56 protein-coding genes and 1 pseudogene (2 of these 57 cut by a window edge) are annotated in these 57,671 nt (G+C 33.3%); 28 read left to right on the top strand and 29 right to left on the bottom strand.

Annotated elements, in window-relative coordinates; translation table 11 throughout:
- Positions 1-484, top strand: partial view of a hypothetical protein gene (locus AC4PRO_RS07270; RefSeq protein ID WP_492116873.1) — the 3' portion only. Its footprint begins 395 nt before the window's first position; the window shows 484 of its 879 coding nt (coding positions 396-879); its start codon lies off the left edge, out of view; its stop codon occupies positions 482-484.
- On the opposite strand, the gene AC4PRO_RS07265 is transcribed toward AC4PRO_RS07270, so the two are convergent.
- Positions 467-4,195, bottom strand: coding sequence for a metallophosphoesterase (locus AC4PRO_RS07265; RefSeq protein ID WP_492116872.1), 3,729 nt, complete (start codon positions 4,193-4,195; stop codon positions 467-469). The genes AC4PRO_RS07270 and AC4PRO_RS07265 overlap by 18 nt on opposite strands.
- Positions 4,196-4,220: 25 nt before the next feature.
- On the opposite strand from AC4PRO_RS07265, the gene AC4PRO_RS07260 reads away from it, so the two are divergent.
- Entirely contained in the window at positions 4,221-5,423 is a 1,203-nt protein-coding gene (locus tag AC4PRO_RS07260; protein WP_492116871.1) for a Pycsar system effector family protein, read from the top strand.
- Here AC4PRO_RS07260 and AC4PRO_RS07255 read toward each other — a convergent pair.
- The 7 genes and pseudogenes from AC4PRO_RS07255 to AC4PRO_RS07225 form a co-directional block, all read right to left on the bottom strand.
- Positions 5,420-7,789 (bottom strand): GAF domain-containing protein, encoded by a 2,370-nt coding sequence (locus AC4PRO_RS07255; RefSeq protein ID WP_492116870.1) that lies wholly within the window; start codon positions 7,787-7,789, stop codon positions 5,420-5,422. The two genes, AC4PRO_RS07260 and AC4PRO_RS07255, sit on opposite strands and share 4 nt — an antisense overlap.
- Positions 7,790-8,191: 402 nt before the next feature.
- Entirely contained in the window at positions 8,192-8,434 is a 243-nt protein-coding gene (locus AC4PRO_RS07250) for a DUF1660 family phage protein (protein ID WP_074722924.1), read from the bottom strand.
- Between the two features lie 252 nt (positions 8,435-8,686).
- Positions 8,687-9,745, bottom strand: coding sequence for a nucleoid-associated protein (locus AC4PRO_RS07245; protein ID WP_492116869.1), 1,059 nt, complete (start codon positions 9,743-9,745; stop codon positions 8,687-8,689).
- Positions 9,746-9,831: 86 nt separating this feature from the next.
- The gene (locus AC4PRO_RS07240; protein ID WP_492116868.1) at positions 9,832-10,371 is read right to left on the bottom strand and encodes an IS1096 element passenger TnpR family protein; all 540 of its coding nucleotides are present in this window, start codon (positions 10,369-10,371) and stop codon (positions 9,832-9,834) included.
- Positions 10,372-10,476: 105 nt separating this feature from the next.
- Positions 10,477-11,079 (bottom strand): HPP family protein, encoded by a 603-nt coding sequence (locus AC4PRO_RS07235; protein WP_074722921.1) that lies wholly within the window; start codon positions 11,077-11,079, stop codon positions 10,477-10,479.
- Positions 11,080-11,085: 6 nt separating this feature from the next.
- Positions 11,086-12,336, bottom strand: a pseudogene (locus tag AC4PRO_RS07230) (chloride channel protein).
- 181 nt (positions 12,337-12,517) lie between these two features.
- Positions 12,518-13,075, bottom strand: coding sequence for a sugar O-acetyltransferase (locus tag AC4PRO_RS07225; protein WP_492116867.1), 558 nt, complete (start codon positions 13,073-13,075; stop codon positions 12,518-12,520).
- A gap of 278 nt (positions 13,076-13,353) precedes the next feature.
- On the opposite strand from AC4PRO_RS07225, the gene AC4PRO_RS07220 reads away from it, so the two are divergent.
- On the top strand, positions 13,354-15,513 hold the full coding sequence (locus AC4PRO_RS07220; RefSeq protein WP_492116866.1) for a TonB-dependent receptor: 2,160 nt from the start codon (positions 13,354-13,356) through the stop codon (positions 15,511-15,513).
- Between the two features lie 9 nt (positions 15,514-15,522).
- Here the strand turns inward: AC4PRO_RS07220 and AC4PRO_RS07215 are convergent, their stop codons facing one another.
- On the bottom strand, positions 15,523-15,819 hold the full coding sequence (locus tag AC4PRO_RS07215; protein WP_492116865.1) for a type II toxin-antitoxin system RelE/ParE family toxin: 297 nt from the start codon (positions 15,817-15,819) through the stop codon (positions 15,523-15,525).
- Positions 15,812-16,054 carry a hypothetical protein gene (locus AC4PRO_RS07210; RefSeq protein WP_492116864.1) on the bottom strand — a complete coding sequence of 81 codons (243 nt, stop codon included), beginning with the start codon at positions 16,052-16,054 and terminating at the stop codon, positions 15,812-15,814. Before AC4PRO_RS07210 ends, AC4PRO_RS07215 begins: the two co-directional genes overlap by 8 nt.
- Positions 16,055-16,226: 172 nt before the next feature.
- On the opposite strand from AC4PRO_RS07210, the gene AC4PRO_RS07205 reads away from it, so the two are divergent.
- From AC4PRO_RS07205 to AC4PRO_RS07185, 5 genes are read left to right on the top strand one after another with little or no spacing between them, the layout of a single operon-like run.
- A complete protein-coding gene (locus tag AC4PRO_RS07205; protein ID WP_492116863.1) occupies positions 16,227-16,877 on the top strand; it encodes a hypothetical protein in 651 nt (216 codons plus the stop codon).
- A 45-nt stretch (positions 16,878-16,922) separates the two neighbouring features.
- Positions 16,923-18,260, top strand: a complete 1,338-nt coding sequence (locus AC4PRO_RS07200) for a 2TM domain-containing protein (protein ID WP_492116862.1) — start codon at positions 16,923-16,925, stop codon at positions 18,258-18,260.
- Between the two features lie 2 nt (positions 18,261-18,262).
- Complete coding sequence (locus AC4PRO_RS07195) at positions 18,263-18,574, top strand: 2TM domain-containing protein (protein ID WP_074722914.1); 312 nt, start codon at positions 18,263-18,265, stop codon at positions 18,572-18,574.
- A gap of 15 nt (positions 18,575-18,589) precedes the next feature.
- Positions 18,590-18,943, top strand: a complete 354-nt coding sequence (locus AC4PRO_RS07190; protein WP_492116861.1) for a 2TM domain-containing protein — start codon at positions 18,590-18,592, stop codon at positions 18,941-18,943.
- A gap of 48 nt (positions 18,944-18,991) precedes the next feature.
- Entirely contained in the window at positions 18,992-19,747 is a 756-nt protein-coding gene (locus tag AC4PRO_RS07185) for a LytR/AlgR family response regulator transcription factor (protein WP_492116860.1), read from the top strand.
- A gap of 108 nt (positions 19,748-19,855) precedes the next feature.
- Here the strand turns inward: AC4PRO_RS07185 and AC4PRO_RS07180 are convergent, their stop codons facing one another.
- From AC4PRO_RS07180 to AC4PRO_RS07145, 8 genes are all read right to left on the bottom strand, one after another.
- Positions 19,856-20,038, bottom strand: coding sequence for a CsbD family protein (locus tag AC4PRO_RS07180; protein WP_074722911.1), 183 nt, complete (start codon positions 20,036-20,038; stop codon positions 19,856-19,858).
- 219 nt (positions 20,039-20,257) lie between these two features.
- Complete coding sequence (locus AC4PRO_RS07175; RefSeq protein ID WP_492116859.1) at positions 20,258-21,031, bottom strand: CDP-alcohol phosphatidyltransferase family protein; 774 nt, start codon at positions 21,029-21,031, stop codon at positions 20,258-20,260.
- A gap of 61 nt (positions 21,032-21,092) precedes the next feature.
- On the bottom strand, positions 21,093-22,115 hold the full coding sequence (locus AC4PRO_RS07170; RefSeq protein WP_492116858.1) for a COX15/CtaA family protein: 1,023 nt from the start codon (positions 22,113-22,115) through the stop codon (positions 21,093-21,095).
- Positions 22,116-22,175: 60 nt separating this feature from the next.
- Entirely contained in the window at positions 22,176-23,591 is a 1,416-nt protein-coding gene (locus AC4PRO_RS07165) for a CCA tRNA nucleotidyltransferase (RefSeq protein ID WP_492116857.1), read from the bottom strand.
- Positions 23,592-23,664: 73 nt separating this feature from the next.
- A complete protein-coding gene (locus AC4PRO_RS07160; RefSeq protein ID WP_492116856.1) occupies positions 23,665-24,039 on the bottom strand; it encodes a GxxExxY protein in 375 nt (124 codons plus the stop codon).
- A 43-nt stretch (positions 24,040-24,082) separates the two neighbouring features.
- Entirely contained in the window at positions 24,083-24,646 is a 564-nt protein-coding gene (locus AC4PRO_RS07155; RefSeq protein ID WP_492116855.1) for an L-threonylcarbamoyladenylate synthase, read from the bottom strand.
- A complete protein-coding gene (locus AC4PRO_RS07150) occupies positions 24,643-25,566 on the bottom strand; it encodes a glycosyltransferase family 2 protein (RefSeq protein WP_492116854.1) in 924 nt (307 codons plus the stop codon). Before AC4PRO_RS07150 ends, AC4PRO_RS07155 begins: the two co-directional genes overlap by 4 nt.
- Positions 25,566-26,360 (bottom strand): glycosyltransferase family 2 protein, encoded by a 795-nt coding sequence (locus AC4PRO_RS07145; RefSeq protein WP_492116853.1) that lies wholly within the window; start codon positions 26,358-26,360, stop codon positions 25,566-25,568. Before AC4PRO_RS07145 ends, AC4PRO_RS07150 begins: the two co-directional genes overlap by 1 nt.
- Positions 26,361-26,625: 265 nt before the next feature.
- Between AC4PRO_RS07145 and AC4PRO_RS07140 the strand changes: the two genes are divergently transcribed.
- A complete protein-coding gene (locus AC4PRO_RS07140) occupies positions 26,626-27,279 on the top strand; it encodes a class I SAM-dependent methyltransferase (protein ID WP_492116852.1) in 654 nt (217 codons plus the stop codon).
- Between the two features lie 3 nt (positions 27,280-27,282).
- Positions 27,283-28,047 carry a lipopolysaccharide kinase InaA family protein gene (locus AC4PRO_RS07135; RefSeq protein WP_492116851.1) on the top strand — a complete coding sequence of 255 codons (765 nt, stop codon included), beginning with the start codon at positions 27,283-27,285 and terminating at the stop codon, positions 28,045-28,047.
- Here the strand turns inward: AC4PRO_RS07135 and AC4PRO_RS07130 are convergent.
- The 3 genes from AC4PRO_RS07130 to AC4PRO_RS07120 all read right to left on the bottom strand — a co-directional run bounded on the left by AC4PRO_RS07130 (position 28,044) and on the right by AC4PRO_RS07120 (position 30,782).
- Positions 28,044-28,838, bottom strand: a complete 795-nt coding sequence (locus tag AC4PRO_RS07130) for a glycosyltransferase family 2 protein (RefSeq protein ID WP_492116850.1) — start codon at positions 28,836-28,838, stop codon at positions 28,044-28,046. The two genes, AC4PRO_RS07135 and AC4PRO_RS07130, sit on opposite strands and share 4 nt — an antisense overlap.
- A complete protein-coding gene (locus AC4PRO_RS07125; RefSeq protein ID WP_492116849.1) occupies positions 28,828-29,874 on the bottom strand; it encodes a glycosyltransferase family 9 protein in 1,047 nt (348 codons plus the stop codon). Before AC4PRO_RS07125 ends, AC4PRO_RS07130 begins: the two co-directional genes overlap by 11 nt.
- A gap of 92 nt (positions 29,875-29,966) precedes the next feature.
- Positions 29,967-30,782, bottom strand: coding sequence for a 2,3,4,5-tetrahydropyridine-2,6-dicarboxylate N-succinyltransferase (locus AC4PRO_RS07120; RefSeq protein ID WP_074722901.1), 816 nt, complete (start codon positions 30,780-30,782; stop codon positions 29,967-29,969).
- Positions 30,783-30,953: 171 nt separating this feature from the next.
- Here AC4PRO_RS07120 and AC4PRO_RS07115 point away from each other — a divergent pair, with 171 nt between their 5' ends.
- The 4 genes from AC4PRO_RS07115 to AC4PRO_RS07100 all read left to right on the top strand — a co-directional run bounded on the left by AC4PRO_RS07115 (position 30,954) and on the right by AC4PRO_RS07100 (position 33,495).
- Positions 30,954-31,187, top strand: coding sequence for a hypothetical protein (locus AC4PRO_RS07115; protein ID WP_074722900.1), 234 nt, complete (start codon positions 30,954-30,956; stop codon positions 31,185-31,187).
- Entirely contained in the window at positions 31,177-31,458 is a 282-nt protein-coding gene (locus AC4PRO_RS07110) for a type II toxin-antitoxin system RelE/ParE family toxin (protein ID WP_492116848.1), read from the top strand. Before AC4PRO_RS07115 ends, AC4PRO_RS07110 begins: the two co-directional genes overlap by 11 nt.
- Position 31,459: 1 nt before the next feature.
- Entirely contained in the window at positions 31,460-31,876 is a 417-nt protein-coding gene (gene ruvX / locus AC4PRO_RS07105; protein ID WP_074722898.1) for a Holliday junction resolvase RuvX, read from the top strand.
- Between the two features lie 122 nt (positions 31,877-31,998).
- Positions 31,999-33,495 (top strand): malate:quinone oxidoreductase, encoded by a 1,497-nt coding sequence (locus AC4PRO_RS07100; protein WP_074722897.1) that lies wholly within the window; start codon positions 31,999-32,001, stop codon positions 33,493-33,495.
- Positions 33,496-33,521: 26 nt separating this feature from the next.
- On the opposite strand, the gene AC4PRO_RS07095 is transcribed toward AC4PRO_RS07100, so the two are convergent.
- Complete coding sequence (locus AC4PRO_RS07095) at positions 33,522-35,750, bottom strand: FUSC family protein (RefSeq protein ID WP_492116847.1); 2,229 nt, start codon at positions 35,748-35,750, stop codon at positions 33,522-33,524.
- Between the two features lie 200 nt (positions 35,751-35,950).
- On the opposite strand from AC4PRO_RS07095, the gene def reads away from it, so the two are divergent.
- From def to AC4PRO_RS07075, 4 genes are all read left to right on the top strand, one after another.
- Positions 35,951-36,538 (top strand): peptide deformylase, encoded by a 588-nt coding sequence (def, locus tag AC4PRO_RS07090; RefSeq protein ID WP_074723029.1) that lies wholly within the window; start codon positions 35,951-35,953, stop codon positions 36,536-36,538.
- A gap of 89 nt (positions 36,539-36,627) precedes the next feature.
- Positions 36,628-37,107, top strand: coding sequence for a DUF5606 family protein (locus AC4PRO_RS07085; RefSeq protein WP_492116846.1), 480 nt, complete (start codon positions 36,628-36,630; stop codon positions 37,105-37,107).
- 112 nt (positions 37,108-37,219) lie between these two features.
- On the top strand, positions 37,220-37,993 hold the full coding sequence (gene mazG / locus AC4PRO_RS07080) for a nucleoside triphosphate pyrophosphohydrolase (protein ID WP_492116845.1): 774 nt from the start codon (positions 37,220-37,222) through the stop codon (positions 37,991-37,993).
- Positions 37,994-38,030: 37 nt separating this feature from the next.
- Positions 38,031-39,476: an APC family permease gene (locus AC4PRO_RS07075; protein ID WP_492116844.1), complete on the top strand. Its 1,446-nt coding sequence runs from the start codon at positions 38,031-38,033 to the stop codon at positions 39,474-39,476.
- A gap of 11 nt (positions 39,477-39,487) precedes the next feature.
- Here AC4PRO_RS07075 and AC4PRO_RS07070 read toward each other — a convergent pair whose 3' ends face one another.
- A complete protein-coding gene (locus AC4PRO_RS07070; protein WP_074722893.1) occupies positions 39,488-40,168 on the bottom strand; it encodes a Crp/Fnr family transcriptional regulator in 681 nt (226 codons plus the stop codon).
- Positions 40,169-40,274: 106 nt separating this feature from the next.
- Between AC4PRO_RS07070 and AC4PRO_RS07065 the strand changes: the two genes are divergently transcribed.
- The 10 genes from AC4PRO_RS07065 (at position 40,275) to AC4PRO_RS07020 (ending at position 49,989) form a co-directional block, all read left to right on the top strand.
- Positions 40,275-42,653 carry a heavy metal translocating P-type ATPase metal-binding domain-containing protein gene (locus AC4PRO_RS07065; RefSeq protein ID WP_492116843.1) on the top strand — a complete coding sequence of 793 codons (2,379 nt, stop codon included), beginning with the start codon at positions 40,275-40,277 and terminating at the stop codon, positions 42,651-42,653.
- A 95-nt stretch (positions 42,654-42,748) separates the two neighbouring features.
- Complete coding sequence (gene ccoS, locus AC4PRO_RS07060) at positions 42,749-42,940, top strand: cbb3-type cytochrome oxidase assembly protein CcoS (RefSeq protein ID WP_074722891.1); 192 nt, start codon at positions 42,749-42,751, stop codon at positions 42,938-42,940.
- Positions 42,941-42,942: 2 nt separating this feature from the next.
- A complete protein-coding gene (ccoN, locus tag AC4PRO_RS07055) occupies positions 42,943-45,132 on the top strand; it encodes a cytochrome-c oxidase, cbb3-type subunit I (protein ID WP_492116842.1) in 2,190 nt (729 codons plus the stop codon).
- Between the two features lie 5 nt (positions 45,133-45,137).
- Positions 45,138-45,338, top strand: coding sequence for a cbb3-type cytochrome c oxidase subunit 3 (locus AC4PRO_RS07050; protein WP_074722889.1), 201 nt, complete (start codon positions 45,138-45,140; stop codon positions 45,336-45,338).
- Positions 45,339-45,446: 108 nt separating this feature from the next.
- Positions 45,447-46,343, top strand: coding sequence for a cbb3-type cytochrome c oxidase N-terminal domain-containing protein (locus AC4PRO_RS07045; RefSeq protein WP_074722888.1), 897 nt, complete (start codon positions 45,447-45,449; stop codon positions 46,341-46,343).
- A gap of 25 nt (positions 46,344-46,368) precedes the next feature.
- On the top strand, positions 46,369-47,787 hold the full coding sequence (gene ccoG, locus AC4PRO_RS07040) for a cytochrome c oxidase accessory protein CcoG (protein ID WP_492116841.1): 1,419 nt from the start codon (positions 46,369-46,371) through the stop codon (positions 47,785-47,787).
- A gap of 42 nt (positions 47,788-47,829) precedes the next feature.
- Entirely contained in the window at positions 47,830-48,279 is a 450-nt protein-coding gene (locus AC4PRO_RS07035; RefSeq protein ID WP_492116840.1) for a FixH family protein, read from the top strand.
- A gap of 149 nt (positions 48,280-48,428) precedes the next feature.
- Positions 48,429-49,004: a cytochrome b/b6 domain-containing protein gene (locus AC4PRO_RS07030; protein ID WP_492116839.1), complete on the top strand. Its 576-nt coding sequence runs from the start codon at positions 48,429-48,431 to the stop codon at positions 49,002-49,004.
- Positions 49,005-49,024: 20 nt separating this feature from the next.
- Positions 49,025-49,726, top strand: a complete 702-nt coding sequence (locus AC4PRO_RS07025; protein WP_492116838.1) for a sulfite exporter TauE/SafE family protein — start codon at positions 49,025-49,027, stop codon at positions 49,724-49,726.
- A 32-nt stretch (positions 49,727-49,758) separates the two neighbouring features.
- Positions 49,759-49,989, top strand: coding sequence for an HP1242/YdcH family protein (locus tag AC4PRO_RS07020; protein WP_074722883.1), 231 nt, complete (start codon positions 49,759-49,761; stop codon positions 49,987-49,989).
- Positions 49,990-50,113: 124 nt separating this feature from the next.
- On the opposite strand, the gene hemN is transcribed toward AC4PRO_RS07020, so the two are convergent.
- From hemN to lgt, 6 genes are all read right to left on the bottom strand, one after another.
- Positions 50,114-51,478 (bottom strand): oxygen-independent coproporphyrinogen III oxidase, encoded by a 1,365-nt coding sequence (gene hemN, locus AC4PRO_RS07015; protein WP_074722882.1) that lies wholly within the window; start codon positions 51,476-51,478, stop codon positions 50,114-50,116.
- 139 nt (positions 51,479-51,617) lie between these two features.
- Positions 51,618-53,642: a DUF349 domain-containing protein gene (locus AC4PRO_RS07010; RefSeq protein WP_074722881.1), complete on the bottom strand. Its 2,025-nt coding sequence runs from the start codon at positions 53,640-53,642 to the stop codon at positions 51,618-51,620.
- 309 nt (positions 53,643-53,951) lie between these two features.
- Positions 53,952-54,701: a shikimate dehydrogenase family protein gene (locus AC4PRO_RS07005; RefSeq protein WP_492116837.1), complete on the bottom strand. Its 750-nt coding sequence runs from the start codon at positions 54,699-54,701 to the stop codon at positions 53,952-53,954.
- A 2-nt stretch (positions 54,702-54,703) separates the two neighbouring features.
- Positions 54,704-56,098: a tetratricopeptide repeat protein gene (locus AC4PRO_RS07000; protein ID WP_074722879.1), complete on the bottom strand. Its 1,395-nt coding sequence runs from the start codon at positions 56,096-56,098 to the stop codon at positions 54,704-54,706.
- A 128-nt stretch (positions 56,099-56,226) separates the two neighbouring features.
- Complete coding sequence (locus tag AC4PRO_RS06995) at positions 56,227-57,423, bottom strand: aspartate aminotransferase family protein (RefSeq protein ID WP_492116836.1); 1,197 nt, start codon at positions 57,421-57,423, stop codon at positions 56,227-56,229.
- A 40-nt stretch (positions 57,424-57,463) separates the two neighbouring features.
- On the bottom strand, positions 57,464-57,671 hold the final stretch of the coding sequence (gene lgt / locus AC4PRO_RS06990) for a prolipoprotein diacylglyceryl transferase (protein WP_492116835.1). It continues 629 nt past the right edge of the window; only the last 208 of its 837 coding nucleotides appear in the window; the start codon falls outside the window, past its right edge; it ends in the stop codon at positions 57,464-57,466.

The following is a 57,671-nucleotide window of genomic DNA, read 5'->3' as shown; positions in this document are numbered from 1 at the left end:
ATTTGAGTATCCAGAGCAAAAAAATTTTCCGCCAAAGAAGAAGGATCTTTTATATGATGTTGAATCTTTTTTTGAGTTTAAGAATAACTTTTATCTTTTTACGAAAAACAGAAGTAGTAAATTTGATGGCACGACTTTCCTTTATAAAATCCCTAATAAAGCAGGTTATCATCAGGCAAAGTTACTTGGAGAATTCAAGACCGGAGGTAGTTTTGAAAACAATGCTATTACTAGTGCAGCCATAAGTCCAGATGGGTCTAAAGTGGTTCTTTTATGTCATAGTAAAGTATGGCTTTTTAAAAGTTTTACTACAGATGATTTCTTGTCCGGAAAAGCAAGTGAACTTAAACTGCATCATTTTTCGCAAAAAGAAGCTATTTGTTTTAAAGACAATTCAATACTATTAATTGCTGATGAAAAGACTAAAAAAATAGGTGGTTTTCTTTATGAAACAACGGTAGAAAGACTAGAAGCCCAACCCTAAGCCAAAAGTAATCCGTCCTTCATCATCAGCACTTTTAAAATAAGTTAATCTTGTCGTCAGGATATTGAGACCATTAAGCCAGATACCACCACCGAAGGATTGATGCCATTTATTTGAGGTTTCTCCATCTAGCCAAACTCTTCCGTAATCAAAACCGCCAAAGATTCCATACGACATAGGAACGATACTATTCTTGATTTTTCCTATTGAATAGCGAATGTCACTACTTTGAAAAAAAGATTGATTTCCTATAAAACGCTGGTTTCTAAAGCCTCTTAAATCATAATCACCTCCTAAAGTTGCTCCTTGATAAAAGTCATAATTATTGTTCAAGATTGCTTTCCCTTTTAATAGAGTGGCCAACACAAGTTTCCCATTCGAATCAATTTTATGGTTAAAATTAAGTTTAGATTCTATAGCAGGAAAATTACGTTTTGTATCGTTAAGATTTATTTTCCAACTTCCACCTATTGAAAACCCCATTCCCATGGTTGGAAATGAAGGGGAGTCATAGTTTTCATAACTGTATTTTATACTTGCTCCAGCAAATTGTTGACTATCAAAAACCCTGGGGTGTACACTGTTTGTAATTGCTACAAAACGATTATTTGTACGCTCTACATCAAAACTTTCAATGGATGTTTGAAAAAGAATAGTGCTTCCATAAAGGCCTATTTTTTTAATTTGCGGTGCTATTTTGAGCATTCTAATGCGAACTCTATTATAATCCATACCAAATAACTCTTCATTATTTAGACTGTTATTTCCATAACCAAAATAGTTAATGGCAAAATTTGGACTTGTAATTTGGGATTCTAAATTAAAGTCCCAATTACCAACTATTTTAGGTGTATGAAGGTTGTATAGTAATTCAAACCCTTCTGTTGCAAAATAATAATTAGCTTTTAAAGTGTGTTTTCGGGTATACGGATTTTGTTTAAAGTGATTGATAGTGTAGTTTGCAATAATACCAAGTTTTATTCCGTCATCAGGGTTAAAACCAATAGTTGGCATACCTGAAAAAGCATTGTATTTTGGTTTCTTATAATCATAAAGATTTGACTCATAATCATCAGTCAGGAACTTCTTAGTTTTTGAGTCAAGGTTAAAGCTGTTTTCTTTTGATTTAAAATCAATGATTTTAGTGTTATGACCATTTGTAATTGTATAGACATCATGGTTCTGTCCACCAATAAGTCTAATGTTTATTCTAGATTTTTTATTTCCCATAACTTCAAATTCGTCATCATCATCTAAGCCATACACCCAGATATTCTTAGTTTTAGAGCCATTGAATAATTTAGTATACTCTAATTCATCGCCCTCTTTTTTTATTCGATAAACACGAACTTCAATTTTATTTTTAGCAACATGATGAATTATAAATTTGTCTTTTTTATTGGTGCCAACAATCAAAATCGTTTTTTGTAATACACGATTATATTCGCTAGCATATTTTACTAGCTGTGCTCTTCTTGATTTTAGTTTCTGCTTTATTTGGTCAATCGTCTCGTCTTGTACTTCTTTGGGTAAATTATCAAAAGCGTGGTCTATAGTTTCATTAGATAGGTTTTTTTGAATGTATTTCGCCTGTGCAATCCAGTCTTTTTCGGTAGCGGTTTTTAAAAAAGCAAGGTCTAAGGGATACGGTTCTCTATTGAACCATTTAACATTCTTAATGTTATCCTTGAATGTTTGCATATGACGAAGCGCCGGAATATTCATCAGGATAGAAAGCAAGGCGCCATCATATTTAGAAAAAGCTTGATCTCTATCACGAGGAATAGGCTTATAAATAACTTTATTGTCTTTTTTATATTCGGCCCAGCGCCATTGATCATAATGTCTGTCCCAGTCACCGATGAGCATATCAAATAAACGCGCTTTTATGTATTCGCTTTCGTCAACCGTATATTTTTCATCCTTGTGTAAGTTCTCTAGTAAATCTTCGGTGCTAATTATATCATCTGGTTTTCCAAAGGTCTTTAGGTCTTTTTGACTTTCGGAAGGACGCTCTTCAACTAAATACAATTCGTCACCAAAATCAGTATTAAAGGCTCCTAATGCTTTTTGTTTTGGAATATAGTACAAATGAGGATTTGTATGGAAGACACCAACTCCATCCGCTAAATTACCAACGGCCAGAGGCGCATAAGGATGTGCGGTGGTATAAAAATCATACAGAAAATTTTCAGCATAGGTATTTTTAAATTCATGTTCTACATATTGATCTTTGAAAGCAACACTTTGCAAAAAGCGTCCCACACTTTTCTTTACAGCACGCATTACATACTCTTTGCCATCAGGATCAGAGAGTCGCAGTGAAATAGATTGATGACCACCGCCAGCTCTTTCAGGTGTCAGGCCTCCATAGAGCGTGTCTAGTGTTGCTACTTTTGATTCTATTAAAGTGCCATAATATTTTCGATAATGGGTACCAAAAATAAAATTATGAGTAGCACTTTTGTCAATCATTTCAGGCGTGTAAACTGATGTTTTTTCTGTTGAAGAAAATTGGGTTGCATAATTAACTTTGAATTCTTTCTTAGGAGAAAGTACTGTTTTTCTGAAAAGTAATTGAGTTTGATTGTTATCTCTACCGTAAAATGAAACTGCTGTTTTGCCATTTTTATATATATCTAATGTGGCATACCCATTTTTTCCGTAGGAGAAATCATTAGGATTTATAGCTCTGGCTGCCTCAGATTTAGATCCTGCACCACTAATGATTTGCTTGATATTATCGTTGTCAATATATTGTAAATTATGATCATGACCAGAAACCACAATTACATTATCTTGGCTTTGTAGAAGAGTTTTTATTCGTTTTACATAAGCAGTATATTGTTTGTTTTGAATATCTTGAGGGCTAATTCCAGAGGTTTTTCTCAGTAAGTTAATAAGGGAGCCTATAACTGGTAAAGGGATTTTTTGTTTTAATGGGAAAATCTGTTTTTTTAAAGAAAATTGTCCGCCATGACTGCCATAAGTCATCAATGGATGATGCAACGCCATAATGACTGTTTTATCTTTGTTTTTATTTAAGATGCTTTCTAATTCTTCAAAAAAAGCTTCTCTACTTTTAATTGAACAATCATCATTTAGTGTTGGAGTTTTATCCCAGTCTTCAAGAAACCATTGACTGTCAATTGTAATAAGAAGTAAGTTGTCATTTATTTTCTCATCTGCAATGGGGCACCCTTTTCTGGGAGAAAATGAACCTTTATCATCAAAGTAATCCGTAATTATTTTTTCTTGTCGTTCTAATCCTTTTATGCCGTTATACCAATCGTGATTTCCTGGGATAAAAATAGTTTTTCCTTTGAAATTTTTTGAAATTTTTAATTGATTTTCAAGCTTTTTTGTGGCGATTTCATAATTTATTTTGTCTTCTTTTTGAGGCATTCCTTTTGGATAAATATTATCTCCTAGGAATAGAAGTGTACTGTGTTTATTAGCTAGAACAAGCTTTTCATGAAGCGAGTTTAATACGTTTTTAGCATTTTCTTCGTCGGCATTTCCTGCATCACCAATTAAAAAGAGAGTATGGGCAATTTTTGAAGTATCAGTTGCACTATCGGCCACAGGATTTTCAATCTTATTTCCAAATTGCGAATGATGTGTCGCACAGGACTGCAATAAAACTAAAAATAAAGTGAGCGATTGAAATATTTTATTTTTGAAGAAACGATTATCCGAAAACAATTTCATAATTTAGTAGTATAAAAATTTACATATGAATCTTATAGAAGAAGCCGAATATTTTGTTTGTAAATTACTCAAAGATAAACTTTCTGTTTTATATTTCTATCATGATTACAACCATACTTTAGAAGTAGTAACTGCAGTTCAAGAACTTTCTAAAGAGGAGGAATTAAGTCCGCTGGAAAATGAAATAGTACTTGTAGCAGCTTGGTTTCACGATACTGGATATATCTATGGATGCCAAAACCATGAAAATCATAGCATAGATATTGTTTCTGATTTTTTAAAGGAAAAAGATAAATCAGATGAATATATACAACAAGTTTCTAGTATTATAAAAGCAACTATTTTCGATCATGTTCCTCAATCTCTTCTTGAAAAAATAATCAAGGATGCTGATTTTTTTCATTTTACAAAGGAAGATTATCCAATAAAATGCAATCTACTAAGAAGGGAATGGGAAAGTACAAATAAAGTAAAATATACTGATTTAGAATGGGCTCAAGAAAACTTGCGAATGTTATCTCAGCGTCACGTATATTATACTGAATTTGCCATTGAAAATTGGCAGATTCTAAAAGAAAAAAATATTAAAGTAATTGAACAAGAAATACAAAATATGCAAAACGATAGTAGCGATTCACTGGAAGTAACTAAAATTAAAAAAAAGAAAACTAAAAAGGAAGATAAGAAAGTAAAACCAGATCGCGGAGTTGATACTTTGTTCAGAATAACATTAAGTAATCATACTCGTTTAAGCGGAATTGCAGATAGTAAAGCCAATATTTTATTATCGGTAAACGCAATTATCATCTCGATTGCATTGTCTTCTTTGATTCCAAAATTAGACAATGCTAATAATGTTCATTTAATAGTTCCAACTTTTATAATGCTGATTTTTAGCGTGGTATCAATAATTTTCGCGATACTTTCAACACGTCCCAAAGTGACTACTGGAACTTTTACAAGACAAGATATAGAAGATAAAAAAGTGAACTTACTGTTTTTTGGGAACTTTTATAAAATGCCTTTAGTCGAATACGAATGGGCCGTAAATGAGATGATGAAAGACAATGCCTATTTATACAACTCCTTGATTAAAGACTTGTATTTTCTGGGTATCGTTCTCGAAAAAAAATATAGATTATTAAGGATTACTTATAATATTTTTATGATTGGAATAATAATTTCAGTCATCGCTTTTGTAATAGCATTTAATTCCGTTAGGATTTAATTCAACTCGTCTAGCAATTCCTGATAAGTATATCTCTTGTCAGGGGAGTTTTGGTCAACAGTATTTGAAACTTTTACTCGTAGTGCTTTAAGCCCAGAAACACCTTGCAATTCTTCGACGTCAAATTGCTCTATTGTTGGCTCAAGGATTCCTTTAAATTGCAAGAACTTGATATATTTTAAGTATTCTGTTTCTTCATAATTATGGGAGTACACAATCGTAATTTTCTCTTTTTGGGTAATTCTTTCGGTTGTTCCTTTGATGTTGGATTTATCAATACGTTTTTTAACCACTTCATAACGGGCATTATAGGTACCGTCAACATCAAAACGTTTTTCATCCATTCTAAAACGAATAGAGATAGGAGAACTAAAAACTAAAATCAAGGAAGTTACATCTAGTTCATAGGGCAATGCTGATTTAAGCTGATGATGTTCTAATTCCATTTTGCACAGCGTTTGAAGTTGCCACAATCTTAAATTATTCAGATACATTAAATCAAAAGGCTGTGAAGGCGCAATTGAAGCACCAATATAGAGATTGTGCTCAACTCCATCGGTTTTAAATCTTTCGAAATAATGCGGAAAGATATGCTGTGCCTCCACTTGTTCTTTGTCTAAAACGGTAGCCATTTTTTTATTGATGATGGACATGGCGTCATCAAATTTTTTCCGTGCTTGATAAAACAGACCAGTTTTTGGATCTAAGTCTTCAAAATAGCTATTTATTAATAACTGGCACTCGCCCTCAATTTGTGAATTGGATAAAATGGGGTGTATTTCTTTTTGAATGTAGTTTTGAATCTGTTGCTCTGTATCTGCTTTTAATTCTAATTGCAATTCTTTAGCGTAGGATTGCATTTCAAATTTTCGTTGCTCTAGTAAAGGAAGCGTGCTGTTTACTTCTAAATTTTCTAAAATGGCAGATAGGACATTCAGCTGGTTTTTTAAATCAGTTTTTACAGTTGCATTTCGGTGTTCAGAGGAACCTTTGATGTCAATCTGACCATACAAAGGATACACTTCTTTGAAAACAATTTCCTTAAATATATAATCCTTATTAGAGGTGTTTGTCTGGAAATATTTTTGTGCTTCATTTCTGAATTTCCAGTAAACACTGGAGTGTATTGCAGTGTACTCGCGTTGAATTATAGCTTCTAATTGATTCTCTAAATCGGTGTTATACCGTTCCAAAGTATCTACGATATACGGCAGTATAAGATCTAGATTGTTAGCATTGATGCTATTTAATTGTCTGGGTTGTGATGAAACGAGTTCCATAATACCTAGCAATTTATTGTCTTTTATTACAGGTGCGAGAATGCAGCTTTTTATACCCTGAGCTAGTAAATGTTTAGCAAACATTTCATTACCGGGAATAGTAGAAAAATGTTCCACATTTGAAATTGAAAATGGTTTTTTATCTTCTAATAGAGTACTAAAAGAGCATCCTAGAAAAGCTTTTTCACAAGGAATTTCATTTTCATCCAAAAGAATGAAGCTTTCCAGTTCCCCATTTTTAAAGGGAGGTTTTATAAATTTACCTTCTTCCTCATTATATATAAGAAGTCCTATTCTTAAGTCAGGAATTTTAAATATTGATTTAAAGATAGCGTCTGAATTTTTATTAATGTCATTTTGACCTTTTTCAGATTTTAAAAGATTGGTTTTCAAATTAGATATGGCACTTTCCTTGGTAGCATCGTAAAGAGTGACTATTCCAAAACCTTTTAGAATCCAACTTTCTAAAGGGAATTTCTCTTTCCATAAATCGATAGTACTATAATTGTCCATCAATTCGTCAATGTCTTCAGAGGATAATGGAACTGCTTTTTCTGTAGGATATATTTCAATAAAATCAGCATTGTAGAGAATGCGATAATGATTTATAATTCCGTTTGAATTAGGAATGTCATAGAATAACGGTTTGTTGTAATCAAATTGTTGACCGTAGTAAGAATTTAATATTAAGATACAACTTAGTATATAAAACTGATCATCGTTAAAATCTCTTATCGTTAGATCAAAATCTCCTGCAGCATCTAATATTTTTTTGAATCGTTGAGAATAATTAAACGTCAAATTTTGAAACGGAATAGTAACAGCTTTGATTTCATTATTTGTTAGTGAAGTAGGGAATAAATCAGCTAGTAAATATTTTATAAGTGTTTTGTTATTTTCAATGATAGATAAATCGGCAATACCGGTTCTGAATTCAGGTATTAATTCAATTTCTTTTAATACTGCCTTTGCATAATTAGAACGATAATCAACATCTGATAGTGTGATTTCTTCCAATGATTCGATTAGTTTATGGAAGGAAATTAGCGTTTTAAAAGGACTTTCGTTGAATATAAGAGTGTTCATTATGGAGCGGTTTTAAAAATGCAAAATTACTAGTAAATAAGTATTTTTACCTTTGTAAATTTATTAAAAAATCGCCAATTGCTAAAGTAATGGAAGGTTTAATATTCTATCTGCCTTAGTAGAAGTTGTACTAAATTAAATAATAGGACTTACTGAATAACCGCAGTATTCTGATTTGTTATTAAAACTAAAAAGGCATAATTTATTTGAAGCAAGTCCCTTGAACTGATTTATCGCACAATCGAGGTACAGGCATGAAATTAGAATTTTAGATTTTGTCCTTTTTTTGCTGATGCAGATTTTGTTTAAAAAGTAAAATATGGTGACTAAGTTACAGCAAGAAGCATCCTTTTTATTTTCTTTATAGTGAAAGAAATAGTATCGAATTATAATTTAAATCAACTAAATATGCTGAAGATTTTTCTTTGAACAAAAACTTTTTAAAGTATTATTTATATCTTTTAATTCGGGTGTCAGATATGTTTTCTTTCCTTTTTCATCATTTGTTAGCTCTAGCTCACAAACGGTACATTTATATTCCTTAAAATGATTTGTAATATTCCTGGTTGTAATTATTCTGTGTCCAAAAAGTGAGCAATAGAGTTTTTTACTTAGAAAATTTTCTTTGATTTCGATTGTACTCATAATGTAAATGGTGGCGTTTAGGTAAATTTGAGTTTGTAAAAGATATTAAAAAAAATAGAATAACTAACGATTTAATCGATTAAATACATGATTTTAGTATAAATATAAATAATTTCTGATGTTATAAGGAAAAAATGAATGCTTAAATATAAAAATTAACGAATAAACTAGTTATTAGTACATTAAAAAAAATCCTCAATTACTTAGTCGTAATTGAGGATTTTTTAAAAGCAAAAGGAATGAAAAATAGCTTTACGATTTTTCTTCTTTATTAAAGTAAACTAAGTAGTAATACATTTGTTTTTCTTCGTCCCAACCTTTTTCAACATATTTCTCTGCGCTTTCAGGATTGATAAAATCCATTTTGATTTGGATATGAGTATCTAAGTTGATTACATTTTTTATTGATTTTCGGGCGTCTGTAACCGCAGCATTTGCAATAGGGAAAGAGGTTACATCTTCAATGCTGTATTTTTCACCTTTATCTACTTTGTAATTCTTGAATTCAGGAATTAGGTCTGGATTATCTAAGACTTCATTCAAGAAGTTAGTTTCTTCAAACTGATCATTTTTTGCAAAATAATTTACAGAACGGTTCATGAACATTACTTCTTCTTTTTTATCTTCAGCTGGAAAAACAACGTCTTTTGCAAAGTTTTGACAAAATTTCAAGTACTTTTTAGTGATAAAATTCTCATCCTCAAACGCATCAACTGAAAGAAAATGCTCTAACCAGTAGCGCGCATCGTAACGGTTACTGTCAACAGTTAAAATTTTGTAGCCTTCTTCCTTTTTATGATTAAAGATGATACATCCTTTATCTAGTTTGCTCAAGTTTATCCCTTGTTGCAAAATCATTTCTAGATGTGTTCCTTTTTCTTCAAATTGTAAAAAATCAGCTTGTAACTCACTTTTAAAAACACCAATGGCATCAACTACATTATTGTCAATATTGACATTAGTCAAATAAGTAACATAAACCTCTCCATTTTTAATGTGAGGATGATTCGATTGTTCGAATAAATGTTTTGTAATATTCTTTGAATTTTCATGTAAACTTGCCGGATTTTCAAAAATCGCTGAAGCAAATTTATACATGTCGTTATAATCTAAATCAACTTCATGCGCAAACTGAAAGTAGTTTTCTTCTTTTTCTCTAAAAGGTTTCAAGAAAAACTCTTTTATCAATGGCACAATTTCGTCTTGAAGACTAAAAGGTTGTTCTGATAAAAAGAGAGCTTCATTGCGGCTTTTGTTTCCAACGCGATGAATCGAAAGCGTTTCGATATGCGTGTTAAATAAGTTGATCATTTTTTTATTTTTTAGATGGAAGAGCCAAGATTATAGACAATAGAGAAGTCTTTAATCTTGGCTCTTGATTCTTCGTTTTTATTAATCTAATTCCAGATTTCTTCAGATCCATATTCCTCAAAACTGTCGTCGTCGCCAAACATGTCCAAATCATCTTCGTCTAATCCGTCTTCATAATCATTGGCATAATCGTCAGCATTGTCTGCTTCAAAGCTTTTTTCCATTGCTTCATCAGGCATTTCACCATGAGAGAATAAAGTTTCTGGATATAAATTACCAGCAACCTGCTCTTCAACTGCGGCTAATTCAACTAAGAATGTCCACATATTAATGAAATCATATACATAGATAATTTTTGTGTTTTCGGCATCTAATAAGTCTGATAATTGGTAAGAGCCCATTGTTTTTTGCTCCCCAATTACATCGCCAGTATCGAAAAGCGAAATTTCATCTTCCTGGTTCCAAGTCTCATCACAAGTATAAAACGAAGCGACTTCCATTCCGTCAAATCCAAAGGAATTGAATATAGCGTTATGTAAATCTTCTAAAGTGTCATCTGCAAGTATTGCAATATCTCTAAATATATCTTCTTCGGCATCTAGTATTACTCTGAATTTGTAAACCATAATCTTTGTTTTTATTGAAAGGTCAAAGGTAAAATTTAATTTTATATATCTTTTTAAGAAACTTGATTTGTTAATAAGATTTACAAAAGGACTAAACTGTAATTTTTAATTCTTTTGAATAATTCGTTTTCTAAAGTTGTGGTATTTTCTGTGAAATCTATTGTCATTAGGATAATACCTTTTTGAGGTGATATTATTGATAATTAAAGCAACAAACAGTAAAATTAATACGCCACTCAATACAGGTGATATTACATACCAATATCCTAAATTTTTTATTTGGGCTGATCCAGTTACGGCGATCAAAGCGGTGGCTCCTCCAGGAGGATGCAATGTTTTTGTCAATTGCATTAAAATAATAGAAAGTGAAACGGATAAGGCCGCTGTTAGCCACAAGATGTCCGGAACAAATTTGGCGACAGTTACCCCTACAATTGCAGAGATGACGTGACCACCGATCAAATTTCGGGGTTGTGCTAATGGACTTTGGATGATTCCATAAATCAAAACAGAGGAGGCACCAAAAGATCCTATAAGAAATAACACATCCGAATCTGGAAGCATTTGAGATTGTAAATAAGCAAGAGTCCCTATTCCAATAAAGGAACCAGCAAAAGACCAAAATTTCTCTCTAAAATCAACTAGCGTTTCTTTATAAAGTATGTATTTCGTCTTACGATAACTTCTTTTAATCTTTTCTGTAGGCATAGAATATTATTTTGCCACGCTAGCAGCGTAGGAATAAACAGAATGTGGATAAATCATCTTTGCGGTATATTTTGAAATAAGACAAACGAATAAAATGGGGATAAATAAGGTGTAATCATTGGTTAAACCACAAATTAAAAAGATAGCGGTAAATGGTGCATGGATACTAGCGCTTAAAACGGCAGCCATGCCTAAGATCATAAAATTAACTGGGATTATATCAGCTTTCAAATAAGTATTTAGAAGTAGCGCCACAAATAATCCCAAAAACGCACCTATGAAAAGGCTGGGCGCAAAAACACCACCATCTCCACCAGAAAATAAAGTAGCCGAGGTAGCAATAGGTTTTAAAAGAATGATTCCGATAAAAGTATAAAGTAAATTAGTAGATATTTTTACTTCATTTGGATTTGTAAAAATCATTTTTATGGCATGATACCCTTCCCCATATAATTGTGGAAAGAAAAATAAGGAACTACTAAGTATGACGGATCCTATTATGATTCGATAATAGTGACTTTTTATTTGGCTTAAATTATTTTTAAAAAACAATACACAACGGGTGAGATATACAGAGTTGATTCCGGCCAAAATACCTAAAAGAATAAAATATGGAATCGCTCGTAAATGCTAAGTAGTTATGGTTACATCAAATAAAGGTTTCTCATCAACCAAGTAGACCAGCCCAAAAGCAACCAAAACCGCAATGATGTTAGTAATAAAGAAAGTACGTGTTATTTTTTTAGAAATCACTTCATAAACAAAAAATAATCCAGCAATCGGACTGTTGAAAAGCGCCGTTATTCCGGCGGCAACTCCGGCACAAATAAGTTCAGTTTTATACTCTTTAAAGAAATTTTGTTTCCGCTGCGCTACTGATCCTATGGTCGCAGTTGCTACAACTGTCGAAACCTCAATTCCTGTAGATCCACCAAAGATTACGGTTAATAATCCATTAATAAAATGAGAAGCAATTTTTGATTTGGGTAAGTTTTTAGTTCTAGATCCTGTACTTTCAAAAACCTCATTGATTCCTTTGTTTTCTTTTTTGTTAAACAAATAATGTCTCAGGAAATAAATAACAGATAATCCAAAAACAGGAAAAACAAAAATAAAGATAGGGTGTAAACTAGCTTGGTTGGAGAAAATTTCTTCGTAATGTTCTGTTAGCTTTTTCAGTGCTATTCCTAAAAAAGCCGAAAGGAAACCAATTAATACAGAACCAATTATTAATTTTTGCAGTTTAATTAACGGCATATTTTTTTTAATACGACTTGTAGAATTCATTTTAATAGTGATTGTAAATCTAAATTTCAAGATTTTTAACGAGTGCAAATTTAAAGAATTAAATTCCAGCAAGTCATATTAGACAGTCACAAGGTACTTTTTTTAGGAAAGTTTTATGATAGTATAATATCTTAAAATAAAACTCAAAATATTATTGATTTAATTTTCGGATCACTTTTGCCGGATTTCCCACCGCCAATGAATTATCAGGAACATCCTTTGTAACTACAGATCCAGCACCTATGACACATCCTTTTCCAATCGTAATTCCGGGGCAAATCACCGTATTTCCCCCAATCCAGCAATCGTCACTAATGATTATTGGCAAAGCACTTTCAAGTGTTTTTCTTAATTCGGCTTCCAGTGGGTGAGTGGCAGTGTACAATTGCACACCAGGAGCAAAAAACACATTCGAACCAATAATTACTGGAGCGCAATCCAGCACTACACAGTTTACATTAAAATACACATTCTCGCCACAACTAATATTATAACCATAATCACAATGAAACGGCGGCTCAATATACAAGTTCGCACCCGCATTCGGAATCAGTTCTTTGATGATTTCTCGCGCTTTTTTCGTGATCCTATATTCGGTAACATTCAATCTATGAAGCAGGTTTTTAGCGCGTCGGCGGTCTTTTACTAAGGTTGCATCTCCGGCCAAATAATATTCTCCGGCAATCATTTTTTCTTTTTCGGTAGTCATTCGAGCTATTTTAAATATTATTTGGGCATGCCCTTCGCAAAAGCTCCGGTCGGGCTATTCGTTACAATCTCTCTTGTCTCGTTTTTAGAAACGAGACAAGAGAGGATTTTCACTGCTATCCCTCATGCAAACCGCCTCCGTAACCTTTTGCGATTGGATGTAAATATAAACCAAAATTAAAAGTACCACAACTCATCCTCATATTTCAACAGTTCAGTTTCTTTAAGTTTTTAAAAGCAGATAATCGAAATACATTTGGACTATCAAAATCAAACCACATGAAATCAATCATAACATTTATTATTTTATTTTTTGCTGCAAGCGCATTTTCTCAAACCACCATTTCAGGAAAAACGCTCGATAAAAAAGGAAAACCCATCGCGGGGGCTAACATTTATATTGATGGTACCTACGATGGTGCTACTACAAACGAAAACGGACAATTTTCGTTTACCACCACCACAACCGGAAGTCAAATCCTAATCGCTAGTTTTCTGGTTTATGAAAGCTTTAAAGTAACAATTGATGTCGCTAATTTTCAAGACAAAACCATCGTTTTAAAAGAAAGTAGCAATACGCTTGACGCAGTAGTAATTTCGGCTGGAACTATGGAGTCTGGGGACAAAGCAAGAGTTTCTGTCCTCAAACCCTTAGATATCGTAACTACTGCAGGTTCAGCAGGAAATATAATTGCTGCACTACAAACCTTACCCGGAACGCAAAGCGTAGGCGAGGACGGTCGACTTTTTGTTCGTGGGGGCGAGGCCAATGAAACCCAAACTTTTGTTGACGGAATAAGAGTAGCACAACCTTACAACGCTACCATCGGAAATGTGCCTACACGCGGACGTTTTTCTCCGTTTTTGTTCAGTGGAATCGCCTTTTCAACCGGTGGTTTTTCAGCCGAATATGGGGAAGCACTGTCCAGCGTTTTACTCTTAAATACAGAAGATAATCCCGATCAAAACAAAACCGAAGTTTCCTTAATGACCGTTGGATTAGGATTAGGAAATACCCAAAAATGGAAAAAGAGCTCGCTTAGCCTAAACGCTTCTTATATCAATTTAGCACCTTATCAAGCCGCTATTCCTCAAAATCTGGACTGGAATAGTCCGTTTCAATCTTTGTCTGGTGAATCGGTCTATCGCTATAACTTCAACAACGGAATCTTGAAAGTATACGCCGCATTCGACTCTTCAAAAATGGATATCAATCAAGAAAATATAAATGGTCCTGAGAAAATTCGTGTGGATTTAAACAATAATAATTTCTATTTCAATACATCATACAACGGTCGTTTTGGTACTGGTTGGCAAGTGGTGACTGGTATGAGCTATGGATACAGTAAAAACCAAATAGGATTGGATTTAGACAACGTTAATAATGACGAAAACGCAGCGCATTTAAAATTAAAAATAAAGAAGAACTTCTCTAATTATTTTAAGTTATTGGTTGGTGGCGACTATTTCATATCTAAATTCGATGAAAATTTCGTACCCAATTTAGGTATAACTAAAACAAACGGCTACAATTCTAATATTGCCGCAGCCTTCACCGAAGCGGATATTTTATTTTCTAAAAAACTAGTAGCCAAAGTTGGTTTAAGAGCTTCTTACAATGATTTATTGGCTGAAAGTACCATTTCGCCACGAATCTCAATGGCCTACAAAGTGGCCAAGAATAGCCAGTTTTCTATTGCCTACGGCGATTTTTCTCAAAGTCCTTCGGTCGATTATATTAAATATTCCAATTACCATCAGTTTCAAAGTGAGAAAGCATCGCATTACATTCTGAATTTTCAATACAGCAAGGAAAATCAAACTTTTAGAGCCGAGGCCTATTATAAAAAGTATAGTAATTTAGTGAAATACGATACCCAAGCGATTGCCTACAACTCGGTTTTCAATAATGAAGGATCGGCTTACGCCAAAGGATTGGATATTTTTTGGCGAGATGGAAAAACCATCAAAAATCTAGAATACTGGCTTTCGTATTCGTTTATTGATACTAAAAGAGATTATAAAAATTTTCCAACTGCAGTTACGCTCAGTTTTGTAGCCAATCACACTTTGTCATTAGTGACTAAATATTTCATTACAGACTGGCGCTCGCAAGTGGGTTTTACAAATTCGTTTAGTTCAGGACGTCCTTACAACAATCCAAATGAAACCCAATTCATGAACGGAAAAACAAAAGTCTACAACAATTTAAGTTTCAATTGGGCGTACTTAATTAGCCCACAAAAAATTCTGTATTTCTCAGTTTCAAATGTATTAGGAACGCAGAATGTCTACGGATACGATTATGCCAAAAACCCAGATGTAAATGGAATTTATAATAGAAGGGCAATTACACCCACAGCAGATCGCTTCTTTTTCGTCGGTTTCTTTTGGACGATCAGTAAAGACAAAAAGGACAATCAGTTGAAGAATTTGTAAAGTGGGTAATTACAATTGTAGGGAATCTGGGTTTTGTCTTGTATCGTAAAGGCGCAACACTTCTATCCTTGAATTATTTTCTCTATAATAAAGCGTATTTTGTTTAGTTATGATACATTTTCTTATCTGGAAATCTTTATTTATAAAAGGAAATTGCTTTGGGTTTTTTAGAATTAAATCAATGCAGAAATCTAATTTATTGATGAATTTAGTGCATACATTTTTATTCCATCGAATTTCTAAATAATCAAGGATTTTTGTTAAATCATCTTCTGCAAGAGACGACCATTTGATGCTTTTACGCATACTTTTTTCTAAATTTGTCTATGATGGATTGATGGTCAATACCTTCTGATGAATCCAATTCTTCAATAGCTTCTAATAAACCACTTTGTTGCATTTGCGATAATGAATTCCATTCTTCGGTGTCATTTTCTTTATTTAGAAAATTAAAAAGCAAGCCATAAACTTGTTCCAATTTGGATTGGTCCAATTTGTCGATTTCTCGGAATAGTTTTAGTTTTATTTCAGCTGTACTCATGACGATGTTTTTATCAAAATTACAAAAAAAATCATTTAACTACAACTCATCCTCAAAAACCGACAGTTCAGTATTATTAAATTTAATTAGAATAAAAACAGTATTACTTTTGAAATAGAAATTAACAGTGTTTCAATCATCAATAAAAAAATCAATCTTAAAACTAGAAGTCATGACTAAATTAATCACCGCATTCGCACTATTTGTAATTACATTCCTTTCAGCTCAAGGGCAACAAGCCGTAACTCCAGCAACAGGAGGACAATTTGAACAAGGAATGGGAAAAGCCTTCGGACTTTGGAAAGAAGGAAAAAACACGGAAGCTTCGGATTTATTCGAAAGAATTGCAGCAGTAGAAACAACTACTTGGTTGCCTAATTACTATGTAGCATTAGTCAATACGACTTCTGCCTTTGGAACTAAAGACAAAGAAAAAATAAAAGTATTACTTTCGAAAGCACAAACTGCTTTAGACACTGAAATGGTAAAAGACCAGAATAATGCTGAGCTTTATGTGATGCAGGCCATGATCAACACCGCCTGGATTGTATATGACCCAATGACAAACGGACAGAAATTATCTGGTTCAACCATGGAACTCTATGCAAAAGCCGAAGCTATTGCCCCTAATAATCCTAGAGTGGTTTTCTCAAAAGCTGAATTTGAGATTGGTGGAGCTAAATTTTGGGGAAGAGATACCAAGCCAATGTGTGCTCAAATAGATAAAGCCATTGGACTTTTTAGTACTTTTCAACCTGAAACAGCTTTTTCTCCAAGTTGGGGATTAGACAGAGCCTTAGTAGCTCAGAGAAATTGTAAATAAGAATAAAGGTGAAAGTGAAATTTTTAATGTTAATAAAATAGGTATATGAATACATTTTTAAGGGAATTTCCACGAGCTTTAATAATTTCGATAGTAATATTTATTGTTTTAACAATAATTCCAGCTCTCAACGGAGGCGTTGTCACTTTTGATAATCATTTAAAGGTTAATTTTTTATACACCATGCTTTATGGAATGGTTTTGTATTATGCTAATGCGACCCTTTATATTTTTTTAGATTCGTTTTTTGAAAATGACAAGTACAGTTTAAAAAGAGTGATTGTAGGGTTCTCAAGTTCATTTTTCCTTACTTTATTTGTAATATTTTTATTACGTATTTTTCAAGATGTAGTAATTGAAAACAGGACATTTAATGACTTTTTTATAGACGAAAAACCTTCAAACTATATTGTGGCATCAATAGTTTCGTTTGTTGTTCTGCTAGGGATTCATTCGCTTTATTTCTACAAAGCGTACAATGAAAACAGGGTAAAAGAGCAAAAAATCATCGCAGGAACAGCATCAGCAAAATTCGAAAGCTTAAAAAATCAAATCGATCCGCATTTTCTTTTTAATAGTTTAAATGTTTTGAGCTCTTTGATAGAGGAAAACCCTGATAATGCGCAACGTTTTACGACCTCCTTGTCTAAGGTATATCGATATGTACTAGAGCAAAAGGATAAAGAGTTAGTTTCTATAGAGGAAGAATTGGATTTTGCCAAGACTTATATGAACTTACTGAAAATGAGATTTGAAGATAGCGTAGATTATAAGTTATTAGCGAGTAATATTAATACAGAAGCTAGAGTGGTGCCACTTTCGTTACAATTATTACTAGAAAATGCGGTTAAGCATAATGTAGTAAGTGCCCAAAAACCATTGCAAATTAGAATTGACATAGAAAATGGATATTTGGTGGTTCAAAATGATTATCAAAAGAAAGAAGTATTACAAGATCGTCGAGGAGTAGGGTTGCAAAATATCATTAGCCGTTATGCAATTATCACGAATAGAAAAGTGATGATCGAGCAAGATGAGAAGACATTTACAGTAAGAATACCTATTTTAACAAAACAAATTTCAGTTATGGAAACAGCTATCGATTATAGTGAAAATAACGCTTACTACAGAGCTAAAAAGCGAGTCGAAGAACTGAAAGGCTTTTATGGAAACTTGATTTCGTACTGCTGTGTAATTCCGTTCTTAATATTTATTAATCTCAAATTTTCGCCACAATTTCATTGGTTCTGGTTTTCCGCTTTGGGTTGGGGTTTTGGATTAACGATGCATGCTTTGAAAGTCTTTGGGTACAGTTCGAACTGGGAAGAGCGCAAAATCAAAGAGATTCTAGAAAAACAGTCTACAAATAAAAAATGGCAGTAATTATGGAAAACACATATCAACAAAAGGAGCGTTACTTCAAAGCGAAAAATAGAGTAGATAAAATTAAAGGATTCTACGGTAATTTATCATCATATGTATTTGTCAATTTAGGGCTTTTAGCACTTAATTTATGGACATCACCAGATCATCTATGGTTCTACTGGCCACTATTAGGATGGGGAATAGGTGTAATCATTCACGGTATGAAAGTGTTCAATTATTTACCTTTTTTCAACCAGGATTGGGAAGAACAGAAAATAAAAGAGTTGATGGAGGAAGAACAAGAAACTCGAAAACAAAATAATTACAAATAAGTAAAATAAAAAATCATGGGAAGAATTAGAAGAAGAAGGGACGAAAATTATCAGGAATTTGGAAACAGCGCTGATCAACAATATAACATGGCTTACAAGCGCGTAAAGAGAATAAAGAGTTTTTATGTTCATGCGCTGGTATATGTTTTGGTGAATACTGTTATAATCATTTCTAGATCTAATAGAGATCTTTTTAACGCTGTTGAATTTTGGAGTTGGGAAACATGGAGTACTGCTTTATTTTGGGGAATGGGTTTATTGGCACATGGATTTTCGGTTTTTGGAAGAGATTTGTTTTTTGGATCTGATTGGGAAGAAAAGAAAATTCAACAATTTATGGATAAAGATAAAGGGGATAAATGGGAGTAACGTTAAAAAAATAAAACAATAATTTTAAAAATCATAAGACCACAGTAGATGACAACTATTATAATTGAAGACGAAAAACCAGCCGCAAGACTGTTGCAAAGAAAGCTCGAAAAACAAAAAATTGAAGTAGGAGTGATGCTCCATTCGGTTGAAGAAGCCATCGATTGGTTTTCTAAAAATGAACATCCAGATTTGATTTTTTTAGACATTCAATTATCCGACGGATTATCCTTTGAAATTTTTGAAAAAGTCGAAATTAAGAGCGCTGTAATTTTTACAACGGCCTATGATGAATTTGCTTTACGAGCCTTTAAATTAAACAGTATAGATTATCTTTTAAAACCAATTGACGAAGACGATCTGGAGCAAGCTGTTTCGAAATTTAAAGAACGATTGCCTAAAAAAGAAAAGTTGCAATTGCATTTTGAAGAGATTAAAAAAATGCTTGGGAATCCTTTTGAGAAAGAATTCAAAAAAAGGTTTACGGTAAAAATTGGGCAATATTTGAAAGTCATTTCGATTGAAGAAATCGAATGCTTTTTTAGCGAAAACAAAGGAACTTATATTCATACATTCGACAATAGAAATTACCTTATTGAATCAACTTTAGAAGTATTAGAACAAGAATTAGACACAAAAGAGTTTTATAGAATCAACCGAAAATTTATAATTCCGATGAAAGCAATTAAGGAAATTGTGGTCTATAGCAATTCTAGATTAAAAATTACTCTGCCTTCTTATGGAGAAGATGAGGTTGTTGTAAGTAGAGAAAAAGTAGCTGATTTTAAAGTGTGGATTGGGTAGCGAAAAAACACAAAAAAAACTGTTTCGAAAAACTGCATTTTCATTTCATTTTGAATAAAATAAAAAGCATTTTTCCAGAACAGTTTTTAGTGGGTCTAAAACTCGAAATTATTCAAATAATGATTTAATTTCTTTTTTAGTCTTTCCTAATTTTTGTTGTAGCTTTCCCCACATTTCATCTTCTTTTCCTTCTTCAAATAACAAATCATCATCGGTAAGGTCGGCAAATTTTTGTTTTAATTTACCTTTCATTTCATTCCAGTTTCCTTTAATTTCTTCTGAGTTCGGCATAATTGTATAGTTTAATAGTTAATAAAACATCTATTGCAAAGTTCAAAAAAAGTAAAAGAAAAAGTGTTATATAATTCGGTGAAATTGTTATAGAATAATTGCATTTTGGAATTTAACTAGTTGGTTGGTTTATTTAAACTAATATGGTAGGTTGATTAACGTAAAGTTCTGATTAATAGTTTATTTTTGTTGTAATATAGATTTTATCTATCGCCGTTTTTAAACCTTGAAAAAGGATTTTCTTATGCCTATTAGGATAAATATAAGAAAAGAATATCCAATAAAAAAAGGAGCAATATACTCGATATAATCCATTGCTAACATCAACGAAATCAGCAGTAATTGGAAACCTAATCCATACAGGGAAACGAAAGTCATAAACCAGTTTGGAAATGTTTTTACCTTGTAGGCACTATTGTCTAAAGTATGAATGATCTTGTCAAACCCTCCGTAAACGACTGTGTAAATTTTGAATAAAATATCGACTGATTTTTGAGTTTCACCGGCTAAAGCCCTTGGTGATTTGTATTCGAAAATCTTGCTAGTTTTATCTCCCCCTACCGATTTATTTCTCAAAATAACATAGTAGTAATTGTATAAGGTTCCTTGTAATTGAATGCAGAAAAAAGCGCCTAAAGTGAGCAGAAAAGAGGTGTTTGAAACGTAGCAAATTGCACTCAAAAAAAGGAAGTTTAAGATGATATCAAAAACGCTGTCGAGGTATCTTCCGGTGTAGGAAGGTGTGTTTTTTAAGCGTGCAAGTTCGCCATCGGCAGCATCGATACCTGATTTTAAAATGATGAAAAATCCAGCTAAGTAAAAGTGGTTTTCCAAAATACAGTAAATCGCAATTAGTCCGGATATACCAAAAAGAAGTGTGACATGGATAGGCGTGAATCGCGTATTTTTTAATCGATTCGCGAGCATTTTTCCAAAGGGTCTTCCGTAATCTGATAGGTCAAGGAAGCTATCTTGCGCAGCAAGTTTAGACATTTTTTATAGGAACAAATAGAAATGTGACAATATAGTCAAAGGTAAATATAGTGATAAGTTGTTATTTTGACAACCTATGTAAAGTAAATGTCATCGCCGATAAAAGGAAAAAAGCATTGATTTGATGTGTTAATCCTAGCCACAATGGAACGCCATACAAAAGAGTAAAAACGCCTAAAACAAATTGTACAAAAACGAGTATTAAAAGTAGGTTTATTCCTCGGGATTGGGCAAGGTTTAAAGTGAATTTTCTGCTTTTAACGTAAAGTAAAAACATAAATCCTACCACAACATAAGCTAAGGTTCGGTGGATAAATTGCACGCCACTTTTACCTTCCGTAAAGCTTAATAGTAAGTTTTTTTGTTCTAGAAAAACACTGTCATGGATGAATTGGCCATCACTCATCATGGGCCAATGATTGTGAATTAATCCTGCATTTAAACCTGCAACAAAACCACCATAAACAATTTGGATTAATAAAAATGCTAAAGCATATCTTGCTATAGTTTTTAAAGTTTGTAGACTGTTTTTTCGAACAGGATAGAGTAAATCTAAGGCTACCCAAAAAGTATATGCAAAGGTAATAAAGGCAAAAGTTAGATGTAGCGCTAGTCTAAAATGACTCACATCTGGATTGTTAATCAAGCCGCTTCGAACCATAAACCATCCTAAAAAACCTTGAAAAGCACCCATTCCTAGAAGGACGATGCATTTGTTTATTGTTGCTTTATCCAGTTTCTTTTTAATTAAAAAATAAAAGAATGGAACTATAAATACCAATCCGATAATACGACCTATAAAGCGGTGAAACCATTCCCAAAAATAGATGAACTTATAATCAGAAAGTTGAAAGTCATTGTGAATATTGATTTTTTGATATTCAGGAAACTTCTTGTATTCATCAAATGCTTGTTGCCATTTAGCTTCTGTTAATGGGGGAAAAGTGTCTGTAACTAAATGCCAGTCGGTCATTGATAGGCCAGAATTAGTCAATCTTGTAATTCCGCCTACGGTAACCATTAAAAACAATAATACGCAACCGGATAATAACCAAATAATGACAGATCTATTCTCTTTTTTCATTTTTGAAACTAATTTTGGTAAAGATATTTTAAATTTTAACAATCCTTAACTCAACAATCGTTAAACTTTGATTAAGCCCATTTTTTGAGCTCTTTTCATCATGAACCCATAAGCAGCATCATAATCATTTGGAATTTCACCTTCTAATATGGCTTCCTTAATCGCTTCCTTTAGCATTCCTATTTCTTTTGAAGGTTTAAGGTCGAAAATTGCCATAATCTCCTCTCCAGTTATTGGTGGTTGGAATTTTCGAACATGATCACGCTCTTCTACCTCTACAATTTTCTTTCGAACAATTTCAAAATTACTATGGTATTTCTTGAATTTACTTGGGTTTTTAGTGGTAATGTCCGCTTCGCACAAGGTCATTAAGTTCTCTACGTCTTCTCCAGCATCAAAAACCAAACGACGTACAGCAGAATCTGTAACCGTTTCTTGTGATAAAACAATGGGACGCGAGCTCATCATGACCATTTTTTGAACAAATTTCATTTTTTGGTTTAACGGCATGTGCAAGCGTTCAAATATTTTTTTGACCATTTTTCCACCAAGAAACTCATGTCCGTGGAAAGTCCATCCTTGTTTTTTGTTGAAACGTTTGGTTGGTGCTTTTCCTATATCGTGCAATAAAGCAGCCCAGCGCAACCAAACATCATCAGTATTCGGGCATATATTGTCTACGACCTCCAGGGTATGGTAAAAGTTATTTTTATGAGTTTGACCTTCTATTTCTTCTACTTGGTTCAAAGCCGTCAATTCAGGTAAGATAATGTCTAAAAGCCCCGTTTTGTATAGCAATAGAAATCCTGTAGAAGGTTTGTCTGTAGATAAGATTTTATTTAGTTCGTCAACGATACGTTCTCCCGTAATAATTTTAATACGTTCTGCATTTTTCGCAATGGACTGGAATGATTTTGCTTCTATTTCGAAGCCCAATTGATTAGAAAAACGAATAGCTCTCAACATTCGTAAAGGATCATCAGAATAAGTGATGTCTGGATCAAGAGGAGTTCTAAGAATCTTATTTTCTAAATCATTCAGTCCTCCAAAAGGATCTGACAGCACTCCGAAATTATGCAAGTTCAATGATAATGCAAGCGCATTAATGGTGAAATCACGACGATTTTGATCATCCTCAAGCGTTCCATTTTCTACAACGGGATTCCGACTTTCAAAATGGTAAGATTCTTTTCTTGCGCCAACAAATTCAATGTCTGTATCTTCAAAACGAAGCATCGCAGTGCCATACGTTTTGAAAACCTGTACTTTGGGTTGTTTTGGAAGTAGTTGAGAAACTTTTAAAGCCAATTCGATTCCGCTACCAACGGCAACAATATCGATGTCTTTTTTAAAATCTCGTTCTAAAATTAAGTCTCTTACAAAACCTCCAATTACGTAACTATCAACGTTTAGTTCTTGGGAAGCTTCTGAAATGACTTCGAAAATTTTATTATTTAATGCTTGTTTGTAGTTCATAGTATTTTTTGCCACGAATTCACAAATTATATTTTTTAAAATGCTTCTTATGACACAAATTTATTCTTGAGTTTTATAAAATTATTCTTCTGTACTCAAGAGATTTATTATTAAAATTAGCTAAAATGGCTAATTTATTTGTTGATACTTTTAGATAATTAATACACTGAGCGGTGTGTTTGGGATCTAGTTTTTCACATGATTTTAATTCGATAATAATTTTATCGAATAATACAAAATCTGCATAGAACTTATGATTTAAAACGGTGTTTTTATAATGAACAACATATTCTTTTTCTCTTTCGAAAGGAATTTTTAAATTTCGCAATTCATATTCTAACGCATCTTTATAGACTATTTCAGAAAATCCCCCACCTAAATTATTATGTACTTCAAATAGAATTCCAACGATCTGAAAGCTTTCCTCTTTATAAACAAGATCACTCATAATAATAAATTTTAAAAAAAAATTAGTGAATTCGTGGCCTTTCCTATTTTCGGATTACTTTAACCTGACTATCATTCGTTAATTTAATGATTGTGGACGGTTTCCCCGCAATTTTATCGCGGTGCAAATTTACAACATAGTCTACACCTTTTATAATCTCAGGGCTGATTTCTTTAAAACTTTTTGGAGTAGGTTGCCCTGAAATATTTGCTGAAGTAGAAACTAATGGTTTTTTCATCTTTTCCAGTAATTTGAAACAGAAGGGCTCTTTTACAATTCGGATTCCCAAAGTATTGTCAGGAGCGATTAAATTTGGCGCTACATTTCTAGGCTTATCCAGGATTATAGTGGTAGGATTTTCAGATAAGTCCATTATTTGCCAAGCCACTTCTGGAATATCTTTAAAGACGTTGTACATCATTCTTTCCCCATTCATCAACACAATCATGCTTTGGGTTTCTACTCTTTTTTTAAGCTTGAAAATTTTGGCAACAGCGTCTGGGTTAGTTGCATCACAGCCAATTCCCCATACGGTGTCTGTGGGGTAGAGGATTATTCCGCCTTCCTTTATTATTTCGTAGGCGTTGTGGACTTCTTCGTTGATCATGAACTTACGATTTTTTGTTTTGTTTTTAACGATTTTGATAATGGAGCTCCGCTTAAAAGCAGGAAGAATAATGACCAGTTTTTTGGTTTTAAAATACTACTGAAAAAATATTTACTGATTAGGAAAATAAGTACTGTTTTGTGTGCAAAAAAACCGTAATGTTTTCTAATTATGTAGAGTAAAGAAATTTTTAATTCTTTTTTAATGTTCAATGATTTTCCTGTACTCACTCCGTGAAAATGGGTGAATTCTGCTTCAGGAATTAAATAGGCATATTTTGATATTTTAGCTAGTCTCATGCAAAGGTCAGTCTCTTCATAATAAAGAAAAATATTGGTATCAAATCCCCCTACCATGTTAAAGTCTTCTGCTCTTATGAACATAAAACTACCTGGTATGAAATTTACTTGTACCTGTTCTAGATATTTTTTCTTTCTCTTTGGAAATTTTTTTGGGTTAATTAGTTCTAAAAATCCTCGCCCAATTATTTCTCGCACAGGTGAGGCAAAATGGTCGATTGATATCATGAAATCTCCGTTACCTTTGTAAGCTTGTGCACCAGCAAGTCCTATTTTTGGATTAGTATCCAAAGCCTTTTTTAAAATTGATAAGCAGTCATTCTTTAGTATAGTATCATTGTTTAAAAAGGCTAAATATTTTGCATTTGCAAATTGTACGCCAAACATATTTCCTCCGCCAAATCCAGTGTTTTGCCTACTTCTGTTCAAGAGTAAGTTTGGATAGTCTATTGTGTCACAAAATGTTTTTAGCTTCAGGTAATCGTCATATTCAGAGCAATTGTCAGTTATTATGATTTGATAATTATTTTTTTTTGAAGTTTTTTCAATTATCGATTTTATGCAGTTGATACTGTGCTCACTTGTATTATAATTTATTAAAAGTAGGGCTATGTCGAACATTATAAATATTGATTAATTCCTTTTTTAATAAAAGTAAGTTTATTTTCAGTTGTTTGCCTTTCAATTTCGGTATTAATCTCAATATGACTTTTAGATTGTTCAGGATGATAAATATGATAAGCTATTCCTGCATATTTTAGTCTTTTTCCTTTAATTCCAATATTGTGTAGTCTTTGAATCATTTCAGAATCATCAATTCCCCATCCTACTAATTCTTCATTAAAGCCGTTTATTTTAACGAAATCTTTTTTCCAGAATGACATATTGCAACCTCTAAGTTTAGATGATCTGCTGTGAACGGTTTTTGCAAAAGTCATTAAACTAGGAATTCTTATTGTCCGAGTTCTTTTTTTTATTCCTTGCGATAGAAAATTAAAATTGATTATTTTTTCAGAAAACAGTTTTCCCAGAAAATATTTTTGAATATTTACTCTTGAACCAAATAAATAGTGTCCCTCTTGGGCAAATGCAAGATGGTCTTCAATAAAGTACCTATTCATAATGATATCTCCATCAATCTCAATGATATAATCATAATTAGCGGCTGCTATGCCTTTGTTCATAATCGCAGGTTTTCTATTTTTTAAATCTTCGTGCCAAATATATCGTAATGGAATTGGAAATTTTTCTTGAAATTTTTCTACAAGTTCTTTTGTGTCAGATTTTGATCCGTCATCAGCAATGATAACTTCATTTGGCAAAATGGTTTGATTAAGAATGCTAAGGAGCAACAATTCGAGAGCCTCTGGCCAATTATATGTGGGAGCGATTAATGTACAGCTTGGGTATAACATAAGTATAAATTTAAGCAAAATTACATTAAATTTTTGAAGTCTTGAAAGCTATACATACATTTATAAATCTAATTTGATCGCAGCTTGGTTTCATAGTATATATGTGCTTGAGGCATCGTACCAAAAGGTTGGTTCAGGATTGTGCTTGAATTGATTTTTTAATTATCTAAGCAAATTTTTAAATGAAAACTTAGTTTTTTTTTTATATTTACGATCTAAAACGTAGCAATAACATTGCATTTATAAATAAATGAACCCGATTTAAATGAAATATTACGACAATAAGCCGCAAGGTTACTATGATAATGTTCGGAAAGAGATGTTAAAATTTCTTCCACAAAATGCAAAAAAAATTATTGATATAGGTTGTGGCAATGGGGCTTTTGCTTCCATTGTAATGGAAAAAAATAATGCAGAAGTGTGGGGAATTGAATTGATGGAAGAAGAAGCCCTTATCGCTCAGTCCGTTTTACATAAAGTTTTTATTGGTAATTGTGAAAAGCATATTGAGAATCTGCCTGAAAATTATTTTGACGTAATTTATTTTAATGACGTTTTGGAGCATTTAGTAGATCCTTATGCTGTTTTGGAGCTACTTAAGTCAAAGTTATCTCCTGATGGAGTGGTCATAAGTTCCATTCCCAATGTTAGGTTTTATCGATCTTTTATGAAAGTTGTATTTATGAAAGATTGGAAATATGAAGAGTATGGGATAATGGATAAGACACATTTACGCTTTTTTACAGGTAAGAGTATTAAAAGAATGTACGAAGAATTGGGCTATCAAGTCTTAATTCACGAAGGGATAAATTTAACCAAGTCGATAAAACCGATACTTTTTAATATCTTAACGCTATTTACCCAAATGGACATTAGAATTCATCAATATGCGACAGTTGCTGGCTTAAAACGTAAATAAAAAATGCATAATACTTTTAATAAAAACTTTAATACAAATAAAGATGAAATTGTAGCGCTAGTGAATTTATTTGCTAGTAAAGGTCGATTGTTGTTTGGTGGAAGCAGAAACATTATCAAGCTTTTTGATTTAAATGGGAGTACTATTAATGTAAAGTCGTTTAAGATTCCCAATATTGTCAATAAAATTGCATACAAATATTTTAGAAAATCTAAAGCGAAACGTTCTTTCGAATATGCCACTATTTTGTTAGAAAAAGGGATTGGAACTCCAGAACCATTGGCTTATTTTGAAAATTTTAACAACTTAGGATTACTAGATAGTTATTATGTTAGTGAGCATTTGCAGGCTGATCTTACTTTTAGAGAATTAGTAGAAGTTCCTGATTATCCAGATCACGACAACATTTTAAGACAGTTTACCAAATTCACTTTCGATTTGCATCAAAAAGGAATTGAATTCTTAGACCATTCGCCTGGAAACACATTGATTAAGAAAGGACAAAATGATACCTACAGTTTTTATTTAGTGGATTTAAACCGGATGAATTTTCATGAAACTATGGATTTTGAAATGAGAATGAAAAATTTTAGTAGGCTTACGCCAAAGAAAGAAATGATTGTTATCATGAGTAATGAGTATTCTAAATATTATTCAGAAAGTGAAACTGCAGTTTTTGAAAAAATGTGGCAGTTTACGGTTCAATTTCAAGACGAATTTGCTAGAAAACGCAGGTTGAAAAAGAAGTTGAAGTTTTGGAAATCTTAGTTATTTAAGCGGATTTTTTTTAATTCCTGAAAACGAACAAAAACACTGTAGGAGTTTAGATAGCAAATAATAATCCCTTTTTTACCATCCAGAATTCCCATTCTCATAATATATTGATACAAAAATTGGTATACGGGTCTCGCGTAAAAATGAAAAAAAGTAGGTTTTGTTCCTTTGTTAAATTCTTCGATTGCTTTTAATTTTCCGTAAGTATTCATCTTTTGTTTGTAATCGCTGTAACTGCGATACGAATAATGAATTAGTCTATTTTTTAGTTTGCCGGTTTTTCCGTTAACTGTTAATTTTTCATGAACAATTTTTGCTAAATCATATTGGGCTTTTTCTTTGTTGAAAAGTCTGATAATTTTATCTGTTTGCCATCCGCTAAACTGCAGCTTAGTGTTTTTGAACATAAAAGTGCGGCAGCAATAGTAAGCCACAGCAGCCTCTTTTTGATGAATGGTTTTAATGATCTCTTTTTTTAGCTCAGCTGTAAGTCTTTCGTCGGCATCCAAAAAAAGAATCCAGGAATGATTTGCTAAACTAATGGCATGATTTCTTTGGGCAGCAAAATTTTCAAAATGGTGTTGTACTACTTTTACATTTTTATGAGTTGCTGCTATTGCTATGGTTTCGTCCGTGCTAAATGAATCCACGACAATTATCTCATCGGCAAAGTCCAAGTCGCTTAAAACGTTTTTTATATTGTGCTCCTCATTATAGGTGATAATTAATGCACTCAGAAATGTTTTTTTGGTAGCTATTTCGTTTGTATTTCTATTAATTGTCATTTGATAGATTCTTTAATAGAAAAGACTTTAGTTTATCTTTAAATAAGCTAGGCTTAAATTCTTTATATAAGGTAAGGGCATCCTGTTTAAGTTCTTTCTCTGTTTTTTGCGCTAGCAATTCTGGTTTGTAATCATTTAAATGTACTGACATGTGATGGATGCCATCTTCTAATGTGGCCCAGATTTTCTTTTCAATCCATGGAGAAAATATAATAAAAGACGGTTTTTCTAGTGCTTTTGCCATATTTATGGAGCCGCCGTCATTACCTACAATTAAATCGCATTGATTCAACACACCAATAAATGCTCTCAAATCACCACCCAATAAATCAAAATATATTTTTTCCTTAGTTGATGGTTTACAATTGTTAAAAACAATTTTAGCATCGTTAATTTGTTTTGGAAAATAATTAAAAAGAATATTAACATCGGCATTGTCTGCAATTGTGTCAATTACGGATGTCATATAGTTTAATGGATAGGTCTTCAATTTTTCACTCCCCAAAAGGCTAATCATGACTGTTTTTCGGTTTTTTATTAGTTGATGTTTTTCGAAAAGGGCAGTAGCGTGCTGATTTTCTTCCGGAGTAACAAATAATCTAGGTAATGGATCAATTTTCACTGATAAATGAAGTGGTTCCAGAAGTGACAATCTTCTTTCAATCGCTAGTCCTAGATTCGTTTTTGGAAATTCCTCAAATGGCACATTATCAGTGTATAGAAAAGTACGTCCTTTTTTCTTATAAGATATTTTTCTTTTGGCTCCACTCAGTAATACAATCAACCAACTTTCCAATTTTGAATAGGCGTCAATTAATAAATCATATTTAGTGGCTCTGATTTCTAGAGCCAAATTAAGGAATTCTTTTTTGCTTTTTCTATGCTTTTCTTCAAAACGTATAATCGTATCGATATTTAGATTGCCTTCTAAAACAGGAGTAGTTGATTCATATACCAAATAATCGATTTGCGCATCAGGATAGGCGAGTCGGAGGTTATTGCATATAATGCTACTTACCAATACGTCCCCGATCATTTTTTGTTGTATAACTAGTATTTTCATAAGATAAAAAAACCTCCCTTTTTGAGGGAGGAATATACAATATAATATTTTATTACAAAATAAATTTAAACCGCTACGTCATATTCGCGTAAAGCGTTATTCAACGATGTTTTTAAGTCAGTAGATGGCTTACGAGTACCAATGATTAATGCGCAAGGAACTTGAAAATCACCTGCTGCAAACTTTTTAGTATAGCTTCCTGGAATCACAACTGAACGAGCAGGAACAAAACCCTTCATCTCTACTGGCTCATCACCAGTTACGTCAATAATTTTTGTAGATGCAGTCAAACATACGTTGGCACCAAGAACAGCTTCTTTCCCAACATGTACCCCTTCGACAACGATACAACGAGAACCTATAAAAGCACCGTCTTCAATGATTACCGGAGCTGCTTGCAAAGGTTCAAGAACGCCGCCAATTCCTACTCCACCACTTAAATGTACGTTTTTGCCTATTTGAGCGCAGCTTCCTACTGTTGCCCAAGTGTCTACCATAGTTCCTTCGTCTACATAAGCACCAATGTTTACATAACTTGGCATCATGATTACGCCACTTGAAATGTAAGCACCATAACGAGCAGATGCTCCTGGAACTACGCGAATTCCTTTAGCAGCATAGTCTTTCTTTAATTCCATTTTGTCATGGTATTCAAAAATCCCTGCTTCCCATGTTTCCATTTTTTGGATCGGGAAATACATTACCACTGCTTTCTTAACCCATTCGTTTACTTGCCATGCATCTCCTTTTGGTTCAGCAACGCGTAATTTACCAGAGTCTAATAATTCTATAACTTCTCTAATGGCTTTTGTAGTCGTTTCTTCTTGTAACAAAGCTCTGTTTTCCCAAGCTTGTTCTATAATTGTTTGTAATGAATTCATGTATGATAATTTTTAAACAAAGATATGTTTTTAAAGCAAAAACAAAAACTCAAAATGCTTTGAAAATGTTACATATTTATTTGGTTAGACTTTTTGTTACTACAAAAGTTGGAACTAAAATAAAATTTAAAAGCTATAAATTAGCTATCTTTGTATATTAAAATAAGTGTCATGGAAATTTATAGACTTGAATTTAATTCTGATATTAAGGATAAAATCTTAGAATTGTTGAGTTCTTTTTCTTCGGAAGAATTAAAAATTGTTCGTGAAGATGATGATTTTGATAAAAATAAAAAAAAATTAGAAAATTCTTTTTCTAAAATTAAAAATGGAACGGCAAAATTTTATACTATTGAAGAAGTAGATGCTATACTTGAAGAAACAATTTCTAAATATGAAAATTAGACTTCAAGATGATTTTTTGTTTGTCTTAAACAATCAGGTTGATTATATTTCGAGAGATAAACCAGCTGCCGCTAGAAAGTTTAAAAAGGATTTACTTTTAAACTTAAAAAAAGATTTACAATCCCCTTTCCATTATAAAAAATCAATTTATTTTGACGATGAAAATATAAGAGATTATGTTTTTAAAGGTTATATAATTACTTATTTCATAGAAACAGAAACAAACCTTGTTTCTATTTTCGGTTTCATTAAACATAAAGCTTCCTTATAATATGCCTAGAGTACTTGCTATAGATTATGGACAAAAACGCACCGGCATTGCGGTGACAGATGAAATGCAAATCATTGCGTCAGGACTAACTACTATTCCGAGTGCAACAGCGATTGCCTTTTTAAAAGATTATTTCTCTAAGGAAAAGGTAGAAGCAGTGCTTATTGGCGAGCCCAAACAAATGAATGGTCAACCCTCAGAAAGTGCTTCTATTATAAAAGGTTTTGTAACACATTTTACCAATCACTTTCCAGATATGAAGGTGATTCGGGTAGACGAACGTTTTACCTCAAAAATGGCTTTTCAATCCATGATCGATAGTGGGATGAAAAAAAAGCAACGTATGAATAAGGCTCTTATTGATGAGATTTCTGCTACAATAATGCTTCAGGATTATTTGAATCGAAAAATGTTTTAAAGTGTCATCCTTAAAGGAGTATAAAAGGCTAAAACGTTTTCGTGATTTATAACTTTTCTCTACTATTTTATGCTTTTTTTTGGAATTATTAAAAGTATCTTTGCACTTTAAAATTCGTTGCTATGCCAGACAAAACAATTCGTTCAAAAACTGAAGTAGTTCTTATAGGTGCTGGAATCATGAGTGCCACTCTTGGATTAATTCTGAAAGAACTGCAACCAGATATAAAAATAGAGATTTTCGAAAGATTAGATAGGGCAGCTGCTGAGAGTTCTGATGCATGGAATAATGCAGGAACAGGTCATTCTGCTTTTTGTGAACTCAATTATACTCCTGAAAATGAGGATGGAACTATTGACCCGAAAAAAGCAATCAGTATTGCGGAATCTTTTGAGGTGTCTCGACAATTCTGGGCTTATTTAGTGGAACAAAATAAAGTCTCTTCTCCTGAAAATTTTATCAAAAGTATTCCGCATCTAAGTTTTGTTTGGGGTGATAAAAATGTTGAATACCTAAAGAAAAGATTTGAAGCTTTACAAAAAAACCAACTTTTTAAAGATATGGTTTTTAGTACTGATTTATCCCAATTGAAAGAATGGATGCCTCTAGTGATGAAAGGTAGAGATGAGTCAGAAAAAGTGGCTGCTACCCGCATGGCTATAGGGACTGACGTGAATTTTGGAGAATTAACCAGAAGTATTTTTGGTTATTTGGATACCCTTGAAGGCGTAACTATTCATTATCATCATGAAGTTCAGAAATTGAAACAGCGTGAGGATAAGTCTTGGAGAATAAAAATTACTGATTTAGCTACAGGCCAAAAAAGGAAAGTATATACAAAATTTGTATTTATAGGTGCCGGTGGCGGATCGCTACCGTTATTAGAAAAAGCCGACGTTCCTGAAGGAGATGGTTTTGGAGGTTTCCCCGTAAGCGGACAATGGCTAAAATGTATCAATCCTGAGGTTATTGCAAAGCACCAATCAAAAGTTTACGGTAAGGCCAGCGTAGGGGCACCACCTATGTCTGTTCCGCATATAGATTCAAGAATGATTAATGGAGAAAAACAGTTGTTATTTGGCCCTTTTGCCGGTTTCTCAACTCGTTTTTTGAAAAATGGCTCTTACTCTGATTTACCATTATCAATCACCACAGATAATATTTTTCCAATGATATCTGCAGGGATTAAGAACATACCACTGACAAAATATTTGATCCAGCAAGTGCGTCAATCAACAGAAGATAGAATAAATGCTTTACGCGAATATGTTCCTAGCGCAAAGTCAGAGGACTGGGTGATTGAAAGAGCGGGACAACGCGTACAAGTCATTAAAAAAGATAAAAAAGAAGGCGGGATACTCGAATTTGGTACAGAGGTAATCACTACTGCTGATGGATCATTATCTGTTTTACTTGGTGCTTCGCCAGGAGCTTCTACCGCAGTTTCTATTATGATTGACTTAGTGGGAAGATGTTTTAAGGAAGAGTTGGCTTCTGCGGAATGGCAAGAAAAACTTAAAAAAATGATTCCATCTTATGGTCAAGCATTAAATAATAATCCTGCGCTATCAGATGAAATCAGGAAAAGTACTGCTGCAGTTTTAAAACTGAATAATTAAATTTTTATAAAATGAACTTCAATGTCTTATTGGAGTTCATTTTCTGTTTTTATCAATACTTTGGTAGTCTTAACTATATTTTCTGACAGATTGGTTAACCATACTAACTGCTCGATTACCAATTGTGCTTCCTGCATTTTTAACTGAAATGCTTCTTCATCAATAGCATTTGCTTCTTTTAATTCTTTGGTTCTAATTTTATTTAATTCAATAAATCGTTTGCTCAAATCCTCGTTTATTGTACTCTCTTGTTGCTGTATACTGCCTTCTTTCAAGATAGTTATGGCATCTTCCAGATTTTTAATAACTTTGTCAACGACAACATTAAATGCTTCTGAAGCCTCAGATGTCTTATGTGATTGGATGTAGGTTCCCAAAGAAGCTGAAGACGATAATAGGGTATGATTCAGAACGGTTAGCTTATAAACTTGCGGTAATTTGCTTTGCTTTGATTTAGGTTCTTGAAGCATTCTTTGAAAGGAAGCCATGAGATTACCAACTTCAATAAAAGCATGCTTTCGGGCTAAACGATACGAAGTCGGAACTTCTCCTTTTGTATTATAAAACAGAGAAATTTGCTTTAAATAATTTCTGTTTGCTTCAATCGATTTTTCCAAATACACGGGAATTTTTACAAATTCCCAAGAAGGCCATAGAAAGTAATTGGCCAAAAAGGATAATAGTGCTCCGACTAAGGTATCCAATACGCGATATTGAATTAGATCTTCAATATTTGGGGTTAGAATTCCATAAATAAAGATAACATAAATGGTTATGAATGTGGCGCCAACTTTATAATTAGTGGGAGTAAATGAAAATCCAAAAAGCAGCGCGACGATTGCTAATGCACCAATGATTGTCGAGTCATGAACTAGAAAAAGGATTCCAAAAGCGATAAACCCACCTAAAATTGTTCCAAAGATCCTTTGAAAGGTGCGCTGTTTTGTCAAGCCATATCCTTGTCTCATGATGACGACAATAGTTAATACGATCCAATATGCGTTTTGAAAAGGAAGGAATTTGCCAATAGAGAAGCCAATCAAAATAGTAATTGTGAGCCGAAGAGAATGTCTAAAAACCGTGGAGGAAAAACTTAAATTTTCAATAAGTGTGCGAATCGGATAGTATTGAGGAGTTATAAATTTTTCTAAATCTTTATCTTTTCCTTTTAAGTCTTGTGATTTGACAACGGCCGTAAAAGCACGTTCCAGTGTTTTGTTTATCTCAACTTGTTTCTCCGCATAATGAAGCATATTCGTTAGCATTAAAACACCTTCTGAAGCGTTAGCTTTTCCTAAATCATTTTCATAATTTGTAATTGCTAGTTCTAAATCATTCAAATCACTAAGAAGGTTGTGTTTTGAGAGGTATTTCTCGTCATTTTCAATACTTTCAGATAATGTTTTTAGACTTTTAGCAAGGTTGTAGGCAAGGTTTTGGTATTTTTCTAAAACTCTTGGATGATTGTCAAATTTTTGATGTAGCTTGTTGTGATCAAATGAAGTAGCGATCGCCAACTCCATAATTTCCACTAACGAAATAAATACAAGAAGCATCTTTCGATTTTGATTAGAAGAACCAGAGTTAGTTCGATTCCTGATCAGAATCTCTCTTATGTTTTCATGAATGGTATTTAGTTGTACCTGTAAATTCAATTGTTTTTCAGTGATTGCCTTGCGGTCTGAATTTACTTCCCATAAATCACCTCTTAATTTTAAATAGGTAGAAGTTAATTTGATGCATTCGGCAATTTGCAGTTCAGCATATCGGTGCGGTCTGATGTAAAAGAAAATCAAAGAAACAACGAGGTAAAATAAGCCTCCCAAAAGTAGTAGTCCCGAATATTGAATTCTGTCCCAGCCCGTCTGTATATGAGCAAAAGCCAAAGAGATTGCCAGTAAAGCTGAAAACGAAACCATTGTTGCCCTTTGTCCGTATACAGAAATCATTGATAGGAAAAATAACAAGATAGCTAAAAAAGGATAAAATAGCCATGAGTAGGGATAGACAAGGTTTATTAGTAAATTGACACCGGAAACGATAAGAACCGTAACCAGAATTCCGTTAATTTTATGCTTAAGGTTACTTGGGATGTCGCTGGGATAAGTAAAAAAGGCTCCCAAGGCTATCGTAAATCCAATTTTGAAATGACCTAAATAAGAAAATAGTAAAACAGGCAGAACCGCTGCAATAGTTATTTTTAAAGCATTTGTAAAGTAAGTACCGTCTGTAAATTTCTTGACTTTTGGAATCATATAAGTGGTATTGCATACAAATATATGAATTGTACGATTTATCCATAGCGGAAAAGGCACTGATTTAAGTTTAAATTAGAAATAAATGCTAAATATCCTTTAGGAATTATTCATTGTCTAAATTTTTACTATTTTTGCCAACCATAATTTAAGGAATGAAAATCCTGAATTTAGGACTGATAATACTTAAAATAACAATAATGATTTTACCAATTGTAGGATATGGCCATCCTGTTTTAAGAAAAGTAGGAGAGAATATTTCACAGGAACATCCTGACTTGAAAGAAACGATCGCTAATATGTATGATACGATGTATAATGCATGTGGAGTAGGTCTTGCCGCACCGCAGGTAGGGAAAGCAGTTCGTTTGTTTATAATTGATACCACACCTTTTAGTGAGGATGAAGATTTAGATTCATCAGAACAAGATGAATTGAAAGGTTTTAAAAGAACTTTTATCAATGCCAAAATGTTGAAAGAAGAGGGTGAAGAATGGTGCTTTAATGAAGGATGCTTGAGTATTCCTGATGTTCGTGAGGATGTTTACAGAAACGAAAGAATAACTATTGAGTACTGCGAAGAGGATTTTGTTGTGAAAACAGAGGTTTTTGAAGGTTTAATAGCAAGAGTAATTCAACATGAATACGATCATATAGAAGGAATCTTGTTTACCGATAAAATTTCCTCACTTAAAAAGCGTTTGATTCAAAAGAAACTAAAGAATATTACTGAAGGCAAGACATTCCAAGACTATAGAATGAGATTTATCGCCAAAAAAGGAAGGTAATAAAATTTCAGAGGCTATATTTAGGCATGGATTTTGGAGTTTAATAAAATATATATACAAATCGAATTCTTAATACTAATTAAAATAATATGAATTTAGAAAAAATACTAGCCATTTCTGGGAAACCGGGTTTATATGTACTTAAAGTGCAAACGCGTACTGGTTTTGTTGCAGAATCATTATTAGATGGAAAGAAAATCACGGTAAATTTAAAAAGTAATGTAAGTTTATTATCTGAGATTTCAGTTTACACTTATGAAGGTGAAAAACCATTAGCTGAAATAATGGATAAAATCGCTGCCAAAGAAAGTAATGGTCCAGCGATTTCACATAAAGAAGACAATGCTACATTAGCAGCTTACTTTAAAGAAGTTTTACCTGACTATGATGAGGAAAGGGTATATCCATCAGATATTAAAAAAATATTAAATTGGTATAATATGCTTGAAGCTAAAGGTTTGGTTGTTGATGAAGAACCAGCTGCAGGCGCTGCAGAGGAAACTCCTGCTGTAGTCGAAGAGGAAGCTGTTGCTGAAAAAACAAAAAAAGCAAAAAAAGTTAAAGAATAATACATTCTAAATTTTATAAAAAATCCTGTCTTCTCTAATTTTAGAAGACAGGATTTCTTATTTTTACCAGCCTTTGTTCAAAGACAGAACTGACAGAGAAAAACCAAATGCTATGAATACAAGAGAAAATCAACTTAATGCTTTTGATAGATTATTAACTATTATGGACGAGTTGCGTGAGCAATGCCCTTGGGATAAAAAACAAACGCTTCAAACTTTACGTCATCTTACCATCGAGGAAACCTATGAGTTAGGGGACGCTATTTTGGATAATAACCTGAATGAAGTTAAAAAGGAATTGGGAGACTTGTTGTTGCATATTGTTTTTTATGCTAAAATTGGAAGCGAAACGAATGATTTTGATATAGCCGATGTTTGCAATGAAATTTGCGATAAGTTAATTCACCGTCATCCTCATATTTACTCGGATACTATAGTTGCCGATGAAGAAGAAGTCAAACGAAATTGGGAAAAACTAAAACTTAAGGAAGGAAAAAAATCAGTTCTAGAGGGTGTTCCTAAAAGTTTACCAGCATTGGTCAAAGCCAGTAGAATACAAGATAAAGTAAAAGGTGTAGGGTTTGACTGGGAAGAGTCGCATCAAGTTTGGGATAAAGTTCAAGAAGAATTGGAGGAATTGCAAGTTGAGGTTGAAGCTGGAAATCAAGATAATATTGAAGCCGAGTTCGGTGATGTTTTATTCTCAATGATTAATTATGCCCGTTTTTTAAATGTAAATCCCGAAGATGCTTTGGAACGAACCAATAAAAAATTCATCAAACGCTTTCAATATCTGGAAAGCAAAGCAGGCGAACTAGGGAAACCACTGATGGACATGACTCTTGCAGAGATGGATATTTTTTGGAATGAAGCAAAAAAACTGTAGTATCATTTATTATTTTTAAAAGTCAATTCAAATTATAATGTCGGAAAATAAAACGGAGTTAAAACGTTCTTTGGGGTTAATTGATGCTACAAGTTTAGTAGCTGGTTCGATGATTGGTTCTGGTATTTTTATCGTTACTGCCGCTATGGCTCGTGATATTGGTTCTGCCGCTTGGCTTTTAATAATTTGGTTAGTGACTGGTTTAATTACCGTTGCTGCCGCATTAAGTTATGGTGAATTAGCAGGTATGATGCCTAAAGCAGGGGGGCAATTTGTTTATATTCAGCGTGCCTACGGAAGATTAATTTCTTTTCTCTATGGTTGGACTGTTTTTACTGTAATTCAGACTGGAGTTATAGCTGCAATTGCAGTTACGTTTGCCAACTATTCTGCTATATTTTTTCCGGTTTTAGACAATACGCTTTTTACCTTTGGGGATAGCTTTGTTTTTCCTAACAGTAAAGTGTTGGCGATCGCTAGTATTATTGTCCTCACGTTTATCAACACTAAAGGAGTAGAAAGCGGGAAATTGATTCAGTTAATTTTAACATCGACTAAGTTAATTGCGCTTTTTGCGTTAATTGTTTTTGGTTTGTATGTTGGTTTCCACACGGACGTCTTATCTAATAATTTTGCCAATATGTGGGAAGCGAGTCGTACTGTTTTAAATACTGATGGGTCAATTACTGTCTCAAAGCTGACTGGAATGGCACTTCTGGGGGCTGCAGGTGCTACAATAATAAACTCTTTGTTTTCAAGTGATGCCTGGAACAATGTTACTTTTATTGCAGGAGAGATTAAGGAGCCAAAAAAGAATATTCCGCGAAGTTTATTCCTGGGTACTTTGATTGTTACTGTTATTTACATTTTGGCAAACTTGGCTTATTTGGCTTTGTTGCCAATGCATGGTACTCCAGCGGCTGCTGATATCTCTGGTAACGGAATTATGTTTGCAAGTAATGATCGCGTAGGCGCTGCTGCTGCGGGTATGATTATGGGAAATAGCAGTGTTTTCATAATGGCTGCCTTAATTATGGTTTCTACTTTTGGCTGCAATAGTGGCTTGATTCTTTCAGGTGGACGATTGTTTTATGCGATGGCCAAAGATGGACTTTTCTTTAAAGGAGCTAAGATTTTGAATAAAAACCAAGTTCCAGCAAAAGCGTTATGGGTACAGTGTGCTTGGGCTTGTGTGCTTTGTGTATCCGGTAAGTTTGGAGATTTATTGACGTATGCAACTTTTGCTTCGTTACTGTTTTATATATTAACGATCGTTGGAGTGTTTATTCTAAGAAAAAGAGAACCCAATACTGAAAGACCGTACCGCGCTTTTGGTTATCCAATTGTACCGGCATTGTATATAATTGTTACTACAGCGATTTGTATCACCTTATTGATACATGACACTTTAAATACCGGTTTAGGGTTAGGAATTGTAGCCTTGGGAATACCAGTTTATTATTTTTTGATGCACAAAAAATAATAAGTAGGTTGTTATTCGGAGATCTTTTTTAATTTACTGATGTCTTTGATAGTAATCTTTTTACCGACTAATTCTATTAAACCTAATTTATTAAAATCAGACAGCAAGCGAATACAGCTTTCAGTTGCTGTCCCTATCATACTAGCTAATTCATCTCTTGAAAGTTGAATTTTTAAGGAATCATCTTCATTTTTTCCAAAGGTATTGTATAAGTAAAGTAGTGTTTCGGCTAGACGTTCCTTTACGGTTTTTTGAGCCATATTTACGGTATGACTATCCGCTTCTTTTAAATCACCACATATCGTTTTCATCACATTCATTGAAAACTGATTGTTTTTATCAAAGAACCCCATAACTTCGGTTTTTGGAATAAAACAAACTTCCATATCTTCAAGCGCGACAGCACTTAAGTGAACGGGTTCATCACTAATCATGGAACGTTGTCCTAATAATTCTCCTTTTGTAACTAGTTTGACAATATGATCTTTTCCGTTGGGACTTAATTTGGTAAGTTTACAAACCCCATCCTTAATGCAGAATATTCCATTTACATTTTCTCCTTCTTCAAAAATCACGTCGCCCTTTCTGATAATGCGTGACGTTTTACAACCTGCAAGTTTTACCAGTTCATCTTTATTTAGAGCTTTCAGCGAGCTAAATTCTCTAACAATACATTCTTCGCATTTTGACATCTTGATGGGGGCGTTAGTTGTGTAAATTTACGCATTAATATGACATATATCATATTAATAGTAACATTCGTTTAGGATATTTGCATCAGGTAAAATGAGCAAAGTTATGGACACACAAAATTGTTTCCATTGTGGTTTAGATATTATTAAAGCAGAAGAAATTATTTTTGACGATAAAAGTTTTTGTTGCAACGGCTGTAAAACGGTGTACGAAATTTTTAGCGTCAATGATTTGACATGCTATTATGATTTTGAAAAATCCCCTGGAGCAACCCCGCTTGATATTAAAGGTAAATATGATTTCTTAGAAAACGAAAGTATCGTTGCAAAATTATTAGAATTTGAAGAAGAGGCTACGGCTATTGTTTCACTTAGTATACCTCATATCCATTGTAGTTCTTGCATTTGGATTTTAGAAAATTTACAGCGACTTCAAAAAGGAATCAGTACTTCACAGGTCAATTTTCCTGAAAAAAAGGTTCGAATTACGTATAATCCCCAAACCGTTTCTCTAAGTAAAATTGTATATTTACTTAGTTCTATTGGCTACGAGCCCTATATTAGTCTGGAAAATTACGAAACTGGGAAAAAGAATATTGACAGAAGCTTGACCTACAAGTTAGGAGTTGCTTTTTTTTGCTTCGGTAACATAATGTTGCTTTCCTTTCCAGAATATTTTGAGGTAAATGAATTTTGGTTGGATACGTATAAGCCATTCTTTCGCTGGTTAATTTTCATCTTATCCTTGCCCGCGTTTTTGTATTCCGCTTCAGATTATTATGTTTCGGCCTATAAAAGTATTCGTTCTAAAATGCTAAATATTGACATTCCTATTGCATTAGGAATCATTGTGATGTTTGTGCGAAGTACTACTGATATTGTTTTTAATTATGGATCTGGTTTTTTTGATAGTCTGACTGGCTTGATTTTCTTTATGCTACTTGGAAAGATGTTTCAAATAAAAACCTATAGTTTTTTAAGTTTCGAAAGGGATTTTAAATCGTATTTTCCAATAGCGATTACCCGAATCAATAGTGATGGTTCTGAAGAAAGTGTCCCGGTTTATGATATTCAAAAAGGGGATCGACTACTGATCAGAAATCAGGAATTAATTCCCGTTGATGGGATATTGATTAGCGAGAAAGCCGCCATCGATTATAGTTTTGTAACTGGTGAAGCGGTTCCTATCACTAAGAATTCAGGTGATAAAGTATTTGCTGGGGGAAAACAAATTGGAAAAGTTGTTGAAATGGAAGTGTTGTACTCTGTTTCTCAAAGTTACCTTACCCAATTGTGGAGTAATGATGTTTTTCAGAAAGCTGTTACCCAAAGACATAAAAGTATAACCGATACAATAAGCAGGTATTTTACTCCTGTCTTATTGCTTATTGCTTTTGCATCATTTGCCTATTGGATTGTCATCGATACAAATACTGCCTTTAATGTTTTTACTGCAATCTTGATAGTGGCCTGTCCGTGCGCTCTAGCATTGACTGCTCCATTTACGATGGGGAATGTATTACGAATTTTAGGAAAACAGAAGTTTTACCTGAAGAATGCGCTGGTTATTGAACAATTAGCTAAAGTTGATACCATAGTTTTTGATAAAACAGGGACCATTACCACTAATAAAAAAGCAAAAATTTCATATGAAGGCGAGTCTTTGTCTAGTGAGAATTTAACCAATATTAAAACAGTACTTCGCGCTTCTAATCATCCATTAAGTAGAATGTTGTACGATTTTCTTCCGGAGATGAAAAGTGTAACTATTACTGATTTTGAGGAAATAACCGGTAAAGGGATTCGGGCAAAGATTCAGGGAATAGAGGTAGTAATTGGATCAGCTGCATTTGCGGGAAGCCCAGATGAGAATACGGTGCTGCAAACGGCAGTTCATATTACCATTAATAATGAGTATTATGGAAAATATATTTTTAATAATCAATATAGAGTAGGACTAGAAAGTCTTTTCAAAAGTTTGAAACAGAATTATCAAATTAAAGTTTTATCTGGAGATAACGAGGGGGAGAAATTTTCTTTAGAAATGTTATTACCTGTAGGGACTGAATTGATTTTTAACCAAAAACCGGAGCAAAAATTGGAATTCATCAAACAACTGCAAAAACAGGGTAGAAACGTGATGATGGTAGGAGATGGTTTGAATGATGCGGGTGCATTGGCGCAAAGCAATGTCGGAATTTCTATTTCAGAAAATGTGAATGTTTTTTCACCTGCTTGTGATGGGATTTTGGAAGCAAATGAATTCCAAAAATTGCATTACTTTTTAAAGTTATCTAAAAAGGCAATGACAACAATCAGGATGAGTTTTGGGATGTCATTGCTTTACAATATAATAGGATTGTCATTTGCAATTACAGGACATCTACAACCCTTAGTTGCAGCGATAATTATGCCGTTGAGCACCATAACCATTGTCAGTTTTGTAACTATAATGAGTAATTTTTACGCTAAGAAATTAAGATAATTTTAAACAAACATTAACAAAAAAGAAGTAACCATGATAATTGTCATATTTTATAAATAGGGAGCTGGTTAACTTTGTAAACAGAAATTTTAGGTATGAGTGTCATTTATTTATTAATCTCCATCAGTATAATAATTGCTATAGGTTTCTTTATTGCTTTTATACGAGCGGTAAAGACAGGCCAGTATGATGATGATTATACGCCATCTGTCAGAATGCTTTTTGACGATGAGCTCAAAGTTGAGAATCCAAAACCAGAACAAATAACAGAAGAAAAACAAAATTAATTATGGAAATGCAACAATTTTATTACGACAACAAAATTGTAAAGAAATTCATTTACGCTACCATCCTTTTTGGTGTAGTGGGAATGTCAGTGGGGCTATTAGTAGCCTTCTTTTATCTTTTCCCTAACCTAACAGACGGAATTGCGTGGTTAAGTTATGGTAGGCTGAGACCTTTACATACCAATGCGGTTATTTTTGCCTTTGTGGGGAATGCCTTTTTCGCGGGAATGTATTATTCATTGCAACGACTGCTAAAGGCAAGAATGTATAGTGATTTTTTAAGTAATCTTCATTTTTGGGGTTGGCAACTAATCATTGTTGCTGCCGCAATTACTTTGCCTTTAGGGTATAGCTCTTCAAAAGAGTATGCTGAATTAGAATGGCCTATTGATATTGCAATAACCATAATTTGGGTGGTTATGGGGATTAATATGATTGGTACCATGATAAAAAGGAGAGAACGCCATTTGTATGTTGCAATCTGGTTTTATTTAGCCACTTTTGTTACCATAGCTGTTTTACATATTTTTAATAATTTAGAATTACCTGTTTCGGCTTGGAAGAGTTATTCTGTTTACGCAGGTGTTCAAGATGCTTTAGTACAGTGGTGGTACGGACATAATGCGGTTGCATTTTTCTTGACTACTCCTTTTTTAGGTTTGATGTATTATTTTGTTCCAAAGGCAGCGAATCGTCCCGTATATTCTTATAGATTATCTATAGTTCACTTCTGGTCATTGATTTTTATCTATATCTGGGCTGGTCCTCATCATTTATTATATTCTGCTTTGCCTAACTGGGCACAAAATTTAGGAGTAGTATTTTCAATTATGTTATTAGCTCCTTCTTGGGGAGGTATGATTAATGGTTTGCTAACCTTAAGAGGTGCATGGGATAAAGTACGTGAAGAACCAGTATTAAAATTCTTTGTTGTAGCGATTACAGGTTATGGAATGGCAACTTTTGAGGGGCCAATGTTGTCTCTTAAAAATGTAAATGCAATTGCGCATTACACAGATTGGATTATTGCACACGTTCACGTAGGTACTTTAGCTTGGAATGGATTTATGACTTTCGGTATGATTTATTGGTTAATACCAAGAATGACTAAGAGTAAATTGTTTTCGACTAAACTAGCTAATTTCCATTTTTGGATTGGAACTTTAGGAATTATATTATATTGCCTTCCAATGTATGTAGCTGGATTTTTACAAGCTTCTATGTGGAAACAGTTTAACCCAGACGGAACTTTAACGTATGGTAATTTCCTTGAAACTGTTACGCAAATTATGCCAATGTATTGGATGCGTGCTATTGGTGGAACTCTTTATTTAATAGGAATGTTAGTATTAGTTTATAATATTATTCAAACCTTAAGAAATGGTTCTACTATTGAAGATGAATTAGCTGAAGCTCCTGCTTTAGTTAAAATTAGTAATGGAAGAATTAAAGGAGAAAAATTTCACCCATGGCTAGAAAGAAAACCTATTCAGTTAACCATTTTAGCAACAATTGCTATATTAATTGGGGGTGTTATTCAAATCGTACCAACAATTATGATTAAATCGAATATTCCAACTATTGCAAGTGTAAAACCATATTCGCCATTAGAATTAGAAGGACGTGATTTATACATCCGTGAAGGTTGTGTGGGCTGTCACTCTCAATCTGTTCGTCCTTTCCGTAGTGAGGTAGAGCGTTATGGACCACAATCAAAAGCAGGTGAGTTTGTTTACGATCATCCATTTCTTTGGGGATCAAAACGAACTGGTCCAGATTTATTAAGAGAAGGAGGTAAATACAATGACAGTTGGCATTTTAACCACTTCTGGAGTCCACAAAGTATATCTGCAGGTTCAATTATGCCAGGATATAAATGGTTGTTTGATAATAAACCGATGGATATCTCTTTGACACAAAAGAAAATGGAAGCTATGGTTACATTAGGTGTTCCTTATTCTGATGCCGAAGTTGCAAACGGACTTAAGGATTTAAGAACGCAAGCCTTAAAGATTGAAGAAAGCTTGAAAAACGATCCTGACTTTGTAAAAAGTTATAATGAAAGTAAGAAAAAAGCTGAAGCTAGAGGAGAAAAATTTGTTCCAATGAATGAAAGAGAAATCGTAGCTTTAATAGCATACATACAAAGACTGGGAACTGATATTAAAGTAAAAGATAATACTAAAAACTAAAAGTCATGTTTGAACAAATTAAACACAACATGGAGACGATTTCGGGAGTCGCGATCTATCCAATACTATCACTGTTAATTTTCTTTTCCTTCTTTGTGGGATTGGGTTTGTGGGTTTGGTCTTATAAAAAAGATAAGATTACTGAACTGAGCCAAATGCCATTGAACGATACTTATAAAGGAGAATCAAATAATGATGGTTTATAGTAAGAATGAGCCTTTCTTGACAGAAAAGTAGTAATAGTAATCATGCAGGTTTTAACTTCCTCTCCTTTAAAATGGGGGAGGGGAGTTGAGCCTTAAATATAAAAAACAATGAAAAAATTAATCCCAGCCTACGTAAGAGTACCGCTAATTTTCTTTGCCGTTTTTGGAGCAATGGAATATTTCATCGATTCCGGTGATCGCGCAGCTTTTATAAAATTCCCTATGGTTTCCCTATTTTTATTCGTATTTCTATTTCTTTTAATAGCAATAGAAATTACTATGAATGCAGTTGAAGTGATTACGTATCAATTGCTGACAGATGAACAAAAAGCCAAATTAGAGGAAGTTAACAGCATTAGTTTTAAAGAAAGCAAGTGGTTTAAAAGTCTGATGAAAGCGCTTACAAAAACAGAACCAATTGAAAATGAAGGCCAACTATTGTTGGATCATGACTATGATGGTATTAAGGAACTGGATAATAATTTACCGCCATGGTGGGTGTATTTGTTCTATGGTTGTATTGTTTTTGCTGCAGTTTATTTGATTCGTTTTGAAGTTATGGATGGCGATAATCAGGAAATGGAGCTTAAAAAAGAATTGGCTCAAGCCAAAATTGATGTAGCTGAATATATGAAAACAGCACCCGATTTAATGGATGAAAAAACGGTTACTCTATTAACAGATCCTGCTGAATTAGCTATAGGAAAAACCATTTTTACCGCAAATTGTGTTGTTTGTCATAGAGCGGATGCGGGAGGTCAAATTGGGCCCAATTTAACTGATGAAAATTGGATTTTGGGTGGAGGAATAAAAAATGTATTCCATACGTTAGTCAACGGTGGTCGTGATGGAAAAGGGATGATCTCTTGGAAAGGAACACTGAAACCAAAAGAAATGCAAAAGGTTGCTAGTTATGTTTTATCTTTAAGGGGAAGTAATCCTAAAGATCCCAAAGCGCCAGACGGTGAAATATGGGTTGATGATAGTGCTCCAGTAGTTAAATAAAGTATAGTAAAATAAAATACACAAAATGTCAAAGTTGCCAGATGAAGCTTTTAGAGATACCATTGGTACCATCGATGATGAAGGAAATAGAAAGTTCATATTCCCTAAAAAACCTTCGGGTAGGTTTTATGAATATAGAAAGTGGGTTAGTTATTTTTTATTGATTATTCTGATTGCAAATCCTTTTATAAAGGTGAATGGTAATCAGTTCATGATGTTTAACATCTTAGAAAGGCGATTTAATATTTTTGGATTTCCATTCTGGCCGCAAGATTTTTATATTTTTGTGCTATTTATGATAGTGGGTGTAGTATTTGTTATCTTGTTTACAGTCATTTTTGGGCGTATTTTTTGTGGATGGATTTGTCCCCAAACTATATTTTTAGAAATGGTTTTTAGAAGAATTGAGTACTGGATAGAAGGAGACAGAGGAGCCCAAATTAGATTGTCAAAACAGGAATGGAACGCCGAAAAGATTAGAAAGAAGGGGTTAAAATGGAGTGTTTTTTTAGTAATATCTTTTGGTATTGCCAATGTTTTTCTAGCCTATCTTATTAGTAGCGACGAATTGATTAGGATGATTGAAGATGGTCCTTCCAATCATTTGAGTACATTAATAGCGCTTTCCATTTTTACAGGAGTTTTCTATTTCATCTTTGCTTGGTTTAGAGAACAGGTTTGTATTATCGCATGTCCATATGGTAGGTTGCAAGGAGTACTTTTAGACAATAAATCAATTAATGTTGCGTATGATTTTGTGCGTGGTGAAAAAGAAGTAGGCCGAGCAAAATTCAATAAACAGGAAGATAGAGAAGTTACTGGAAAAGGAGATTGTATTGATTGCAAACAATGCGTAAATGTATGTCCGACAGGAATTGATATTAGAAACGGAACGCAACTGGAATGTGTTAATTGTACTGCTTGTATAGATGAGTGTGATACTATTATGGATAGTGTGGGATTACCCAAAGGACTAATTCGATATGCATCTGAAGATGAGATAGAGAAAAAAAGCCCTTTTAAATTCACCGCTAGAATGAAAGGGTATACTGCAATTTTAGCCATTTTGGTGGGAATATTGATCGGGTTGTTATTCTTACGTACTGATGTTGAAGCAACTATTTTACGATTGCCAGGACAGCTTTATCAGCATAAAGGGGATAAAATCAGTAATATTTTTACTTATAAAATTATTAATAAAACAAATGGTGATTTTAATGATATTCATTTCAAATTAATTGGGATAAAAGGGACATTAAATGTGGTGGGTAATCAAACGCTTACAGTGCCGAAACAAGGTATGAGCAGTGGAACTTTGTTTATAGAAATCAATCAGTTTTTATTAGAGAATGAAAAAACTAAATTAAAAATTGAAGTTTATGAAGGCGATAAAAAAATAGAAACCAGTACCACTAGTTTTTTAAGTCCACGAAGTTTCGATTGATAAAATGTTAAATGAAGTTATAAAATTATAAAATTCAGGAATATGAAAATCAATTGGGGAACAGGAATCGTTATTGCAATTGCATTGTTTATGAGCTTTATATTGTACTTTGTAATTAAAGTACAAGTAAATTCTAAATATGACAATGAATTGGTTGTAGAAGAATATTACAAGCATGATGCCGTTTTTGGCAATGAAATGAAACGGGTTCAAAATGCTGAGGATTTAGCTGAGAAACCTATCGTTACACAAACTACAGCTGGAGTAACTATAGTTTTCCCTGATGTTTTTGTTCCAAATAAGATTAAAGGAACAGTGTCCCTATATAGACCGTCTAACAAAAAATTAGATTTTGAAACGTCAATTTCCTTATCTAATCCAACTTTGCTCATACCTAAATCAAAATTGGTAGGCGGTCGATGGGACATTAATATGGAATGGCAATATGATGGTAAACAATATCTGTCAAAGGAAACAATTTACATTAATTAAGACCAGTTTTGATTGGAAAAATGTTTTTATAATGATATGGAAATACAGTGTGTTACATTGCTTGCAAACTAAGGAAGGTTACTGAAATAAATGCAGAATTTATTTTATCATAAGGAAGAATCATTTTTATTTAATTAGATTAAAAAATCATGGAAAATAGAAACTATACTGTCGCGTACAGAATCATACATTGGGCAATTGCAATTTGCATGATGTTAATTTTGTTTACTATATTTCTGCGTTCGACGTGGATGAATAAAAATAGTGTTGCTGACATTATTAGAAATTACTTAGCAACTACGGATCAATCTTTGTCAGATGACCAGATGATTAGTTTGGCAAAACAAATCAGAAAACCCATGTGGGATTGGCATATCTATATTGGTTATGTTTTAGTTGGATTTTTTAGTATTAGAATGTTACTTCCGTTTTTAAACCTAATGAAATTTTCAAATCCTCTTCGCAAAGGACTAACTATAAAAGAAAAATTTCAATATTGGATTTATTTATTTTTTTATGGTTGCGTTGCAATTTCATTAGTGACAGGTTTAATTATTGAATTTGGTCCGAAAAATTTAAAGGGACAAATGGAAGAAATACATGTATTGTCAATATACTATTTACTAGCTTTTATTTTTATTCACTTAAGTGGTGTTTTTGTTGCAGAGTTCACTACAAACCGAGGTCTTATTTCTAAAATTATAAGTGGGAAAAAAAAAGGATAAATTTTAAAAGAATATCTAATATGTTATATTCAGCCTTCTTTTTTGGATTAATTAGTAGTTTTCACTGTATAGGTATGTGCGGGCCAATTGCTATGATGTTACCTGTCGATAGAAATAATCCTACTAAAAAAGTTACTCAAATTTTGACCTATCATATTGGTAGATTAACTGCATATGGTACTATCGGACTGGTTTTCGGGTTAGTTGGTAAAGGGTTGTTTATGGCAGGATTTCAACAAAAATTATCGATATTCATTGGTGTTGCTATGATTGCCGTAATTTTAATTCCGGAGAAGACATTCGCAAAATACAATTTCTCAAAGCCTGTTTTCGTTGTGATTTCAAAAATAAAATCAACATTAGGAAGTCAATTTAGAAATAAAAGTTATAAATCATTATTCACGATAGGTCTGTTAAATGGATTCTTACCTTGTGGTATGGTTTATGTGGCCTTGTTTGGTGCAATAGCCATGCAAAATGCCGGTTTTGGGGTGTTATACATGGTTTTATTCGGATTGGGAACTATACCTATGATGAGTAGTGTCATCTACATTAATTCGTATTTGACTATTCCTATTCGAAATAGAATCCAAAAAGTTATTCCTTATGTTGCAGTTATTATTGGGGTGCTATTTATATTAAGAGGATTAGGTTTAGGAATACCTTATGTTTCTCCTTCTAATATGAGCCTTTTTGTACAAGAAAATCCGCAATGTCACTAAAATAATATTATTAATAATTTAAAATAAATAAAATGGAAAGACACGATTTATTACACGAATTCCCGGAATATCATGATAAAATTCATCAACTAAAAACAGATGACAATCATTTTAAAAAACTATTTGACGAATACAATGAATTAGAACATCAAGTTCATCGAATTAATACAGACGTTGAGGTGGTAACTGATGAACATGCTCATGAAATAAAAGCTAAATTATTATTAATTAAAGACGAGCTATATTCTATGCTGACTAACTAAGAATAATTGATTTTACTGAGCTAATAAAAAGAAAACCATATAAGGCTATAAGTTGCAGTAATTTTAACTTATAGCCTTAAATGGTTTTTGTGTGTTATTTTTTTATAGTTTTTATCGACTTATTCTAAATTGTCATCGAGAATAATTGGGTATCTGGAGCTTTTCGTTTTAAATGTAGGTCAAATGCCATGCATATGTTACGAATATAAGGCTTACCACTTTCTGTGACTTGAATACTGTCTTTATTGATTTGTAGCAGTTCATCTTTTTCCATTTCTTTTAGTTGAATAAGTACTTCGGGTATTTCTTTGAAATAAGTAGATTCATTTGTCCAGCTAGTTGAAAACTCGCACATTAAATTTAAGATGTGTTTTCGTATGATGAGGTCTTCATCTGTTAACAGATGGCCTCTGAAGATGGGTAATTTATCCCATTCCAAGATTTGGTAATAATCTTCTATTTTTTTCTCATTTTGCGCAAAGCTATACCAGCTGTCGCTTATTGAGGACACACCTAAACCAATCATTAGTTGTGTTTTTGAGGAGCTGTAGCCCATGAAATTACGATGCAGTTCGCCGTTTTCGTATGCTTCATATAAGCTGTCCGTTTTTAATGCAAAATGATCCATTCCTATTTCATAATAACCATTTGCCTGTAGTAATTCCTTACCTATTTGATATAACTTTCTCTTTTCATTATCTTTTGGTATGTCTTGATCTTTAAAGCCACGTTGTCCATTTCCTTTTATCCAAGGTACATGGGCATAGCTATAAAATGCCAAGCGGTCCGGCTGCAACGACTTTGTTTTTTCAATGGTATCAATTACATCTTCTACTTCCTGAAACGGCAAACCAAAAATAATATCGTGTCCTATCGAAGTGTAGCCAATCTCTCTAGCCCAGAAAGTTACTTTAGCTACATTGTGAAAGGGTTGCTCGCGATGAATGGCCTTTTGAACTTTTTCAGAATAATCCTGAACACCAAAACTGACTCTTCTAAATCCTAAATCATATAACTTTTGTAAGTGTTCGTAAGTAGTGTTGTTAGGATGTCCTTCAAAACTAAATTCATAGTCTTTTGCCTTTGTGGCATAACAAAAAATTCCATTAATCAAATCTTCTAAATTTTTAGTAGAAAAAAAAGTGGGTGTCCCACCGCCTAAATGGATTTCTTTTATTATTGGTTTTTCGCCTAGAATTTTACAATATAAAGACCATTCTTTTAAGACAGCATCGATATAAGGATGTTCTAAACTATGATTTTTGGTAATGCGTTTGTTACAACCACAAAAAGTACATAAACTTTCGCAAAAAGGAAGATGTATGTAGAGACTGATACCTTCTGTGGAATTACTTTCCGCAAACGATTTTTGCAATGTATCGACCCAATTTTGATATACAAAGTCCGCTTCGTGCCAGTACGGGACTGTTGGGTAACTGGTATATCTTGGGCCGGGAACATTATATTTTTGGATTAAAGAATTTTTCATGAGATATCAATTTTCAGTAATCAAAAGTAAATTGATTTTATAAAAATTAAAATGATAATTATCATACTCGGATGGTAGTATAAAAAAAAGCCCCATTCTATTTTTAGAATGAGGCTTATACCTATAGTGCTTTATTATTTTATTCTTGCTTTATATTTCTTAACTGCTTTAGTTTTTCTTTCCAAACGTCTAAACTCTCTTTATGGATAGCAATGTTTTTTCTAACTTCTAAAACAATTGAATTTTCTTTTTTTGCATTTCTTGTGTTAGTAAAAAACTGAATGTTATTTTCCAATTGGAATATTTCATTTTGAACTTCTTCAATCTTGCGCATCAAGAAAATCTTTTCATTTTCTATTTTTCGAGTATCATTATTTTCAGATAAATGATCCATTCGATTAGAAAAACGCAACATGTCTGTATCTTTTTTACTCAAGCTTAATTTTTCAAAAAGCGCATCTAGGATTTTATTAAATTTCCCTTCAATATGCCTTCTCGGAAAAGGAACTTTTCCAAAATTCTTCCACGTTTCAATGTGAAGTTTTATGGCATCTAAATCGGTTTTATGATCTCCTGTCAATTGGTATTCACGCAAAGTTTCTAAATATGCTTTCTTCTTGTCAAAAGCTTCTATTTCTTCAACGCTATCTTCATCTTTTTGCTCTTTTAGCTTATTGAAATAGTGATTGCAGGCATCTTTAAACTCTTTCCAGATTTTATCTGAATATTTTCTTGGAACATGACCTATTTGCTTCCATTCGTCCTGAATTTTCTTCATGATCGGAGTAGTAGCAGCAAAATCAGTGCTTTCTTGTAATTCTTGTGCTTTAACTACCAACGCATTTTTCTTGGCTAAATTCTCATTTTGCTCTTTTTTAATGTCTTTGTAAAATGAATTTTTAAAAGAATTAAAATTTCTTACTGCTAATTTAAAAGCACCCCAAGTGTCTTCGTTAACATCTGAAGGTACTTTTCCTGCAGAGAAAAAAGCAGTTCTTAATGCTTCTACTTTTTCAATTTGAGCAAGCCATTGCGAATGAGCGTTTACTTTTACGGTCGCTAACACGGCAATCGCAGCAATAATTTCTTTTTTCTTTTCTAGATTTTCCAGTTCAGTACCTCTTAGTTTTTCAAATAAAACCTCACGTTTGTCGTGCATTTGTTTAGTCAAATCACTAAATTGGTTCCAGATGACATCACGATGTTCTTTAGAAACAGGTCCTATATCTTCTTTCCAGATTTTATGCAAGTCTTGTAATTCTCTAAAAGCTTTATTTATGTCCGCTTCATTCACAAGTTCCTCAACACGCGCCACAATCTTTTGCTTCTGCTCTAAATTATGTTTAAAATCCAAGTCTCTAGCCTCGCGATCAAGATGTAAATAGTCATAGAAATTTTCTACATGAAAATGGTAGTTATTCCATACGTGATTGTATTTGTCTTTTGGAATCGAACCCGCATTTTTCCATTGGTCTCTTAATTCATTAAAATGCTTTAAAGTATCTTTTATGTTTTCCTGCGGATTGATTAGCTCTTTTAACTCTTCAACAATAGCTAATCTATTTTCTAAATTAGATTTCAAATTCGTTTGTAAACTCTTGAAATGTGTATTTTTATTATCTCTATAAGTAGCGTAAGATTGATCAAACTTAGATTTTAAAGGGAAATGGTATTGAAAATCCTCTGTCGTATCAGGATTTTCGGCAAGATATTCCTCTTTTTTCTCTTCGATAAAATGGTTGTACTGTGTTAAAAAGGCTTTTTTAATTTCTTCAACATGATCTTTAACTGACATAACTTTATCGTTTTCAACCAGAATTTGCAGTTCATCTACAAGTTGCTCCATCGATAATGTATCATAATCTTTCATCGGGATATGGTGACGGTCTTTTAAGGTTTCGTCCTCACTTTCCTCGGCATTAGAATCATCTATTGAGTTTAACGCTTTTTGATTTGCATGTTCAGTGACGGCAGCTGTGTTAGCCACTTCTTCTTCAGGAGTGGAAACAGCATTATGTTCTACAGTCTCTGGTGTTTCAGTAGCGGTATCTTCGGTAATCGCTTCGGTTTCTGTGATTGCAGTCTCCACTTGAACAGATTCATTTGAATCATTAGCTACATTTCCATCTGCTTGTTGCAGGTTGTCATTCTTTTCTTCTAACATTTTTTCAATGTTTAAGGTTCCTATTTTATCGAAAACGAAAGATAGTAAAGGAATATTGAAATACAAAATAATTACCTTATTTATAGTCGTTTTATGTTAAATTTAGAAATTTTTTGAAGCAATTTCCTGCTATTCGCTATATCTTTTTTATCCTAAAAAAGGAGATAAAAAAGGATGCTGCTGCTATGAGAGCTGGTTTTTATAGGGTTAATAACGAGTAACTTAGCTGTTTTGTGCTAAGAATAACGTACTGAATTTAAATATCGTGGCGCAGCCATTTAACGCAGGAATATTTTATAAAGGGGATAATTATTTATTCCAGATCTTCCACGCTTTTTCGGCTTGGAAAACGAGCATATCATAGCCGTTTTTAATTTTTGCTCCTTTTTCTTTTGCCTTTTTTAGAAATTGCGTTTCGGCAGGATTGTAAATCAAGTCAAAAGCGATATGCCTATCTGTGAAGTAGTCGTACGGAATTAATGGAAATGCTTCTGTATTAGGACTTGTACCCACAGGAGTGGCGTTTATTATAATTTGGTAATTGTCAAAAGTAGTCGCATTGATTCGATTATAGTCAATACTGTTTTCTTTGGCCTCTCTGGAGACAAAGGTATATGCAATATCCAATTCATCTAAAGCAAAAGCAACTCCCTTAGAGGCGCCTCCCGTACCCAAGATTAGTGCTTTTTTATGATGTTGCTGCAATAAAGGTTCTAGTGCTTTTTTAAAGCCATAATAATCAGTATTGTAGCCTTTTATTTTTCCTTTTTTTGTAATCTTAATCGTATTGACAGCTCCAATAAGTGCTGCCTTTTTTGATAATTTATCTAAAAAAGGGATTACTGATTCTTTATATGGAATCGTAACACTCATTCCTTTTAAACTTGAATTAGTTTTTATTACTTCAGGAAAAGAAGTGATTTCTTCAATATCGAAATTTTCGTATGTGCAACCTATGAAATTTTCATTGTTGAACTTGTCAGTGAAATACCCTTTAGAAAAGGAATAGCTAATATTTCGACCTAATAAACCATATCGTTTTCTTATTATATCGGACATTTTTATTTTTTATGTTTTGCAATGTAATTCTGTACCATTTTTTTTGTCCAAACTACAGGAAACATATCTTCAAGAATAATGTAGTTGTCAAAGTTTAAACGCAAGCCATTACTCAAATGAAATTTTGCTTTCGTGTTGTCTTGAATCATAAAGTACAGTCCGGCTAAACGGTATTCTACTTCATTTTCTTCAGGATAATATTCAGAGGCTTGCAGCAAGGTTTGGATAGCACTTTCAAACTCACCTAAAAACTGAAGGATGTCCACCCAAAATAACCAAGTGTCTAATTCATGATCCCCAAACTCCACTGCTTTTCTGAAGCCAAATTCAGCTTCTTCAAAGAAATTCATATTTTTGTTTATCGTGGCATAGCGCTTCCAGTACAAACGATTTTGATTGTCAATTGCTAACGCTTTATTGACATAAAATAACGCTTTCTGATAGTTTTTTTGTCGTACATAAAAATCGGTGATTGCAATCCATCCTTTATCTAAAAGCGGATCTTCATGAACCGTCTGATTGAAAAATTTAAGTGCTAGAACTTTATTGCCTAATTTTTCATGACATTTACCTATTCGAAGCAAAGCATAACTAGTGGCATCATCTAATTCGATGGTACGGCTGTAACTTTCAATCGCCTCTTGATATTTGTTTAATCGTTCGTAAGCTTTTGCTTTTTCCATGAAAGCACCAAGGAATTCATCATCGATTAAAGTGGCATAATCAAAGGCACGAATGGCATTTTCATAATCTTTTACCCCATAATATAAACGACCCATTTGATGCCAGGCTATTTCGCTATAAGGGTTTTTATCGATGTATTTGTTCAAATAAGCGATCGCGTCTAAATTTTGATCTAAAAATTCAAAACAATACACTACATTATAAAGTGCGGATTGATCATCAAGGTCTTCTTCGAGACATTTGATAAAACTTTGTTTTGCCATTTCTAGATTATCCATAAATAGATATTCCATCCCAATTAAATTATACACATCAGCATAATCATCCGTATATTCTAAAGCAGTATTTAGTAGTTCAACCGCCTTCTCATGTTGGTCTCTTTTCGAATAAATATTTGCTTTTTGAATGAAAATTTCTTCATTCGTAGGTTCGATCGCATATAGCTCATTGAGTAATTTCTCCGCTATATCCAGTTTGTCGTCATACACGAGCATTTCCACTTGAACCAGTTTTAAACCAGTTGATTTAGGGTGTTGATCTAGTGCAAGCTTAAGTGCTTTTTTTGCCAGTGCGGCCTTACCCATATCGAGATAATGAAGAATAATTTCTTCAAATTCTTCCGAGTCAAAAAAGAGCACTTTGTTGGTTTTCAACATAGACTCAAATTTTTTAAGGGATAAGTTATAGTCTTCTTCTTCGTTGCTTAATTGCATACTTTTGTTTTTAGAATTTGGCCTATTTAAAATTAGGCATCCTTACTGCTGTTGCGAAGAAAATTTAGAATTGTTGTGAACAATTTAATTAACAAAATAATAATTATTTATTTAGCTGTTGTTATCTGTTAATCAATTTTAGTCGACAAAAGTATTTCATTCATTACTTCTAGCATTATTGCGCAACCTTCACGTATTTCATCGTCTGAAATTGTAAGTGGCGGCGTAATTCTTATCGCGCATCCTTCAAATAGTAACCAGAATAAAATAAGGCCTTTGTCTTGACATTTTAAAATCACTTCATTCGTTATTGCTGCGCTACTTGTCATTGCGGCCAGCATTAACCCTTTTCCTCGAACTTCTTGTATCAAAGGGTGTACCAAAAGTGATTTAAACAGCATTTCTTTCTCTAGAGTCTTGGGCATCAGATCGGTTTCAGTAATTTCTTGCAAAGTAGCCAGGCAGGCTGACGCAATGACAGGGTGCCCTCCAAAAGTGGTGATATGTCCCAGTTTTGGATTATCACTTAGTAAATCCATCATCACCGTTGATGCAGTAAAAGCGCCTACAGGCATTCCGCCTCCCATTCCTTTTCCCATTACAACAACATCAGGGACGACATCGTAGTTCTGGAAACCAAATAGTTTTCCTGTTCTTCCAAAGCCCGGTTGGATTTCATCAAGAATCATTAGCGCTCCCACTTCGGTGCAGCGTGTGCGTACTTTTTTTAAAAAATCATTATGAGGTTGAATAAATCCAGCACCACCTTGAATTGTTTCTAAAACTATACCTGCGGTTTTTGTCGTTATTTTCGCTAAGTCGGCTTCATTGTTAAAGGTGATAAAATCGACGTCAGGGATTAAAGGGCGAAAAATTTGTTTGCGCTCCTCAAAACCCATTATACTCATCGAGCCCATGGTATTTCCATGATAGGCATTGTGACAAGAAATCAATTGACTGCGACCCGTAACGCGTCGTGCCAGCTTTAACGCTCCTTCAATGGCTTCTGTTCCTGAGTTAACGAGATACGTCTTGTCTAAAGGTGGCGGTAGGAGAGATGCTAAAAGCTTGCAATATTCTACTGCTGGGCTTTGGGAATATTCCCCATAGACCATCACATGCGAATATTTATCCAATTGATCTTTAATGGCTTGGTTTACTCTCGGCGGTTGGTGTCCTAGCGTACAAGCCGAAACACCTGCCACAAAATCAAGGTATTTTTTATTATTGGTGTCGTAGATATAAGAACCTTTTGCATAGGATACTTCCATACCTAATGGATAGGGAGAAGTTTGTGCCTGATATTGTAAGAAATCTTGATTCACGTTTTTTGCTTAAAGTTTTAAAAAGGATAAAGAATAGTTTTTAAACTATTGGATTTACTTGTCGAGTTTTGAGTCTCCATAGAATTATCAGTACGCCAAAAATAATAAAAGGAATACTTAATACTTGTCCCATGTTTAAAGGCATCTGATTTTCAAAAGTCTCTTGATTTTCTTTAAAAAACTCGATTACTAACCGTGCTGAAAATAATAATACTAGAAAAATACCAAATAGTAAACCATCGCCTCGT

It is taken from the genome of Flavobacterium sp. DW-iso2 (genome assembly GCF_058725285.1).
This window is presented reverse-complemented; position numbering and strand designations above follow the sequence as displayed.

What these genes read in the sequence shown, in the direction of transcription:
- AC4PRO_RS07220 (WP_492116866.1), top strand. Translation starts at nt 13,354, where the DNA reads ATGAAATCAATCATAACATTTATTATTTTATTTTTTGCTGCAAGCGCA.
- AC4PRO_RS07200 (WP_492116862.1), top strand. Translation starts at nt 16,923, where the DNA reads ATGAATACATTTTTAAGGGAATTTCCACGAGCTTTAATAATTTCGATA.
- AC4PRO_RS07245 (WP_492116869.1), bottom strand. Translation starts at nt 9,745, where the DNA reads ATGATCAACTTATTTAACACGCATATCGAAACGCTTTCGATTCATCGC.
- AC4PRO_RS07065 (WP_492116843.1), top strand. Translation starts at nt 40,275, where the DNA reads ATGGACACACAAAATTGTTTCCATTGTGGTTTAGATATTATTAAAGCA.
- AC4PRO_RS07005 (WP_492116837.1), bottom strand. Translation starts at nt 54,701, where the DNA reads ATGTCCGATATAATAAGAAAACGATATGGTTTATTAGGTCGAAATATT.
- def (WP_074723029.1), top strand. Translation starts at nt 35,951, where the DNA reads ATGATTTTACCAATTGTAGGATATGGCCATCCTGTTTTAAGAAAAGTA.
- AC4PRO_RS07035 (WP_492116840.1), top strand. Translation starts at nt 47,830, where the DNA reads ATGAAAATCAATTGGGGAACAGGAATCGTTATTGCAATTGCATTGTTT.
- AC4PRO_RS07085 (WP_492116846.1), top strand. Translation starts at nt 36,628, where the DNA reads ATGAATTTAGAAAAAATACTAGCCATTTCTGGGAAACCGGGTTTATAT.
- ruvX (WP_074722898.1), top strand. Translation starts at nt 31,460, where the DNA reads ATGCCTAGAGTACTTGCTATAGATTATGGACAAAAACGCACCGGCATT.
- AC4PRO_RS07240 (WP_492116868.1), bottom strand. Translation starts at nt 10,371, where the DNA reads ATGGTTTACAAATTCAGAGTAATACTAGATGCCGAAGAAGATATATTT.
- AC4PRO_RS07195 (WP_074722914.1), top strand. Translation starts at nt 18,263, where the DNA reads ATGGAAAACACATATCAACAAAAGGAGCGTTACTTCAAAGCGAAAAAT.
- ccoS (WP_074722891.1), top strand. Translation starts at nt 42,749, where the DNA reads ATGAGTGTCATTTATTTATTAATCTCCATCAGTATAATAATTGCTATA.
- AC4PRO_RS07045 (WP_074722888.1), top strand. Translation starts at nt 45,447, where the DNA reads ATGAAAAAATTAATCCCAGCCTACGTAAGAGTACCGCTAATTTTCTTT.
- AC4PRO_RS07020 (WP_074722883.1), top strand. Translation starts at nt 49,759, where the DNA reads ATGGAAAGACACGATTTATTACACGAATTCCCGGAATATCATGATAAA.
- hemN (WP_074722882.1), bottom strand. Translation starts at nt 51,478, where the DNA reads ATGAAAAATTCTTTAATCCAAAAATATAATGTTCCCGGCCCAAGATAT.
- AC4PRO_RS07185 (WP_492116860.1), top strand. Translation starts at nt 18,992, where the DNA reads ATGACAACTATTATAATTGAAGACGAAAAACCAGCCGCAAGACTGTTG.
- AC4PRO_RS07160 (WP_492116856.1), bottom strand. Translation starts at nt 24,039, where the DNA reads ATGAGTGATCTTGTTTATAAAGAGGAAAGCTTTCAGATCGTTGGAATT.
- AC4PRO_RS07030 (WP_492116839.1), top strand. Translation starts at nt 48,429, where the DNA reads ATGGAAAATAGAAACTATACTGTCGCGTACAGAATCATACATTGGGCA.
- AC4PRO_RS07075 (WP_492116844.1), top strand. Translation starts at nt 38,031, where the DNA reads ATGTCGGAAAATAAAACGGAGTTAAAACGTTCTTTGGGGTTAATTGAT.
- AC4PRO_RS07250 (WP_074722924.1), bottom strand. Translation starts at nt 8,434, where the DNA reads ATGAGTACAATCGAAATCAAAGAAAATTTTCTAAGTAAAAAACTCTAT.
- AC4PRO_RS07205 (WP_492116863.1), top strand. Translation starts at nt 16,227, where the DNA reads ATGACTAAATTAATCACCGCATTCGCACTATTTGTAATTACATTCCTT.
- AC4PRO_RS07095 (WP_492116847.1), bottom strand. Translation starts at nt 35,750, where the DNA reads ATGATTCCAAAAGTCAAGAAATTTACAGACGGTACTTACTTTACAAAT.
- AC4PRO_RS07100 (WP_074722897.1), top strand. Translation starts at nt 31,999, where the DNA reads ATGCCAGACAAAACAATTCGTTCAAAAACTGAAGTAGTTCTTATAGGT.
- AC4PRO_RS07115 (WP_074722900.1), top strand. Translation starts at nt 30,954, where the DNA reads ATGGAAATTTATAGACTTGAATTTAATTCTGATATTAAGGATAAAATC.
- AC4PRO_RS07120 (WP_074722901.1), bottom strand. Translation starts at nt 30,782, where the DNA reads ATGAATTCATTACAAACAATTATAGAACAAGCTTGGGAAAACAGAGCT.
- AC4PRO_RS07025 (WP_492116838.1), top strand. Translation starts at nt 49,025, where the DNA reads ATGTTATATTCAGCCTTCTTTTTTGGATTAATTAGTAGTTTTCACTGT.
- AC4PRO_RS07010 (WP_074722881.1), bottom strand. Translation starts at nt 53,642, where the DNA reads ATGTTAGAAGAAAAGAATGACAACCTGCAACAAGCAGATGGAAATGTA.
- mazG (WP_492116845.1), top strand. Translation starts at nt 37,220, where the DNA reads ATGAATACAAGAGAAAATCAACTTAATGCTTTTGATAGATTATTAACT.
- AC4PRO_RS07130 (WP_492116850.1), bottom strand. Translation starts at nt 28,838, where the DNA reads ATGACAATTAATAGAAATACAAACGAAATAGCTACCAAAAAAACATTT.
- AC4PRO_RS07125 (WP_492116849.1), bottom strand. Translation starts at nt 29,874, where the DNA reads ATGATCGGGGACGTATTGGTAAGTAGCATTATATGCAATAACCTCCGA.
- AC4PRO_RS07215 (WP_492116865.1), bottom strand. Translation starts at nt 15,819, where the DNA reads ATGCGTAAAAGCATCAAATGGTCGTCTCTTGCAGAAGATGATTTAACA.
- AC4PRO_RS07175 (WP_492116859.1), bottom strand. Translation starts at nt 21,031, where the DNA reads ATGTCTAAACTTGCTGCGCAAGATAGCTTCCTTGACCTATCAGATTAC.
- AC4PRO_RS07135 (WP_492116851.1), top strand. Translation starts at nt 27,283, where the DNA reads ATGCATAATACTTTTAATAAAAACTTTAATACAAATAAAGATGAAATT.
- AC4PRO_RS07180 (WP_074722911.1), bottom strand. Translation starts at nt 20,038, where the DNA reads ATGCCGAACTCAGAAGAAATTAAAGGAAACTGGAATGAAATGAAAGGT.
- AC4PRO_RS07050 (WP_074722889.1), top strand. Translation starts at nt 45,138, where the DNA reads ATGTTTGAACAAATTAAACACAACATGGAGACGATTTCGGGAGTCGCG.
- AC4PRO_RS07165 (WP_492116857.1), bottom strand. Translation starts at nt 23,591, where the DNA reads ATGAACTACAAACAAGCATTAAATAATAAAATTTTCGAAGTCATTTCA.
- AC4PRO_RS07110 (WP_492116848.1), top strand. Translation starts at nt 31,177, where the DNA reads ATGAAAATTAGACTTCAAGATGATTTTTTGTTTGTCTTAAACAATCAG.
- AC4PRO_RS07190 (WP_492116861.1), top strand. Translation starts at nt 18,590, where the DNA reads ATGGGAAGAATTAGAAGAAGAAGGGACGAAAATTATCAGGAATTTGGA.
- AC4PRO_RS07145 (WP_492116853.1), bottom strand. Translation starts at nt 26,360, where the DNA reads ATGTTATACCCAAGCTGTACATTAATCGCTCCCACATATAATTGGCCA.
- AC4PRO_RS07170 (WP_492116858.1), bottom strand. Translation starts at nt 22,115, where the DNA reads ATGAAAAAAGAGAATAGATCTGTCATTATTTGGTTATTATCCGGTTGC.
- AC4PRO_RS07260 (WP_492116871.1), top strand. Translation starts at nt 4,221, where the DNA reads ATGAATCTTATAGAAGAAGCCGAATATTTTGTTTGTAAATTACTCAAA.
- AC4PRO_RS07255 (WP_492116870.1), bottom strand. Translation starts at nt 7,789, where the DNA reads ATGAACACTCTTATATTCAACGAAAGTCCTTTTAAAACGCTAATTTCC.
- AC4PRO_RS07070 (WP_074722893.1), bottom strand. Translation starts at nt 40,168, where the DNA reads ATGTCAAAATGCGAAGAATGTATTGTTAGAGAATTTAGCTCGCTGAAA.
- AC4PRO_RS07265 (WP_492116872.1), bottom strand. Translation starts at nt 4,195, where the DNA reads ATGAAATTGTTTTCGGATAATCGTTTCTTCAAAAATAAAATATTTCAA.
- AC4PRO_RS07140 (WP_492116852.1), top strand. Translation starts at nt 26,626, where the DNA reads ATGAAATATTACGACAATAAGCCGCAAGGTTACTATGATAATGTTCGG.
- ccoG (WP_492116841.1), top strand. Translation starts at nt 46,369, where the DNA reads ATGTCAAAGTTGCCAGATGAAGCTTTTAGAGATACCATTGGTACCATC.
- AC4PRO_RS07225 (WP_492116867.1), bottom strand. Translation starts at nt 13,075, where the DNA reads ATGACTACCGAAAAAGAAAAAATGATTGCCGGAGAATATTATTTGGCC.
- ccoN (WP_492116842.1), top strand. Translation starts at nt 42,943, where the DNA reads ATGGAAATGCAACAATTTTATTACGACAACAAAATTGTAAAGAAATTC.
- AC4PRO_RS07235 (WP_074722921.1), bottom strand. Translation starts at nt 11,079, where the DNA reads ATGCCTACAGAAAAGATTAAAAGAAGTTATCGTAAGACGAAATACATA.
- AC4PRO_RS07000 (WP_074722879.1), bottom strand. Translation starts at nt 56,098, where the DNA reads ATGCAATTAAGCAACGAAGAAGAAGACTATAACTTATCCCTTAAAAAA.
- AC4PRO_RS07150 (WP_492116854.1), bottom strand. Translation starts at nt 25,566, where the DNA reads ATGTTCGACATAGCCCTACTTTTAATAAATTATAATACAAGTGAGCAC.
- AC4PRO_RS07155 (WP_492116855.1), bottom strand. Translation starts at nt 24,646, where the DNA reads ATGATCAACGAAGAAGTCCACAACGCCTACGAAATAATAAAGGAAGGC.
- AC4PRO_RS07210 (WP_492116864.1), bottom strand. Translation starts at nt 16,054, where the DNA reads ATGAGTACAGCTGAAATAAAACTAAAACTATTCCGAGAAATCGACAAA.